The following is a 53806-nucleotide window of genomic DNA, read 5'->3' as shown; positions in this document are numbered from 1 at the left end:
AGGGCGGCGTTGGCGCCGAGGTTTTCCGCCTGGAAGCGCGGCAACGAGCGACGGAAATCGTCCGCTGCAAGATCGTCAGCCTTGCGGATCGTGCCCGTCAGCATGCCGCGCCCAAGCGGGCTATAGGGCACGAAGCCGATGCCGAGGTCGCGGCAGGTCGCCAGCACGTCCTCTTCCGGGTCTCGCGACCAAAGCGAATATTCGCTCTGGACCGCCGCGATCGGATGCACCTTGTGGGCACGTCGGATCGTTTCGGAACTTGCCTCGGAAAGCCCGAGCGTGCGCACCTTGCCCTGGCGCACCAGATCGGCCATGGCGCCGACGGTTTCCTCGATCGGAACCCCGGGATCGACGCGGTGCTGGTAGTAGAGGTCGATCACATCGATCCCAAGCCTCTTCAGCGAGGCGTCAGCCACGGCCCTTGCGTTTTCCGGTCGACCGTCGATGCCTTTGATCGCCTCGGCCGCTGGTTTGCCGGGCTCTATGCGGAAGCCGAATTTAGTCGCGATCGTGACCTTGTCGCGTAGCGGCTTCAACGCCCGGCCGACAAGCTTTTCATTCTCGTAAGGGCCATAGACTTCGGCCGTGTCGAAGAAGGTGACGCCGAGGTCGACGGCGCGCTGCAGCGTGCGGATCGATTCCGCCTCGTCGGCGCCGCCATAGGCAAAGCTCATGCCCATGCAGCCAAGACCAATGGCGGAGACGGTCAGTTCATTCCCGAGTTTGCGGGTCTTCATGTCATGTCCTTTCGGGGTAGGGGCGACCATGCAGGCGCGCCAAGGTGGCCCGCGAACGCATCGAAACGCCCGGTATTCGTCGGCGCTTGGCCAGTCGGCTCCAAGCGGCGTCCTGCATGCCGCTCTTCCCGGTGCCGTCTGGCTACGACGATGATCAAAGGATAGGGCCGCAGCATGCGGTTGAAAATCTCTGTCAACTCTCACGGGCTGTTCTATTATTTAGATCAATGAACAGGACCCAGCTTTCCCAACTCGCCGTCCTTGCCGCGGTTGCCGCCCATGGCAGCTTCCGTGGTGCCGCCCGCGAGCTTGCCATCGCACCATCGGCCGTCAGCCACGCGGTCGGCAGCCTTGAAGCGAGCCTTGGTGTGCGGCTTTTATCGCGCACCACCCGCAGCGTCGCGCCGACCGAGGAGGGGCGGCGCCTCCTTGAACGACTGGCACCGGCGCTCGACGAGATCGCCCACGCGCTGGAGGCTGCCACGGACACGCGCGACCGTCCGGCCGGCAATCTGCGCATCACGGCGCCGCGATTTGCCGCCGATCTTATCCTGGCGCCCCGGCTTGGTGCCTTTCTCAACCGCTACCCGGAGATCGTGCTGGAAATCGCCAACGAGGATGGTTTCACCGACATCGTCGAACAAGGCTACGACGCCGGCATCCGACTCGGCGAAAGCCTCGAAGCCGATATGATCGCCGTCAAGGTCGGGCCGGAGCTGGAAAGTGCGGTTGTTGCATCGCCCGATTATTTCGAGCGTTTCGGCCGCCCCTTTCATCCGAGCGATCTCGCCGGCCACCGCTGCATCCGGCGACGCTTTTCCAATGGCACGCTCTATCGCTGGGAGTTCGAGAGGCACGGCGAGGAATTGACGGTTTCCGTCGAGGGGCCGTTAATCCTTGGGGAAGACCGGCCGATTATCAAGGCGGCGATGGGTGGAGCAGGGCTTGCCTATCTCTTCCTCTCGCGGGTGGAAACGCCAATCGCCGAAGGGCGGTTGATCCGCGTGCTCGAGGATTGGTGCGCGCCCTATGCCGGCCCGTTTCTCTACTATCCGAGCCGGCGCCAGATGCGCCCGGCCCTTCGCGCCTTCATCGATTTCTTCAAGCATGCGAGCTAGGCCGGTTGATGGCCCTCATCAACGGCTATCGGCGTTTGCATCGGACTTGCAATCGCCGGTCGGCCGGGCAAAGTCGCGCTGACGCGGTGTGTCACGAGGGGAAGCGCAGTGAAGAAACCGCATTGGAAGATCTCGGGCGCGTGCGGCTGTCGAAAAACTTCTTCTTGCGCGAGTTCCTGCATTCGGAGATCGCCGATTTTCATCGTATCCCGAATATACCCGATGATCCCGAGCTGGCGATCGAGGCCGGGCGGCGGTTGTGCGAGGAGCTACTGGAACCGCTGGAAGCGACCTTCGGCCGTTTGACCATTCGCTCCGGATACCGAAACCGCGCGGTCAACGGTTTTGGCAATGCCCGCGGTCTCAACTGCTCGAGCAATGCGGCGTCGGCGGCCGATCACATCTGGGACATGCGCGATGCGGACGGCTGCATCGGCGCATCCGCCTGCATCGTCATTCCCTGGGTCTGGGACCGTCGCCACGAGCTCGGCGGCTGGCAGTCGATCGCCTGGTGGATCCACGACCATCTGCCCTATTCATCGCTCTGTTTCTTTCCGAAACTCTGGGCGTTCAATATCCAATGGCACGAGCGGCCGGCGCGCCGGATCCGAAGCTTCGCCGAGCCGCGCGGGATGCTGACCAAGCCCGGCATGGCGAACCAGCACGGCAGCCATCATGCGTTCTACGCACTCTTGCCCGAGCCGGTGAACGTGCCGAAAGTCAACTTGTAGCGCACGTGGTCGTCGGTTGCCGAGTAGCGGTCGTAGAGACGGCGCGCCACGGCATTGTCGCGTTCGGTATACCAATAGAGCCGGTCCCAGTCCGACGCCTGGCAGAGCGCGATCAGGTCGTCGATCATGGCGCGGGCGACGCCTTGGCCGCGCGCTGATGGATCAACGTAGAGATCCTCGATGTAGCAGATGGGGTGTCGGAAGAAGGTCGCGAGCTGTTCCTGGCAGATCACGAAACCGACCGGTTCGCCATCGAGGATCGCCAGCCGGGCAAAGAGCGGTGCAGCGGGATCGATGAGGCGGCTCCAGGTCAGACTGACGATGTCCTCCGCCAGCTCAATGCCGGAAAAGGCGACATAGCCGGCCCACAGGCGGCGCCAATGCGTTTCGTCGCTGGCGGTCGCCGCCCGTATGCTCAATGCCATCGTCCTTGCCTTGCTCCTGCTATTCGCTGACGTCGTTGAGCTGTCGAATTGCCTCGTCGCTCAAGGTCAGCTGGGTCGAACGGATGAGGCTCGTCAACTGGTCGAGATTGGTGGCGCTGGCGATGGGAGCGGTGATGCCCTTGCGGTTTCGCACCCAAGCGAGCGCAATCTCGGCCTGCGTTGCTCCGGTCTCTTCAGCGATTTCGTCGAGCACGCCGAGGATGCGCATGCCGCGGCCGTCGAGATATTTTTCGACGCCCGAGCCGCGCGCCGACCCTTCAAGGTCCTTGTGCGTGCGGTATTTGCCCGAGAGGAAGCCGCGCGCCAGGCCGAAATAACTGATGACGCCGATCTCTTCGCTGACGCAAAGATCGCGCAACGGCCCGTCGAAACTGTCGCGATCGTAGAGATTGTATTCCGGCTGCAGCACCGCATAGCGCGGCAGGCCGCCATTGGCGCTGACATCGAGCGCTTCGCGCAGCTGCAGCGAGTTCAGGTTCGAGGCGCCGACGGCGCGCACCTTGCCCTCAGACAAAAGCTGGTCATAGGCGGCAAGTGTTTCTTCGTAAGGCGTTTCGGGGTCTGGCCAGTGCGAGAGGTAAAGGTCGATATAATCAGTCTGCAGCCGCTTCAGTGAATCCTCGACCGCCTGCAGGACCCAGCGGCGTGACAGGCCCTTGCGGTCCGGCCCAAGCTCGGAACCGACCTTGGTAACGATCACAGCCTTGTCGCGGCTGTGGCCGGACTGTTTCAGCCATTTGCCGATGATCGTCTCGGATTCGCCGCCCTGGTTTCCTGGTGCCCAGGACGAGTAGACGTCAGCGGTGTCGATGGCATTAAGGCCGGCATCGAAGAAGGCGTCGAGCAGGGCGAAGGACGTCTTTTCGTCAGCTGTCCAGCCGAAGACATTGCCGCCGAAGACAAGCGGCGCGATTGAAAGGTTAGTGCGGCCAAGTCTGCGTTTTTCCATGGTTTCGCTCCATTGGACTGGATGAAAGCAAGTGCGCGATCGGGAGGATGCCGGCACGAACATAAGGCAAGCGAACAAAGCTTGTCACCTGCCGCCGGTCTTTTTTATCGGTCGTCGCCGCTTGATAGGTACGCACCTCGCCGCTACGGCGCCGCGCGTCATATGACGCGCTAAAGGCGCTGTAACGCTTTAAACTGCTGCATGATTTTCTCCTTAAATCGATTCCGGTTTAAGGAATCATGCAGTAGTCTCAGCCGCCAAATCAGGGAGCCCCGCTATGTTTCGTTTCGGAATTCTGTCCACGGCCAAGATCGGCCGCGATCTCGTCGTGCCCGCCATTCAGGACGCCGAGAACTGCGTCGTTTCGGCAGTCGCCAGCCGCGACCTCGCAAAGGCGCGCGCCATGGCCGACCGCTTTTCCGCGCCGCACGCCTTCGGATCCTATGAGGAGATGCTCGCCTCCGACACGATCGATGCGGTCTATATCCCGCTGCCGACCTCGCAGCACGTGGAGTGGACGATCAAGGCTGCCAATGCCGGCAAACATGTGCTCTGCGAAAAGCCGATTGCGCTGCGGGCATCCGAGATCGATGCATTGATCGCGGCGCGCGATCGCAACAAGGTGCTGATCGCCGAAGCCTTCATGGTCACCTACAGCCCCGTCTGGCGCAAGGCCCGCTCGCTGCTTGCCGAAGGGGCTATCGGCCGACTTCGACACGTGCAGGGTGCCTTCACCTATTTCAACCGCGACCCCGGCAACATGCGCAACATTCCGGCACTCGGTGGCGGCGGCCTGCCGGATATCGGCGTCTACCCGACGATCACCACGCGCTTCGTGACGGCCAAGGAGCCGGTGCGCGTGCAGGCAAGCACTGATCGCGACCCGGAATTCGGCACCGACATCTATTCGAGCGTGCGCGCCGACTTCGGTGATTTCGAACTGAGCTTCTATATCTCCACGCAGCTTGCCGCCCGCCAGGTCATGGTCTTCCACGGCGACAAGGGTTTCATCGAGGTGAAATCGCCGTTCAATGCCGACCGCTACGGGCGCGAGGAAGTGGAGCTCACCAACCAGAACCACGCCCAGTCGCAGCTCTTCCGCTTCCAGGATGCACGCCAGTACAAGCTGCAGGCGGAAGCGTTTGCGCGCGCTGCAAAGGGCGAAGCCGAGGAAGTGGTCACGCTCGAAAACTCGCGGCTCAACCAGAAGCTCATCGATGCGATCTACCGCGCCAGCGACAAGGACGGCTGGGAAAAGATCTGAGCCGGCTAATGAAAGAAAAAGCCCGCCGGCGCGAGCCGGCGGGCATTTCTCGTTGTTGTCGGATCAGGCCAGCGCCGCGCGCTCCCTGGCGAAGCCCTTCACCTTGAAGAACAGGAAGTCGCCGACGCCGATCAGGCCGACGATCAAGAACCCGACGCCGATGGGCGTCAGCGAGTTATAGGCGGTTGCAAGCAGTGCAAGGCTTGCGATCTGCCACAGGACGTCGCCGCCGATACTGACGCGGGCGGCAGCCGAAACCGGCCCACCGTTGCGGGCGGCCGAGAGATGGAAAATCCCCCAGGCCAGAAGCCCGACGCCAAGCAGCTTTATCATCAGCGGGGTGGCGACAGGGCTGATGAGAGCGGCGAGCGGGGCCGCACCGAGGATGAGGACCGCGCCGGTGAGGAGCGAAAATGCGCCATCGGCGAGGAAGGTCTTGTTGAGCAGGCTGCGGTTGGAAAGGTTCAACATTTTCGGCTCCATTCGTTTGTCGATATCCGGATGTTGCCGCCTCCCGGTCATGAAACCAATTACCTCGCAGGTAGTGGATTTTGCGCAGCGCCTGCGCCAATCTGCCGGCACAACGGAGATCGGCATCGATGGAATTCGGCAATCACCTGAAGGAATGGCGTGGGCACCGCCGCATGAGCCAGCTTGACCTGGCGGTGGCTGCCGGCATCTCGACGCGGCACCTTTCCTTCCTCGAAACCGGCCGATCGAAGCCATCGGAAGGCATGATCCTGCGTCTGGCCTCGGTGCTCGACATTCCTGCGCGCGACCAGGGCACGCTGTTTTCAGCCGCCGGATATCGTCCGCGCATGACGACGCGCCCTGCGTCGGGGCTCGATGCCATGCCCGCCGCCGTGGCCAATGCCATCCGGCTCATCCTTGCTCGCCACGATCCCTATCCGGGCCTGGTGCTCGATCATGAATACACGCTCCTGATCGTCAATCCGGCGCTGGCGGCGCTCGCCGTTTCGGCCGACGTGCCTTTCAATCCCGGCCAGAACTTTCTCGATGCTTTTCTCTCGTCGGAAAATGTCCGCGCCCTCGTCGTCAATTGGGAGGCTGCGGCCGCCGATCTGGTCCAGCGCGTTCGCACCGAAGCCTGGCTGCAGGGGCCGAGGAGTCGCCTTGGCAAGAGGCTGGAGAAACTGGCGGCCGATCCCGCCGTCAAGCGCGCGGTCGAAAACTATCCGGATACCGACCGGCTACCGGTTCTGCCTGTCGAGTTGCGCGTCGGGCCGGTTACGTTGAGCTTCATCACCACGCTGCAGACCTTCGGCTCGACCCAGGACGCCCTAGTGGAAGGTGTGCTGATCGAATCCTTCTTCCCGGCCAACGAGGAAACCAGAACCTTCTTCGAACGCAAGGGATGACGTGTCAGCCGTTATGCACGCCAGCGACGATGGCGCCGCACAGCGTCAGTGCAATGCCCATGTTGTAGCCGCCGATCGCTGCTGCAACCTGCACCCAGTCACCACCTGCACCCGCCAGGATGGAAAGCACGCCGGCAACGAACAGGCATGTCCGAGGCGAACGGAGGCCTGCGACAAGCATGCCGAGCATGACGGTGGCGATAATGATCATGAAACCCACATTGCTGGCATCGCCGTCAGGAGTTGATGATGATCATGCCGCCGATGATCAGCACCGCGCCACCGACATAGCGCAGCGTCAAGGCTTCGCCGAGGAAGACGGCGGCAAGCAGCGGCACGATGCAAAAGGTCAGGGCCATGAACGAGTAGGCGATGGTCAGCGGTACCGACCTGATGGTGAAGATCCAGATGATCGTGCCGAAGCCGTAGACGATCAGGGCCGTCAGCAGCGACGGACTGAAGATGAGCGCCAGCAGGCCCTGTGCGTCAGGGCTTCCCGTCTTGGCGCTCGTCAGCTTGAAAAGGATCTGGCCGGCCGAGATCAAAACCGGCGTGAAGAACAGTCCAAACCAAACGGCCGGGGCGAGATTGAGATTCATCGCAGGGCACCTCGCATCGGCTACAGCGCCGCGCGTCTCATTAGACGCGCAAAGGTCGCTGTAGCACTTTGAATTGCTGCATGTTTTTATCCTTAAATCGAATAGGATTTAAGGAAACATGCAGTAGGCCTTGTCTTCGCAATAGAAAATATCGCGACCGATATCGATGCACGCGTGTTGCGCTGGGACAGGATGCATCGCCCGCAGGAAGGAGTGCGTATAGGGGAAGAAATTGAAATGCGGATTGAAGGTGTAGCGATATTCGCGTTCGCGCGGAACGACGATGATCAGCCGCTGCCGGGTGATACGGCGCAGTTCGGCAATCGCCTTGCGATAGTCGAGGATATGCTCGATGACGTGGGTGCAGACGACGGTATCGAATTCGCCATCCGCGAAGGGAAGCTCTTCGATCATCGCCGCGAAGTATTCCACGCCCTCGATTGTGGCCGCGTCATCGATGGCGAAGTCGACGCCGGTCAAGCGCCGCAGATCGGGGTTCGCGCCTCGGATGTGCTTCAGCAGCACGCCGGTGCCGCAACCGACATCGCAGACGGATTTGCCGCGTACTTCGGCCGCAATCTTGCGAACACAGGCTTCGGAATTGTCGGTTCCTTCGTGAACGCGTGGATGCTGCTTGTAGAGCTGCTCGTATTCTAAGGCCGTCAGGAAGGGGGCACGTTCGCGAAAACGGGCGAGGTGGCCGATATGCTCGCCCCAGGCGAGGCTCGCCATGCCCTTGAACAGGCGTGAGTCCCTGACGAACGGCGGCAATATGTCTTCGATGACAAAGCGTATGCGGTTGGTGGTTTCGCGGTTCATCGACAGGGGTTCCATATATCTCGTGAGCTTAGGCCGCGTCCGGTCCGCGCCGGTGGGCACGGAGCTGCGGGACCGCCGGCTTTTCGACGACAGCCTCTCGCGCTGCGCGCCGGCCGGTCGCCATGTAATGCAGCCGCAACTGCTCGGTGCGGGCCCGCGATACGGAGTCCAGGATCAGGCCGGCGGTGAACATCGTGATCGATATCAGCAGCAGCACCATCGAAAGCACCCAGGTCGGCATGCGGGGAACCAGCCCCGTGCCGAAATATTCGATCAGCACCGGCGTCATGAAAATCAGGCTCGTTGTCATGAAAGCGAGGCTGATCAGACCAAAGAAGGCGAAGGGTCGCGTTTCCTTCATCAGCATTGCGAACATCCAGAGGATCTTGGCGCCGTCGCGGTAAGTTGAGAGCTTGGAATGCGAGCCTTCGGGGCGTCTGCCATAATCCAGCTCCAGTTCGCTGACCGGCAGCTTCAACCGCGAGGCATGCACCGACATCTCGGTCTCGATCTCGAAGCCGGCGGATATCGCCGGAAAACTCTTCACGAACCGTCGCGAGAAGACGCGATAGCCGGAAAAGATGTCACTGAAATCCGTACCGAAGATCGACCGGTAGAGGTAGTTGAAGAGCTTGTTGCCGAGCGCGTGACCCTGCCTGCCTGCATCTTCGCGAATATTGCGCCGCGTCCCCACGACCATGTCCGACTGTTCGGTAATCAGCGTGCGGATCAGGTCCTCGGCGTCAGCCGGTGAGTAGGTGCCGTCGCCATCTGCCATCACGTAGATATCCGCGTCGATGTCGGCGAACATCCGCCGGACCACGTGTCCTTTGCCTTGCCGTCTTTCGCGAACGACGGTGGCGCCGGCGAGCATTGCCTGCAAGGCGGTTCCGTCCGTCGAGTTGTTGTCGAAGACGTGAATGCTGGCCGTCGGCAATGCGGCTCTGAAGTCGCGCACGACGCCGCCGATGGTCGAAGCTTCGTTGTAGCAGGGCAGAAGGACAGCAATGCTTAAGGGTTCAAACATCGGCGCAGCTCGATTTGAAAGTGTCAGCGCATGATAGGTGTCGCCGGTTAACAACACGCCAAAGTGCACATGCGCGTCAGCGCCTTTGTCTTCGGGAGCCCGGTACAACTTTACGGTTTTTTGATCCCGCCCGATTAGGGTCCTGGGAGGATAGGGGCGTAAGAAGATGCTGGACAGAATTGCGAGACGTCAGGACCCGGCGGCAGTGACCGCAAAAATGCGCTTCTGGTCGAGCTTGCCTTGGATGGTCCTGTTCTATGGCGCGCCCGTCGTCTTGTTTTTGGCCGTCCGTTTCCTCCGCGCATCGGATTATGTGGGCCGCGACAATGATGACGCCATGCGGCTGGTTCAGGTTCGAGACCTGCTCAACGGTCAAGGCTGGTTCGACCCGGTCCAGCTTCGTCTCGGTCTGGATGGCGGCACGCAGATGCATTGGTCGCGGCTGATCGACCTGCCGATAGCCGGGCTCATTTCCTTGCTCAGTCCGCTCTTCGGTGCCGACAGAGCCGAAGTGCTGGCGCTTGCGATCTGGCCGATCTTCCTCGCCATTCCATTGCTGGTGTTCATGGGGCTCGCCGGCCGTCGTATTGGCGGAACGCAATGCATGCATTTCTGCCTCGGTCTGACGGCGATCTTTGTGGTGACCAGCAATCGGTTTATGGGTGGCGCCATCGATCACCACAACGTCCAGCTGGTCCTGGCTGCAGTGATGGCCGCGATGCTGGTCGACATGCGCCATCGTGCGCGCAACTACGTGATTGCCGGCGCGGCGGCGGCGCTGGCGATTGCCATCGGCGCCGAGACGACGCCGCTTGTGGCGGTCGTTTGTGCCATTGTCGCGTTGCAATGGGCGCTCCTCGGGCGGGACGTTGCTGGTGCGACCATCGCTTTCGGCATCTCACTGGCAGTTACCTTGAGCACTGTGTTCTTCCTCACGGTGCCGCCTCACCTCTATCGCGTGGCAACCTGTGACAACCTGTCGATCGCCTTCTACTCCCTGGCACTTGTCGGCGGTTGTGTGCTGGCTGCGTCTGCGGCATTTGTTAGCGATCGCGGAATATCGGCTCGGTTTGTCGCGCTGGCCGTCAGTGCCTGTTCCGTCCTGGCTGTCGCACTCGTTATTGCGCCCCAATGCCTTGGCAACCCGCTTGCCGATCTTGACCCGCTGTTGATCGAACTTTGGCTCGACCGTGTGACCGAGGCGCAATCCTTCGCGACCGTGCTGGCGCGCCAGCCGGCAAGCGTCGGCGCCTACTATTTCTGTGGGGTCTTTGCATCGCTCGTCTGTGTCTGGCGCATTTGGCAGGGCGATCGGGTCAGACTGCATCTCATCCTCGTCGCCCTTGTTGCTGCCAATCTTGCCATCGCGATGGTCCAGGTGCGAGCGATGGCGTTTTCCAACCTTCTGGCAATCCTGCCGCTCTCGCTGCTGCTCGTGGATATGCGAGCCTGGTCGCAGGGGGGAACCAGGGGCGTGAGCGCATCGCTCGCCTATGTCCTTGTTCTGATTTTTTCGGTGCCCGCAGTCTGGGCAATCGGCGGCGCCTTGGCACGCAACGGCCTTGCCGCTCTGGAGGCGCCGCAGGCGTCCAATACCGAAAACTGCCTGACGCCGGCAGCTCTTTCAGATCTTGAAGGTCTTCCGCCATCGATGATCGTTGGTCCTTCGGATATCGGCGCCTCGATCCTTAGATACACGAGCCACCGTGTCTTGACGGCGCCCTATCATCGCAATGCCGATGGCATGCTTATGGAGCTGAAGATCGGGCTGGCGTCGCCATCTGATGCCAAGGCGATGCTGAGCAAGTTGCACGAACCGATCCTGGCATTTTGCGCCAACGATGTTCAGGCAGACATGATCATCAAGCGGGAACCTCGGGGGCTCTACGGGCAGCTCGCCGCCGGTCGGGTTCCGGAGTTTCTGACGCCGCTGCCTGTTTCCGAGAAATCCAGCATTTTGCTCTACGCGCTGAAGCCATAGCGAGCGGGGACGGCGGAGGAAGAAACCGGTAGAAAGGCGCACGGTTCTGCTGACCTTGGGCCTCTCGTCGGCTACAAATGGGCATGAGCTCCATTTTCGACAACGATTCTCCGAGCAACCTCACCGAATATTCGGTCTCCGAGCTTTCCGGCTCGATCAAGCGTACGGTCGAGCAGGCCTTCGATCAGGTTCGTGTGCGTGGCGAGATCTCGGGCTATCGTGGGCCGCATTCTTCGGGGCACGCCTATTTCGCGCTCAAGGACGATCGGGCGCGCATCGATGCGGTGATCTGGAAGGGCACCTTCTCGCGGCTGCGCTTCCGCCCGGAAGAGGGCATGGAAGTGATCGCCACCGGCAAGGTCACGACCTTCCCCGGTTCGTCGAAATACCAGATCGTCATCGAGACGCTGGAGCCGGCCGGTGCCGGCGCGTTGATGGCGCTTTTGGAAGAGCGCAAGCGCAAGCTTGGCGCCGAAGGCCTGTTCGACGCGACGCGCAAGCGGCCGCTGCCTTTTATGCCAAAGGTGATCGGCGTGGTCACTTCGCCGACCGGGGCCGTCATTCGCGATATCCTCCACCGCATCGCCGACCGGTTCCCCGTCCATGTCGTCGTCTGGCCGGTTAGGGTCCAGGGCGAAGGCTCGGGAGACGAGGTGGCGGCGGCCATCCGTGGCTTCAACGAATGCGAAGCCGGCGGGCCGATCACCCGCCCCGACGTCCTGATCGTCGCGCGCGGTGGCGGCAGCCTGGAAGATCTCTGGGGTTTCAACGACGAGGCGGTCGTGCGCGCGGCGGCAGCGTCCGTCATCCCGCTGATCTCGGCCGTCGGTCACGAGACCGACTGGACGTTGATCGACTATGCTGCCGACCAACGCGCACCGACCCCGACCGGGGCGGCGGAAATGGCCGTGCCGGTCAAGGCCGATCTGGAAGCGGAAGTATCCGGCCTTTCGGCGCGGCTGAAGGCCGGCATGGTCAGGCAGATGGAAAACCGTCGCCAAGTGGTGCGGTCGCTTGCCCGGGCGCTGCCGTCGCTCGATCAGTTGTTGGCGCTGCCGCGTCGACGCTTCGACGAGGCTGCCCTCGGCCTCGGGCGTGGTCTGATGATGAACACAACGAACAAGCGCCGGATGTTCGAGCGCGCTTCGGCGGAGCTGCGGCCGGATCTGGTCAAGGCGCGGCTCGGCGATCGTCGGCAACGGCTAAACGATGCGATGAACCGCGCCGAGCGCGTCGTCGAGCGTCAGGTCCATCGCGGACAGTCGCGTGTCTCGGCGGCGGATGCGTCGCTGCGCGCGCTGCCGTCGCGCCTGCTGGCCCAGATCCACCGCTCGACGGATCGCGTGGCTGGGCTGGTTGCGCGGTCCGACGCGGCAATCCGCACGGACATTCGCCGGTTGACGGGTGTCATCGCCGCACAGGACCGCATCCTGCAATCGCTGTCCTATCGCAATGTCCTGCAGCGCGGTTTTGCGCTGGTGCGCGACGGCGAGGGCGGCCCGGTTCGCCAGGCCGCGGCCGTTGCGCCCGGCATGGCGCTGTCGCTGGAATTTGCCGACGGCAGCGTTTCGGCGATTGCGGGTGAGGGTGGGGAGCCGACAGCCCAGGCGGCCGCCAGGAAGAAGCAGCCGAAAACCGGTGGTTCCGGTGGCGACCCGTCGAAGCAAGGCAGCCTGTTCTAGGCAAGGTTTGCGATCACGGGAGCCCTCATCTTTCCAACGAGGACGGGTTGACTGTGCGGCCTGCATCAATGACGCCTGCTTTTCATTTCCCTGTCACGGAGGCAGCATAACGCCGCGCTCACAGCACTCTGCGGAATGGAAGTCAGATATGGTCGAACGAGCCAAGATTATCTTCATTCACGGCGCTTCCAGCAGTGGAAAATCCACTCTGGCGCGCGCGGTCCAGGCACAAATCGGCGAGCCATTCTGGCACGTCTCGATTGACCATATTCGTGATTCGGGAACGTTGCCGACGGAAAGATTCCGGCGCGGCGACTTCAGGTGGCAGGAATACCGTGCCCGTTTCTTCGAAGGGTTCCACCGCTCCCTGGTCGCCTATGCCTCGGCCGGCAACAATCTCCTGCTGGAACACATTCTCGAGGAGCCCGGTTGGGCGTCTGAGCTGGCGATGATGCTGCAGTCCTTCGATGTCTTCTTCGTCGCGCTCCACTGTGAGCTTCAGGAACTTGTCCGACGGGAAACGCTGCGCGCGGACCGGCCGATCGGCAGCGCTAAAGACGATTTCCATCGCATTCACGAGGGGCAGCGCTACGATCTCCAGCTTCATTCAGGGCAAGCCGTTGAAGATAACGCTGCGCAACTGATTTCCGCCTGGGCGTCGCGCCGGTCGCCATCCGTGTTCGAGGAACTGGCCTTGGAAGCGCGCGCCCGGCCCGCCTACTCCTCCGGTCTCTGAGCAAGGGCGAGTTTGGCAAACGCATTTGGAATCGGCCGATTTTCCGGTGACATGCGTTCGTCGCGGGCGGGTCGCGCTACGGCTCAAAAGATCGTCATTGCAATAGATTGATTCTTTGGATCATTTTCTCCGTCGATCGATCTCGATCCCAGGTCTTATGCAGTAGGAACAATGGATGCATATTCTGCTCGTGCTCGCCCATCCGCTGGAAGACAGCTTTGCCGCCAGCGTCGCCCGCGAAGCGCAACGGGCGCTTGTTGCCGGTGGCCATACCGTCGATCTGCTCGATCTCTATCGCGAGGATTTCGATCCGAGGTTGAGCAAGGTAGAGCGCGGCAGCTATTTCACCGACAACTACGATGCCAGCTTAACGGCCGGGTTGATCGCGCGGCTGCAGGCAGCGGACGGGATCGTCCTGGTTTTTCCGCAATGGTGGTTCAATTTTCCGGCGATCCTCAAGGGCTTCTTCGATCGGGTCTTCGTGCCGGGCGTTGCCTTCGACAACGATCCGGCCGGCGGCCGCATCATCCCGCGGCTGAAGAACATCAAGCTCTTCTGGGCGCTGACGACGACGGGATCGCCCTGGTGGGTGGTGCATCTTTATATGGGCAACCCCGTGCGGCGGCTGCTGAAGCGCGGTATTGCCGCCTTCTGCGCCAAGGGCCTCGATTTCCGCATGGTCAGCCTGCACGACATGGATCGGGCCACGGATGAGAAACGTAAGCGTCACCTTGCCCGCGTGCGGCAGCTCGCCGGACGCATCTGATCGTCAGCCCTATTCATAGGTTGCAAGCAGTTTCCGCAGCACCGCATCCAGCGCTTCGCGCTCGTCCGGTGCAAGGCTTGCAACAACCCGGTGCTGGTTGGCGACATGGGCCGTCGCAGCCTCGTCGACGCGTTCCAAGCCTTCCGCCGTCAGCGCTATGATCACGCCGCGGCGGTCGTCCGGATTGTCGAGGCGCTGGACGAGACCCTGCTTTTCCAGCTGGTCGATGCGGTTGGTCATCGTGCCGGAACTGACCATGGTGGTCGCCAGCAGTTCGCCGGGTGAGAGCTGAAAGGGTGATCCGGAGCGCCTGAGCGCCGCAAGCACGTCGAAGCTCGCCGACGTCAATCCGCGCTCGGCGAAGGTCTTTTCGATCTCGCGTCCGATATGGTTACGCAGCCGCGTGAAGCGGCCGAGAAGGCCCATGGCCGAAACGTCCAGGTCTGGTCGTTCGCGTTGCCACTGCGCCAGAATTCTATCGACGTGATCCATCTGAGCCTCCACCGTTCTTCCGAAATGCCTAAGGCGAAGATATCTTGACGTCAAGATAATATCGGTTATAACGGAGATATCTTGATCTAGAGATACTTGAGGTAGAGACATGATCGCCAGCCGCAACGCCGACCTCGCCCTGACCGCCCTGGCGCCTGCCATCTGGGGCAGCACCTATCTGGTCACGACCGAACTGCTGCCGCCGGGCTATCCCTTGACGGTCGCCATGTTGCGCGCCTTGCCGGCGGGGCTCTTGCTCCTGCTGATCGTCCGCCAGCTGCCTTCAGGCATCTGGTGGCCGCGCACGTTCCTGCTCGGCGCCCTCAATTTCTCGTTCTTCTGGGCGATGCTGTTCGTGTCTGCCTACCGGTTGCCCGGCGGCGTCGCCGCCACGGTCGGCGCGATCCAGCCGCTGATCGTCATCCTGTTGTCGCGCGTCTTTCTCGGCTCGCCGATCCGCGCGCTGAGCATCATCGCCGGCCTTGCTGGCATCGTCGGCGTCGGCCTGCTTGTGCTGACACCGGGCGCAACGCTCGATCCACTCGGCGTCGTTGCCGGTCTTGCCGGTGCCGTGTCGATGGCCTTCGGCACGGTTCTGAGCCGCCACTGGGCGCCGCCCGTGCCGCCCTTGACCTTCACCGCCTGGCAGCTTGCCGCCGGCGGAGTGCTGCTGGTGCCGGTCGCTCTCTTCTTTGAGCCGGCCCTGCCGACCCTGACGATGGCGAACTACGCGGGCCTCGCCTATCTCGGCCTGATCGGCGCCGCCTTCACCTATCTGCTCTGGTTCCGGGGGCTGTCGCGCCTCGAGCCCTCGGCCGTAGCGCCGCTCGGCTTCCTAAGTCCTGTCGTCGCGATCCTGCTCGGCTGGGGTGTGCTTGATGAACGTCTGACACCGGTCCAGGCGCTGGGCATTCTCGTCGTGCTAATCAGCGTCTGGCTGAGCCAGCGGGCGCAACTGGCGCCTCGCGTTCGCCCGGCCCGTGCGTGAAGAACAAGGTGCCCCCTTCGCTCACCAATCCAGGCAAGCGCTGAGGTTGGACAAGGCAGGCGCCCCGGCAAAAACCTACCCGAGGTCGCAGTCGCGGGTGCCGGCCGCCGCTTTCGCAGCGGCGGCCGTTAACCCCCGAGCGATCGGCGTGTGGATATCGGCGGCAGCCATGGCCTCGAGCCCGGCCGCGGTCGTGCCAGCGTAATCGAGGAAGGTTTGCACGATTTCGTCAGGCGTCTGCTTGCTGCCTGCCAGCAAGGTGCTGCCGCCGAGGAAAAGCTGGCGCACGGCGCGCTCGGCGATGCCTCTCTCGATGCCTTTCGTCACGGCATCGGAAATCATCGCATCGGCAAAGACGGCAAGAAAGGCAGGGCCGGAGCCGATCAAGGCGGTGAAGTAGTCGAGCTCGGTTTCCGTCGCGATCCTTTGCACCTTGCCGGATGCTTCAAAGAGCCGCTCGGCGAAGGCGCAATCCGCCTCGGTGGTGTCAGGGCTTGCAAGCCACGGTGTGAAGGAGAGCCGCTTTTCGGCGGCAGTATTCGGCATCGCCCTGATGATGCGACGAGCCTCGAAGCGGGCGGCAAGGTCGGCAAGCGAAACCATCGCCATCACCGAAATGACGAGCTTGCCCGAGAGATCGAGCGCGATGGCGTCGAGATCCTGTGGGCGTACGGACAGCATCACCACATCCGCGTCAGCGGCGAGCGCGGCGTATCTTTCGTCTGGCGGACAGCCGGCCAGGGCTCGAAGCCCGGGACGGTGCCGCTGCGCGAGGAGACGGTCAACGCCTCCCCGGCGATGACGCCATCGGCAAGGGCGGGCAGCAACAGGGCCTTGCCCAGCCAGCCGCCGCCGCCGATGACACCGAACTGCGTCAAGCCCACTCGCCCTGCCGCATGACCGGCACGCGACTGCCGTCGGCGCGCACGCCGTCGATATCCACCTGGCCGGAGCCGATCATCCAGTCGATGTGGATCAGGCTCGAATTGCCGCCCTGGGCGCGGATCTGTTCCGGCGTCAGGCTGGTGTCGTCGACGAAGCAGCCCGAGTAGCACTGGCCAAGCGCGATGTGGCACGAGGCATTTTCGTCGAACAGGGTGTTGTAGAACAGGATGCCGCTTGCCGAAATCGGCGAGGAATGCGGCACGAGGGCCACTTCACCGAGCCTGCGCGCGCCCTCGTCGGTGTCGAGCACCTTGTTCAGCACCTCCTCGCCGCGCGAAGCCTTCGCCTCGACGATGCGTCCGCCTTCGAACCGGACCTGAATGTTGTCGATCAGCGTACCCTGATGCGACAGCGGCTTGGTGCTGGAGACGTATCCCTCGACGCGCAGCGCGTGCGGTGTCGTGAAGACCTCTTCGGTCGGGATATTGGGATTGCAGATGATGCCGTTTTTCGCTTCCGACGCGCCGCCACACCACAGATGGCCATCGGCCAGCCCGACGACGAGATCGGTGCCGGGGCCGGTGAAATGCAGCGAGGCGAAGCGTTCGCCGTTCAGCCAGGCGGAGCGTCGCGCCAGGTTGGCATTGTGCGCCTTCCAGGCCGCAACCGGATCGTCGAGATCGACGCGCGACGCGGCGAAAATGGCGTTGGCCAGCTTTTCCACCGCGATCGGCTCGGGATCGTTCGGGAACACCAGCTGCGCCCAGGCAGGGTTCGGATAGGAGACGATGTTCCAGTTGATGTCGAAATTCGTGATTTTTTCGAGCGCCGGCTTGTAGGCGATGGAATTGGCCTTGTTGGCGCGCGCCACTTTGCTCGGGTCCTGGGCCGACAGCATCATCGGGTTGTCGCCGGAGATGGCTAGGCGGGCAGCGCCGCCGCCGAATGCCTTGGCCATGCCTTCGTAAAGCCAGTCGCTTGCCCGGTCGAAGCTTTCGTCAGGCGCGTAGGCGTAGCGCGCAAGTGTCGTTTCCTCGTCGGAATAGAACGTCGTCACCAGACCGGCGCCGGCCTTGTAGGCGTGCTTGGCGATATCGCGCACAAGCGGCATGGCGGCGATCGGCGCCGTCATTACCAGGTCCTGGCCCTTTTGCAGCTGCAGGCCGACCTTGATGGCGACTTCCGCGAGCTTGTCGAGTTTTACCGGGTCGATCGGGGTGGGGGTGTTGGCGGGATAGGTCATGATTTGCCTGTCATTATGAAATCGGACGAACAAGACTTAGTGCGCTTTGCGGCGAAAATGAAGGCTGGCGGTTGCAAACGTCAGATGCTCTTGGCTGCAGCGCGCATTCTGGCGACATTGCTGTCGTGCACCTCTTCATAGGGCGCGAAGTAGAGGATCGAACCGGCGGCGATCTCATCGGCAGCAAAATCCTTGAGAGGCCCGATGGGAGTTCCGTCCGCGGCCGCGCGCACCAAACGTTCGAGATAGCTTCGGTTCGCATCGATCAGCGCCGCGTCATAGCCGCCCGCAGCAATACGATCGCGATCGCCGTGGCTTGGCAGGATGCGGGCGATCGGCCATTCCCGCAGGCGCTTCAATTCGGCGATATGCGTTGCGACCTGCTCGGCTTCGGCGATAAAGGTGGCGCAGTCTTCGACCGTGTCGCCGGCCAGCAGCAGCTTTTCCTCGGGCAGCCAGAGGACATTGCCGTCGGCGCTGTGAATGGCGAAATGATGCAGTTCCACCTTTCGTTGCCCCACCTTGAGATCAAGCCCGTGCTCAAACAGGCGGTTGGGCATGACGAGGGGATGGATCGGCGGCGTTGCGATTTCGATCTTCTCGCGGTTTTCGGCAAGCCGTTCCGCCGTCAGCGACAAAGCGATGATCTCGCAATCGGCAAAGGCGGCGTTTCCGGCTACGTGGTCCTTGTGCCAGTGGCTGAGCACGACCCGGATCGAGGTGACGCCAAGGCCTTCGAGATGGACGCGAATGGCTTCGGCGTGGGGGATGGAGATGTGGGTGTCGTAGACGAGCGCCTCACCGCCATCGACGATTGCGTAGGACGCGACGCCCAACGCATAGGCGCCATCGTCCAGCCAGTTTGGTCCCTCGGAATGGAGCCGGGTCCCGGCAATCCGCCCGTCGTAATAGGCGAAGATGCCGGGATAGGGCTGCAATATCGTCAGGGTCGACGTCATATCAGGCATGGCGCGCTTGCTCCTCCCGTTGTTCGCATCTGTCATAGGATGGCGCGCGCCGAAAAAGAAGGGCCGTGGGGCCGCTCTATTGCGCACGCAGCAGATAGGCGTCGTGCTGCTTCAAGAAGATCATCAGACGCTCGCCATAGTCCGATGCCACGGCAGCCTTGACGCTCGAGCGTTCCGCCAGGGCCTGCCGCCAGGCGGAAACACGGGCAAGGCCGCTGAAGATCTTGTGGTCGACCAACGTGTCGAACAGGTCGAAATAGCGGAAGATCGGCGCAAAGACTGCATCCACCAGGGAGAAATCCGTTCCGGCGAAATAGGGCCCGTCGCCCAGAACGGTTTCGATCGTCGCAAACTTCGCGGCGATCACCTGGCGCTTCTGCTCGAAAGCGTCGGCAGCCCCGGTGGTCTCGAAGCCCCAGAGGTCCGAGAGGATCGACGAGCCGTATTCCATCCAGCCGCGGTGGCGTGCCCGTTCCAGAGGGTCCGTCGGGTGAAGCCGGACGCCAGCCTGTGTCTCCTCGAGGTATTCGCAGATCACCGAACTTTCGAACAGGACGGCCTCGCCGGTCGTCTGCGGGATCTGCAGCAACGGCACCTTGCCGAGCGGCGAGATTTTCAGGAACCAGTCTGGCTTGGCGGCCAGATCGATGCTCGCGCGATCGAAGGCGACACCCTTTTCGGCAAGCGCGATCGCAGCGCGCTGCACATAGGGGCAGAGATGATGGCTGATCAGGGTAAGGGCACTGCTCATGGGTGGTCTCCTGGGTTGATCAATGTAGATGCATCTGCATGTATGTGTGCTTGCCAACACTTTCAAGATCAATGTAATTGCATCTATGAGCGATATTTCGAAGAATGGAGAACTGCGGCCGACGCCGGCTGCCACACAGGCCTGGATCGGCCTCATGCGCGCGCAACGGCGCGTGCTTTCGGCGATCGAGGCGGATTTCAAGAGGGCCGGTCTGCCGCCGCTCGGCTGGTATGATGTGCTCTGGGAACTGGTGCAGGCGGAGGACGGCAAGCTGCGTCCCTTCGAGATCGAGTCCCGCACCTTGCTTGCCCAATACAATCTCTCGCGTTTGATCGACCGGCTTGAACGGGAAGGGCTGGTTCGGCGCGAGGCTTTCGACGCCGACGGGCGCGGGCGCTGGGTGGTCGTGACTGACAAAGGGCGTGCGACACGCGAGCGCATGTGGGAGGTCTATTCCGGTTCGATCGAGGCCCATGTCGGCACAAAACTGGGTACGGACGAAGCGCAGCAACTGGCTAGTCTGCTCGCAAGGCTTCGCTAGAGCATTTCCAGGAAAAGTGCGAAGCGGTTTTCCGTCAGGAAATGTGTCAAAACAGGGAGATAGAGCGTTTCTGCGGCTCTGTCTAAACCGGAAGCGCTCTCGATCTCAGAACACGCCTGGAATGCCCAAGGACATCCTGGAGTGTTCATGTCGGCGTCAGGCGATCAGCGGTGCCGCCACGGCCTTGAGTGCCGTTCGTGCGTCGCCAGGTGCCAGCCGCACCTGAAGCCCGCGCTGGCCGCCATTGATGTAGACCTGTGCTTCGGAAAGCGCCGCTTCTTCGATCGCGGTCGGCACCAGCTTCTTCTGCCCGAACGGGCTGATGCCGCCGACATGATATCCGGTCAGGCGCTCGGCATCAGCAGGCTTCATCATCGCTGCCGACTTGCCGCCGAAGGCCGCGGCCAGTTTCTTCATGCTGACTTCGCGATCGGATGGCACCACGCAGCAGACTGGCTTGCCGTCGACCTCGGCCATCAGCGTCTTCAGCACCCGGCTCGGATCCTCGCCGAGTGCTTCTGCCGCCTGCAGCCCGACGCGCTCGGCGTTCGGGTCGTAGTCGTAGGTGTGGACGGTGAAGACAACGCCGGCCTTGGCAAGCGCCTGAGTTGCGCGGGTGGTCTTGGACATCGTGCCTCTCCCGGCGTCAGGCGTTGGTCTTGTGAAACAGGGCCTCGTAGAGGTCCGGCTTGAAGCCGATCAACAGGTTGCCGTTGGCCTCGATCACCGGACGCTTGATCATCGAGGGCTGTGCCAGCATCAGCGCGATTGCCTTGTCGGTATCGAGGTTCTGCTTTTCGGCATCGGGCAGGTTGCGGAAGGTGGTGCCGGCGCGGTTGAGCACGATTTCCCAGCCTGCCTCCTTGCACCAGCGATCGAGATGGGCTCGGTCGATGCCCTCGACCTTGTAGTCGTGGAAGCGATAGGCGATGCCCTGGCCGTCGAGCCAGGTGCGCGCCTTTTTCATCGTGTCGCAATTCTTGATGCCGTAGATCGTGACCGTCATTCCCATGCCTTTCCTGCCTTGCGGCAAATTCGTGCTGGGAGTGATAGCCTCCCTCTCAGGGAGAGGGAAGACCTTGCCGGTGTCTCAGGTTACGCCGACGTAGCGGCCCGGCTTGTGGTTGATGGCAAGCGTCATGTTGACGACGGCGGCGCCAACTACGGACAGAACCAGGTTGGCCGGCGGCAGCACGAAGAAGGCGGCGGCAAGGATCGTAAGATCGACGGCAAGCTGGAAATAGCCGGCGCGGATGCCGTACTTCTCCTGCAGATAGATCGCCAGAATGTTGATGCCGCCGAGCCCGGTGCGGTGGCGAAAGAGGATCAGCAGGCCGGTGCCCATCAATCCGCCGCCGACAATGGTCGCGTAGATCGGGTCGAGCTTGGCGAATTCCACCCATCCTGCCGTCAACTTCGAAAACAGCGCCACCAACGTGACCGCAAGAAAGGTGCGCAGCGCAAACATCCAGCCGAGCCGTTTGATCGCCAGGACATAGAACGGCAGATTGATGAGCGAGAACACCAGCCAGAATTGCGCGCCGGTCGCGTATTGCAAAAGAAGGGCCAGACCGGAGGTGCTGCCCGTCAGCAGCATCGCCTTGCTGTAGATGATGACGCCGAGCGACATGATCAGCGTGCCCGTCAGGATCGCCAACGCATCCTCAAAGAGGTGGTGGCGCTCGGCGGGCACGTCCTGGGTATTGATCATTGGCTCGGCGTTCATCGTCTTTTCAGTCCTTAGAGGTTCTTGAACTTGCCGATGACGTCATCGACTTCGGCCGTCTTCAGTCCGGCAATGTTGATGCGGCCGGAACCCGGCATGTAGATGCCGTGTTCGTTCCTGAGCCGCATCACATCCGCTTCCGAAAGCGGCAGCAGCGAGAACATGCCTTCCTGGTCGGCGACGGCGCCAAGCGCCTGCCAGCGGTCGCGCAGGCCTTCGGCAAGCGATCGGCGAATGCCTGATATACGCTGGCGCATGGTTTCAAGTTCTTCTCTCCAGTCGCGCGCCAGGTCGGCATCGCACAGGATGGTGCGCACGATGGCGGCGCCGTGATCCGGCGGCATCGAGTAGCTGGTGCGCGCCAGGCCGGCGAGGTTGGAGCGGACCGTGTCGGCCGACGAGGACGAGGCGGTCACGGCAAAGATGGCGCCGGTGCGCTCGCGGTAGAGCCCGAACGATTTCGAGCAGGAGACGGCGATCAGGGTTTCCGGGACGATGCCGATGAGATGGCGAAGGCCCGTTACGTCCTCGTCCAATCCGCGGCCGAAGCCCTGATAGGCAAGGTCGATCAACGGCAGCAGGCCGCGCTCGGCGACGACGGCCGCGATCTCCAGCCATTGCGTATCGGTGATCACGCCGCCCGTCGGGTTGTGGCAGCCGGCATGCAGCAGCACGGCGTCGCCGGCCGAAGCACCTTGGAGCGCGCTCATCATGGTGTCGAAGAGCACGGTCTGGGACGGGACGTCGAAGAATGGATAGCCGGCCGTCTCAAGGCCCGCGGCCTTGAAGATGCTGGCATGGTTCGGCCAGCTCGGCAGGCCGATCCAGATGCGCTTGCCGCCCATCTGGCGGATGAGGTCGGCCGCAAGCCTTAGCGCGCCGGAGCCGCCCGGCGTCTGCACGCCGGCCAAATGGCTTCGGTTGATCGTGTCGCCACCGACCAGCGTCCAGAGGTGATCGACGAAAATGAGGTCGCCCTCGGGGCCGACATAGGCCTTGCTGTCCTGCGTTGCGAGCAGCCGCTTTTCCGCTTCCTTGACCGCGCGGAAGATCGGCGTGTGGCCGGTTTCGTCGCGGTAGACTCCGACGCCGAGATCGACCTTTCCAGGGCGCTCGTCCTTGCGATAGAGCCCGATCAGGGCCAGCAACGGATCGTCGGGTTGGCGGGTCAGAGCGTCGAACATGCCGGAATTCCCCCTTGGCAGTGACAGAGTAGCGATGGGCGATCGAGAAAGGTCGCGCCGAGAACCGTCCTCCGGCTCTCGACAGGCTTCTTCTTTAAATCAGAGACAGCGCAAAATCGATGCCGGATTTGCCACGGAGACAATATTCGCATAGATCGAATTGCGTAAATCGATGCATTTCTTTTGCTGATTTGCGCAAACGCTGAAGAGAGCGGGAAGGGCTGGCTATGACGGAGCGCGGAGCGTCCAAACTCGATGCGATCGACCGGCGGATTATCCGATTGCTTGTCGAGGACGCGTTGCGCAGCAACAACGAGCTTGCGGCGCGGGTCGGGCTTTCGCCGGCACCGCTGTCGCGCCGGTTGGCGCGGCTCTACTCGGAAGGTGTTATCCGGCAAACGGTCGTGGTCGATCCGAAGGCGGCGGGGGTCGGCTTCCAGGCCTTTCTCGAAGTGACGCTGGAGCGGACCGCAAGCAAGGTCGGGCAGCGTTTCATCGAACTGGTGTCGCGCATGCCCGAGGTGGTGGAGTGCCATACGGTTGCCGGTGATTTCGACTTTCTGCTGAAGATCGCCGTACGTGATGTCGCCGACTACAAACGGCTATTGTGGACCGAGTTCGAGCAGATCGGCGAGATCAAGACTCTGCGCTCGACCATCCTTCTCGACAGTCCGAAGATGACCGCGACGATGTCGCGGTGATGTCCGGAACGTTCTCAGGACGTTCCGGACAAAGCCACAGCTTTGGCTTGGCTTCAGGCTTCCAGCGGGCCGGGCTTGCGTGCGGCGCTTGACGCGGTTGCGCAGGCGATTTTCATCAGGTCCGCGCGGCGACGGGCAAGCCTTGTCGATACCCGGGTAACAATCAGCCCGTCCTGCGGTGCGCGGACTTCGATGGCGCCGTCTGGCCGGCCGGGACGGCTAAGGATCGTCACGAGCAGATCGGCGGCCTTCACCCTCTCGCCGATATCGCGGTGGAAGAGGATGGCGCCGGATTCCGGAGCGCGGATCAGCTCGATGTTGTCGAGCGGCGCGACGATGCCGCCGAATGCTGGAAGTGCTGCCCTGTCGCCGGCGACCACGCCGCGCTGGGCGAGGAAGCGCAGCACGCCTTCGGCATCCTTGCGTGCCATGTCAGGATAGACGTCGCGTGTGCCGCGAAGCTCGACCGTGACGGAGAGCCGCCCCGGAAGGCTCGTCTTCATCTGACCGGCTGCCTCATACTTCCAGGCGTAGGCGACGGCCTCTTCGAAGGCGGAGCTTTCGCCATCCGAAAGAAGCACCGCCTCCATGTCGAGAGCTGCGGCAAGGTCGGCCGCCTCCGGCCAGAAGGCGTCGTCGATATAGGCATATTGCAGCGCTTCGTCGTCGCAATGCAGGTCGAGCATCAAGTCGGCGCCGAGCGCCATATGCAGCAATTGCCGCTTCAGCCGATCCGTGGCCGAGTAACGATCAAGATCCTCGAGAAGGCTGTCGCGCTCGCCGAGTGCGATCAGCGGAAAATCGCGGTTGAAATTGGTGCGCGAGCCGAGATCGAACCGGCCCTGCAGTTCGCCGAAATGCGATTGCGCGGTGCCGATGGGGTTTGCCTGCGGCACGACGGTGATGTCGCCGAGAATGGCGGCGTTCTTCTCCGCGTCAGCGAGCTTCTGCAGGAGGAAATGCGCCAGCGCGGTGCCGGGCAGTTCGTTGGCGTGCAGTGCCGCTTGAATATAGGTCTTCGGTGCGTCGGGGCTCCTGCCCTTGAAGCGGAAGACCGGAAGGCGCCATTCGATGCCTGCGGTGTCGCCGGCGATGATGATTTCCGAGATGTCCATGGTCTCCCCCTTTTGTCTCGTGTCGAAGGCTTATCGGCATTCCCGATAGGCTCTGCAAGTGGCTAGAAACGGGGAGCGCGGGCGTTGATGGGGGCGGAGCAAGGCTTTGCTTTTGCCGCGCATCCGTTGTCTTCTGGCTGCGCTCTCACCAGACGGGACCCTGCAGATGATCCTGATCGGCCAATATGATTCTCCCTTCGTCCGCCGCGTCGGCATCGCGCTCACGCTATACGGCATGGAATTCGAGCACCGCCCCTGGTCCTCCTTCGGCGATGCCGACAGGCTTCGTGCCTACAATCCGCTGACGCGCGTCCCGACCCTGGTGCTGGACGACGGTACCGCGTTGATCGATAGCCACATCATTCTCGATTATCTCGACGGCCTTGTTGTTTCCAAGGTTCGAACCCGCCCGACATCGGGCGCTTAAGGTTGCGGCGCTTGCAACCGGGCTCGGCGACAAGGCCGTCAGCCTGTTCTACGAGAAGCGTCTGCACGGCGAAGTCTCGGCCCTCTGGGTCGATCGCTGCCGTCACCAGATGGAGGCGGCGCTCGGCGTATTGGAGGCCGGCCGGTCGGAGGGTACCTCGGAGTTCTGGTTCGGGGAGCGCATTGGCCATGCCGATATCGCCGTGGCAGTGGTGCTGCGTTTCCTGTGCGAGGTCCATCCCGAGCTGATCGCGATCTCCAACTATCCGGCGCTACGGGCACACGGGGAAATGCTGGAGGCGTTGGCCGTATTCCAGGCGATCAGCCAGCCTTTCATTCCGCCGACCTGACGCCCAGCCGGAGCTTGAGAGCTATCGCGCTGCGCGCTGGCCATGATGCGAAAAGAGCCGGCGCAAAGTGCTTGCGCCGGCTCTGGTCAATGGCCGCTTCGTAGGCACCCTCGATCATTCCGCGTCGAGAAAGCTGCGGATCGCCTTCACCGTCGCTTCGGGCTGTTCCTCCATCAACCAATGGCCGGAAGCGGGAATGACCACCTCGGTGACATTGTTGGCGGCAAAGCGGGTTACGACGGCCATTGTCGGGCCGAAGGATTTTTCGCCGCCGACGGCCAGGACAGGCATGCCGAGCTTGCCCTGTTTCAGGAAGGCCTGGTTGTCGATCGCGTCCTGATCGAAGGCGGCGAACTGGGCGAAGCCCGCCCGCATCGCGCCCGGCTGGGCATAGAGCTTGGCGTAGTGTTCGCGCGAGGCCTCGTTCCACTTCTTCGGATCGGCGGAGAATTCGTTCCAGAAGCGGTCGAGGTAGATGCGCTCGCGGCCGGCCACCAAGCGCTCCATGTCAGGCCCGCCGAAACGGAAGTGCCACAGCAGCGGGTTCTTCAGGATCTCTTCCCACGGGCCGACGCCGGGAAGCGGCGCGTCCATCAGCACCAGCTTTGTCGTTCGTGTCGGATACTGGGCGGCAAAGGCGTAACCGACCATGTTGCCGATATCGTGTGCCACCACGTCGACCTTGTCGGCCTTCAACGCGTCGAGCACGCCGGCGATATCCTGCGCTTCTGTCTTCTTGTCATAGCCGGTCGCCGGCTTGTCCGAGAGCCCCATGCCCCTGAGATCGGGCACGATGACGCGGTGATCGCGGACAAGCTCGGCAGCAAGCGGCGCCCACATGTCGTCGGTCTCGCCGTAGCCGTGCAGCAGCACGACGGTCGGCCCCCGAACCGCCGACGCGCACATGCAGGGTCGTGCCGTTGGTGGCGATGGTTTCCGTTGTAAACGTCGCCGGATAGGGCTGAACGTCGGCGAGTGCCGGGACGGCGAAGGCTATGGCTGCGCCGGTGATGAGGGAACGAAGCATTGGTCTCTCCTGTTTTTTCGGTGTGCGCCGATTGGCGTTTCGATGGAGAGAAGATGACAGGCGTGATCTGTTCGAACTAGCCGCCAGAAGGCGGATCTACTGTTCGGCAATACCGAACGCGGCATGGCGCATTTGCTCGGTTGCTACGCGATGGGGATGGGGTAGGGCGCGCGACGGCGCGCCCTGGAAAACTTCGATGTCCGTTCGCCTGGTCTTTACATCGGCGGCATCTTGTCAAACTTCGGCAGCGTCGGGTCGAGGTGGTCCCAAGCGTAGCCGCGTGATCCATAGGTGACGACCTGGGGCTTGTAGCGACTCGGATCGTCGAGGCTCGCCGCGCGCACGGTGAAGAATTCGGGCATTGCGGCAAAGGTCATATAGACGGGCGAACCGCAGGTGGGACAAAAGGCCCGGGTCTTCACGTTGCCGCTATCGGCGACCATGTCCCACAGCGTCGCCTTGCCTTCGAGCTTCACGCCGTCTCGCCTGAAGGTCAGGTGCGATCCGTGTCCGGTGCCGCTCTCGCTCTGGCAGTCGCGACACTGACAATCGTTTGAGAAAACCGGTTCTCCAGAGATCTCGTAACGGATCGCGCCGCAGGCGCATCCACCGGTATAGGGCTTGCTCATGTCATTGCTCCTTGGGCTCTGGGGACGGCAACGCGTACGTCATCGAGCGTGCTCGATGGTCGGGCATCGCAATCAGTTGTTTTGCTTGTGTTCGTGATGGCGCTACGGCGCTTGCCGAACCGGGCGCGTCAAGGACGCGGGCACGGCGCCCGCGTCAGGCTTTGGGTGTCGTCTCAGTCCTGCCCTTCGGTCACGGTGCCGATCCGCGTCAGAACCTTCTTCCAACCTTCGCTCATGTTCTTGAAGGCGGTGTCGTTTCTCGGCGTCACGAAGCCGGAATGAACGAGGCGAAGGCGCGTGCCGTTGTGGACCCTGGACAGGGTCCATGTAACGACCGTGTCAAGACGCGAGCCATAGCCGGCATTGGCCTCGTGCCCGCCTTTCCAGGCGTAGACGAACCGCTCGTTCGGTTTCACCTCCAGCACCCGGCAGTGGATGACGCCATCCCATTCGCCGGCCGGCGTGGTCTGGAAGGTGAAGCGGTTGCCTTCGACCGGCTCGAAGCCTGTCGCAACCATCATCCAGCGGCTTATCAAGGCGCCGCTCGTCAAGGTTTTCCAGATCGTCTCGGGGGCGTGGGGGAAGACCTCGTCTACCACGATGTCCTGCGTGTGGGGCTGCAACACTACTTCATTCATGGATCGATCTCCTTCAAGAGAGTGCGGAGGTTTGCAAACCGTTCGCGCCAGAAGGCGCCGTAATGGCTCATCCAGTCGACAAGCGGCTCGAGGCCTTCGGGCTCAGCGCGGTAATAGACGTTGCGGCCTTCGGGACGCTCGCTGACGAGGCCCGCCTGCTTCAATGACTTGAGATGCTGCGAAATGGCACCCTGCGTCACGCCGCTGCCGCGCGTCAGTTCGACCACTGTGATCTCGTCGGCATTGGCGATGCGCTCGAACACGGCACGCCGGGTCGGATCGGCAAGGGCGCGCATGACGGCGGTGATGGGTGCGGTTTCAATCATGACAAAACAATTAGTGCATACTGATTAATTAGTCAACACTATTGTTTTTTGTCAGGTAAGGCTACGGCTCTTCCGTTGTTGTGGCGATGGCTTGGACTGCTTATTTCAGTCAGCAGGCCCCGCTCCGCAGAGAACCATTTCCCAAAATTTTCAAACGTCGCGATCCGTTTTCACCCTTCCGGTCGTCCTTGATGTGTTCGAAACAAAAAGGAGACATGCCATGTCCGACGAGTCAGTCATTTTGATCAATCTGCTGAAGGTCAAACCCGGGAAGCAGGATGCGCTGATCGCGCTCCTGAAGCTGAACACCGACACGGTTGTCCGCACGCTTGAAGGCTGGAAGACGACCCGGTTGATCGCGGCAAATGACGGCACCGGCGTCGTCATCTACTCCGAGTGGGAGACCCCTGCAGCGGTCGAGGCGATGCGCAGCGACCCGCGCATGAAAGCCTACTTCCCTGAGATCCTTGAGCTGGCGAGCCTCGATTCGATCATCGGCTCGGCGGTGTTTGGCGAAACCCGGTGAGGCTTGGCACACACCGAAACAACGGAGGAATCGCAATGGCCCGCATGGTCGTGATTTACCCAACACCTGATAATGTCGAGGCGTTCGACCAGCATTATTTCGAGATCCACGTGCCTCTCGCCAAGAAGATCCCTGGGCTCAGGAAATACGAGGTCAGCGACGGCCCGATCGCAAGGCCAGTCGGAACGTCCAAAATTCATCGCATTGGAACGCTGCATTTCGACGACCTTGCGGCGATCAACAAGGCGTTTGCAAGCCCGGAAGGTCAGGCCGCTGCGGCGGATCGACGACTTTTTGCGCCTGACGACTCTGGTGTTGAAATGTTCCTTTTCGACGACAGGGAAGTTTGAACCGACGCTGGCAGTTGGCCGCTTGCACAGGCCGCAAATATCGTAAGGTCAGAGTAAAGGGGACTGAGGGAATGGCAGTGACCAAAGCAGTTTTTGTCCTGATCCATGGCGGTTGGCACGACCGCTCGACATGGGACAAGGTGACGCCGATACTTGAAGCCAATGGCTTTTCGGCCTTGACGCTCGACCTTCCCGGCGCGGGGGTCAATGCCATAGCCCCACCGTCGCTCGGCCTTCGTCCGTTCGACCCCATTGCTTTTGCCACGGAGCCGTCACCCAGCGCCGGCATTACGCAGCTGGAGCGGACGGAAGCGGTTGTCGAGCTGGTAAAAGAGGCCGCGGCCCTCGGCGGCGGCAAGGTCATCCTGGTCGGGCACTCGGCCGGCGGGATGACGATTTCGGCGGTCGCCGAAAGGGTTCCGGACCAGCTTCTCGCAGTCGTTTATATCGCCGGGTTCATGGTGCCGAACGGCATGCCGTTGCTGGCGATGCTGCAACACGAAACCATGTCTTCGGCCCTGTCGCCCGGGTTGTTCGTGGGCGACCCCGTCGGCATCGGTGCGACAAGGATCAATCCGCGATCGACAGACGTCGCCTATCGATCGCTTCTCAAGGCTTCGTTTTATGGCGACGTGCCGGAGGTGGAATTCGCGCAGGCGGCGCTGCATCTTCACTACGACGAATCGAATGCCGGCGCCGTGGCTCCATCGGCCATTACGCCGGAAGGATTTGGCACCGTGCCGCGCCACTACATCCGCACCACACAGGACCGCGCGGTTCCGTTGGCCGGTCAGGATCACATGATTGCGACCGTAGACGTTGCCATCGGCGGCAAGACGACGACCCACACTTTGGAGACCAGCCACTCGCCATTCCTGTCACAACCGGCCAAGCTGTCGAAGATACTGATCGAAATCAGCGCCCAGTCCCAGGCGGAGCGGGCAAGCGCCGGAGGTCTTGGTGCATGAATACCGACCATTTCGAGGACCGTCTGAATGCGCTCAGACCACGCCTTCATCGCTACTGCGCGCGCATGACGGGATCGGCGGTCAATGGCGAGGATGTCTTGCAGGATACGCTCGTCAAGGCGCTCAACGCACGAGCCCAAGGAGTCGAGGTCGATAGTCTCGAGGGCTGGCTGTTTCGCATCGCCCACAACACGAGCCTCGATTTCCTGCGCGAGCGGTCGCGCAACACGGTCGTCTCGCTCACCGAAGACGTCGAGGCGGCGCCCATCCCTGAGGCGGAAATCGTCGCGTTCAGCTTCCAGACGTTTCTGCGGCTGCCTGAACTTCAGCGCTGCGCGGTGATCCTCAAGGATGTCCTGGGTCATTCGATCGACGAGATCGCCGGGATCGCGGGCTGCTCGCCCGCCGCCGCCAAATCGGCGCTACAGCGCGGGCGCGTTGCACTCCGGGAACTTGCGCAGGCACCCGACGATATCAGGCTGCCGCTGATGTCAGAGCCGGACCGGCGGAAGATGACCGCCTATGTCCGTCTCTTTCAGAGCGGTGATTTCGACGCAATTCGCGCCATGCTCGCCGATGACGTGAAGCTCGATCTGGTAAACCGGCTGCAACTCGAAGGACGCGACAGGATCGGCCACTATTTTACCCGCTATGGCGAAGTGACGAAGTGGCGGTTCGCCTTCGGCGCGGTTGAAGGACAGCCGGCCATGCTGGTGTTCGACAGCACCGGCTCGACGGAACGGCCTGCACATTTCGTCCTGATCGGCTGGTCGGAAAGCCGGATCATCCAGATCCGGGACTTCCTGTTCGCGCCGTATGTGCTCGAAGCCATCGATTGGGTGCGGTTGGACTAATCGACCGGACAGCGCCATCATGGCGCTCGGCGCACGTGAGGAATAGACGGCTTGCAGCAGCGCGGGCGAGAAAATCGCCGCCCAAAGCTACGCTATTGCCGCCGATTGCCCGTTATTCCCACTCGATCGTGCCGGGCGGCTTCGACGTGACGTCGTAGACCACGCGGTTGATGCCACGGACCTCGTTGATGATGCGCGTTGCCGCACGGCCGAGGAATTCCATGTCGTAGTGGTAGAAGTCGGCGGTCATGCCGTCGACCGAGGTGACGGCCCGCAGCGCACAGACGAACTCGTAAGTGCGGCCGTCGCCCATGACGCCGACGGTCTGGACCGGCAGCAGCACGGCAAACGCCTGCCAGATGGCGTCGTAGAGGCCGGCCTTGCGGATTTCGTCGAGATAGATCGCGTCGGCTTCGCGCAGGATCTCGAGCTTCTCGCGGCTGATGCCACCAGGGCAACGGATGGCAAGGCCCGGTCCGGGGAACGGGTGGCGGCCGATGAAGCTGTCGGGCAGGCCGAGTTCGCGGCCGAGCACCCGGACTTCGTCCTTGAACAGCTCGCGCAGCGGCTCGACCAGCTGCATGTTCATGCGTTCCGGCAGGCCGCCGACATTGTGGTGCGACTTGATCGTCACCGACGGGCCGCCGGTGAAGGAAACGCTTTCGATGACGTCGGGATAAAGCGTGCCCTGGGCAAGGAAATCCGCGCCGCCGAGCTTCTTTGCCTCTTCCTCGAACACCTCGATGAACAGGCGGCCGATGATCTTGCGCTTGGTTTCCGGATCGCTTTGGCCTTCCAGTTCGCCGATGAAGCGGTCGGAAGCGTCGACGTGCAGCAGGTGCAGATTATAGTGCTCTTCAAACATGGCGACGACGTTCTTCGCCTCGTCCTTGCGCATCAGGCCATGGTCGACGAGGATGCAGGTCAGCTGGTCGCCGACTGCCTCGTGGATCAGGAGCGCTGCGACCGAGCTGTCGACGCCGCCGGAAAGCGCGCAGATCACCTTCTTGTCGCCGACCTGTTTGCGGATCGCGTCCACGGCCTTGGCGCGGTAGGCCGACATCGACCAGTCGCCCTTGATGCCGGCGATCTTGTGCACGAAGTTGGCGATCAGCTTGGCGCCGTCGGGCGTGTGCACCACTTCCGGGTGGAACTGCACGGCGTAGTACTTGCGCTTCTCGTCGGCAATGAAGGCAAAGGGGGCGTTGGCGGATGTCGCCACGACCTCGAAGCCTTCGGGGATCGCCGTGACGCGGTCGCCATGCGACATCCAGACCTGGTGGCGCGAGCCGAGCGACCAGACGCCGTCGAACAGCGCGCAGTCCTTCTCGACTTCGAGGAAGGCGCGGCCGAATTCGCGGTGATGGCCGCTCTCGACCTTGCCGCCCAGCTGGGCGCACATGGTTTGCTGGCCGTAACAGATGCCGAAGACCGGCAGGCCGGAATCGAAGATCATCGAAGGCGCGCGCGGCGAGCCGATGTCGAGGGTGGAAGCCGGGCTGCCGGAGAGGATGACGGCCTTCGGCTTTAGCCGCTGAAAACCTTCGTCCGCCGACTGGAACGGCACGATTTCGCAATAAACACCGGATTCGCGCACGCGCCGGGCGATGAGCTGCGTCACCTGGCTGCCGAAATCGACGATGAGAACGGTGTCGGGATGGGCTGTCTGGGTCATGTCGGGCCTTCAAACAAGCTTGATCATGGCGAGCCTTTAATCAAAGCCCGTCCTCTGCGCAACGATTAGATTGCACCCCGACAATTCCGGGCTTTCAGAGCCGGATTTCGCCCGTGCCGATCGCTGTCTCAAGCCTGTCGATGACGCCGGCGAGCTTCTCGTCGATGACATCTAGATATTCCGTCCAGTCGTTGACGTGCTTGAGTTCCGCCTTACCGTCGGAAATGCCGCGAAGCGCGATGAGCGGCACGCCGAAAGACTGGCAGGCGCGTAGCACCGCATAGGTCTCCATTTCCACCATGTCGGCGTCGATGCCGTCATAGGCGGTGCCGGAGACGATGTTGGCGCCGGTCGAAAGCCGGGCCTCCTTGATCCCAGGAATGCGCAGCGGCAGCGAAACGACGGCGGGAAGGTCGAGAAACGGCGTCGCGCCTTTCTCGAAACCGAGCACCGAGGCGTCCATGTCGCGGTAGCCGACCGATGTCGCCTGATAGACTTCGGTCTGTTCAAGCTTGGCCGCACCCGCCGAACCGAGCGAGACGACGAGATCAGGCAGAGTGTCTTTGGAGGCAAGGCCTGCCAGCGTCTTCGTCAGCGTGACTGCGGCCTCGACCGGTCCGACGCCGGTCATCAGCGGCGCGATCCGTGCCTTGAGATGAGGACCGTACTCGGCATCGACAGCCATGACATAGAGAACCTTGCGGCCGGCGACGTCCTTCATTTCGACCTTCATCCTTCGATACCCTCGCGTCCGCGGATGACCATCATCGTGCCGGTCATCGAGGCGATCAGCTTGGCCGGCCCGTCCGAGCGGATGGCGTAGCCGCGCCCGTCGGAGACGATGATCGTCGTGCCGGGCTTGGTGACCTCGCCGCGAAACAGGAAGCGCTCGCCGCGCCCCGGCGACAGCAGGTTGACCTTGAATTCGATCGTCAGGATAGAGGCGTCGGGGTCGATGACGGAATAGGCGGCATAGGTGCCGGCCGAATCGAGCGCGGCGGAGATCACGCCCGCATGCAGGAAGCCGTGCTGCTGCGTCAGCTTTTCGTCAAAGGGCAGCTCGATCTCGACGGTACCCTGCTCGACCAGCGTCAGTTCTGCGCCGATCGTTTCCATGGCCGCCTGCCGTGCGAAGCTTTCCCTTATGCGCCTGCGGAAATCTGGGGGATCGCTGTCGTCCATCAGTCTGTACGGCCCTGGCTGTCGCGGCAGGCCCGATTGCCTCCCATATCGATCGACGGACAGTGGCACGGCCGCACCAGTGCGACAAGCTCAATTCATGAGGAAAATCGAGCCGTTGAGTACGGTCGCGAATGCCACCCAGGCGAGATAGGGCAGGAAGAGCAAGGCCGAAGCGCGGTCTCTTTGCCAGCTTGCGACGATGACACCGGCGACTGCGATCAGCAGCGCGATGATGACAATCAGTGCCGACGCGATGTCCTGCAGGCCGAAGAACAGCGGCGACCACAGGAAGTTGAAGATCATCTGCGCGAGCCACAATCGCATCGCGGCGGTACGGCGATGGTCAAGAAACAGCCGGGCGCCGACGATGCCGATCATCACGTAGAGCACCGACCAGACCGGGGCGAAGATCCAGTTGGGTGGATTGAAGACCGGCTTTGCCAGTGACTGGTACCATTCGCCGGGGATGTTGTTGTAGCCGATGAGAAGCCCGAGACCGAGAACGGCAGCGATGAAGACTGTGTAGACGAGGGGTCTGTTCATGGCGTCGACAGATAGAGTGCCCTGATGCGCTTTCCAGCGGGGGCTGCTGTTTCGAAGCGACCATGCGCCACCTATATCTCTGCCATGAAAAGCTTCCGACGCATCGACATCCGGCCGGCCGGTCCTGATGACATCATGATGATCGCTTCCGTCATCGTCGAAACCTGGCGATCGACGTTTCGCGGGCTGATTTCCGATGCCTTCCTCGATGCCATGAGCATCGAGGAACAGGCGTTGCGCCATGCCCGGCGCATGCGCGTTGTCGACGTTTTCCACCTGGTCGCGGTCGACATGAGCACGAACCGGGTGATCGGCTTTGCCAATTATGGAAAGGCCCGCTCGATGCCGCCGCGCTTCGACCGCGAACTCTATGCGCTTTATATCCTCAAGGAGTTTCAAGGGGCCGGCATCGGCTCGGCGCTCGTGCGCAGCGTCGCGGCCCACTGCCGGGAGCTGGGCGGCGCGTCGCTGTTTGCCTGGGTGCTTTCCAGCAATCCGAACCGAGCGTTTTACGAACGCCTGGGGGCGGTCGCCGTCGGCCAGGGCCAGGTCAGCCTCGGCGGTGAGAACCACGATCAGACCGCCTATCGATGGGACAATTTGGCAAAGCTGGCCGGCGAGGGTCGCTTCTCCGCGTGACGTGGGCCGTCAGTCCCGGCCGAGCCGGACGATATGCTGGTCCCAGGCGACACGGCTTTGACGGTCCTTGAAGCGGCCGTCATAGGACGACACGGCAAAACCATGCTCGGCCGCCGCGACACCGGCGGCGTCGGTCACGCGCTCTTGCCTCAACACCGCACCCGTGCGGGCATCGAGCGTCACGGCAACGCCACCCTTGGGCGAGGTGAGGCCGATCAATCCCTCCTGGCGGTTGACGGCTATGGCGCCGACATAATTGGCCAAGGCCTCGGTCGTGCTTTCGGGCAGCGACACGAAGGCGAGATCTTCGCCATGGGAAAAATGGCCGACGAGCGGCGGCAGGTCGTCGCGCGCACCTTCGTATTGGCAGGCAAACCAGATTTCGCCCTTCGGGCCGATATCGACGTGGCGGGTGGAGAGACGGTTGAGTTCGCCCGGCAGTATGTGTTTTTGGATCAGCGCGCCGGTCTCGGTGTCGACCAGTGTCAGGCTCGGTTCCATATGGTCGAGATTGAGCTTGGTGCGGCCGAAATCCGGATGAGTCTCGATGCCGCCATTGGCGATGGCCAGCATCCGTCCATCGGCGGAAAGCGTCATGTCATGCGGGCCGATGCCATAGGTCGGGAACTCGCCGATGCGGGCAAAATGTCGGCTGCCGTCGTAGATGCCGATCATGCCGCGATTGGCGGCAAAGTCGTTTTCGGTGGCGTAGAGCAGGCGGCCATCGGCAGAAAAGCAGCCATGGCCATAGAAGTGCCGGCCCTCGGCGGCCGCGATGACCACCGGCTCGGCGCTGCCGTCGGTCGCAAGGATCATCGCATAGGTGCCGGGGCGGCGGGAAAACGCCACCGTCCGTTTGCTGGCGGCTGAATGGGCCATGCCGTGGGCGCGTGCCGGAAGCGCCGTGCGCTCGACGATCTCGCCGGCCTCGGTCAGTGTGGCAACGCCATAGCTTCCGTCCGGCGCCATGAAAGCGGAGGCAAAGACCGCGTCGGCGCGCTCGAGCGCAAAGGCGCCGCGAGCGCCGAGCGTCGCCACCCAGGCGGCGCCGGCCATCTTGATGAAATTGCGACGGTCGATCAGACCCGTGGTGGCGCGCATGGCCATTCCTCGCCTGCCATCTTATCGGACCGGCACCGGAATTCCGCCGCCGATCCTTGTCGCTACGATGTAGCAGATGACTCTGTCAGAGCCAGCCCCGCCGCTTGAAGTAGAGGAACGGCACGATCGCCGAAAGCACCATCAGCGCCAGGGCATAGGGATATCCGAACTGCCACTGCAGCTCGGGCATGACCTCGAAGTTCATGCCGTAGATCGAGGCGACCAGTGTCGGCGGCAGGAACACGACGGCAGCGACCGAGAATATCTTGATGATCTGGTTCTGCTCCAGATTGATCAGGCCGAGCGTCGCGTCGAGCAAGAAGTTGATCTTGTTCGACAGGAACAGCGCGTGGTCGCCGAGCGATGTCGCATCGCGCTGGATCAACTTGATCCGCTGCCGGCTTTCCTTGGCCGCCTTGCGCGGACCGATGCCTTCGAGCGCCACGTGATAGGCGACCAGCCGACCGATGCTGACCAGGCTTTCGCGAATGATCGTCAGAAGGTCACCCTTCTGGCCGATCTGCTCGATCAGCGACTGCAAGTCGCGTGTCTTCTTGGTGGCGCTGGCATTGGTCTTGCGGAACACTTCACGCGAAATACCGTCGACCTCGCTGCCGGCCCGCTCGAGTGCGTCGGCGGTGCGGTCGATCATCGCTTCGAGAAGCCCCAGCATCGCCAGTTCGCCAGTTTCGCAGCCTTGGCCGTTGGCCTTCTGCAGCCGGTTGGCATAGGTCTGGAACGGCTTCGGGTCGGCGTGGCGTACGGTCACGAGCGTCACGCCCTTGACGATGAAGGTCACGGGAACCTTGACCGGGTAGTCGCTGTCGAGCTTGGCAACGGCCGTCATGGTCATGAACTGCGCGCCGTCTTCCTGGTAGAGCCGGTCGGACAGCTCGATTTCCTGCATCTCGTCCCGGGTCGGGATTTCGATGCCGAGTTGGCCTTCGACCAGCCGGGTCTCCTCCACGGACGGATTGAGCAGGTCGAACCAGATGACCGGCGTCGGAGAGGCAAGGCCGTCGAGCATGTCGACGAGCACGAGATGGCTGTTCTGGCTTTTGTAGATGCGCAGCATTTTGGGCTCCATAGGGCGAGTCATCCGACCGCCACGAAGCCCTGATCAATCAGGACCGAGCGGTCGTGAGCATGAAGGCTCGACTTCGACTGTCGGGGTTCATTGCAAGTTGATCCTTGTGGTGAAACGTGGCCGCGAGAGCGGACACGGGAGCGCTTTGCGCCCAAACGGGGGGATTGTCAACAGCCTCGGCTAAGGGCTGTCTGCTCAGTCGCCGTCGGCAAAGGAGAAGCCGGCGCCAAGGCCGATGGCACCGCCGAAATCCTTGTTCAGCCGGTCGAGAAGATCGGCGGTGTTGAGCGTGAGAAAATCGAGCTTGGCCCGGCTCTTGTCATCGGCGATCGCCTCGCCGATCGGACCGTCGATGGTCTGCGAGATGCCGATGACCGACTTGAAGACGAAGTCTGCCGACCCGGCGACCGAGCGGCTGTCGTTCGGAAGCAGGCTTTCCATGTCGGCCACCTTGAACAGGGTATGCAGGCCGCGGAAGTTGGCGGCGATCGAGGGCATGGTGTTTTCCGACCGCCAGTAGATCGCCGACTTCGGATGTCCCTTGTCCTGCTTGCCGTCGACGGTTCCGGCATAGAACGGCTTCAGCCGCTGGTCCTTCACCATCTCGACGCCGTGCACGAAAATGCCGAGCAGCTCGGTTGCCGCCTCCTTGCTGTCGCGAAATTGAGGATTTCCAGGGCCCGGCTTTTTCCAGGCGGCCTGGATGCCCTCAGGCTTTTGCCACTCCGCCAGGAACTCGTTGGCGATGGCGTCGAGGTTCTGCGAGATCGCCACGCCGTAGCGGCAACGGAAATCGCCGTCCTTGCTCGCCAGCACATCGGAGCCATTGCCGTAGAGCACGTATTCCAGTGCGCCCAGTCCTTGCGCCGCGACGCTCTTGCCCTTGAGCGATGCGACGTCGGTCGCCGTCTCGTCGCCCTTGGCAAGAATGGCCTGCACCTGTTTCAGGCCCGTGCTCTTGCGGTCGGGGTAGAACAGGAAGCGCTCGAAGCGGTTCTGCTCGAGCGCCGGCCCCAAACGGATGATTTCGACCGTCGACCAGGCCTGTACCAGGTCGGAAAATGCTTCTTGCGCTTTCTCCTGCGATGCCGCCGACGGGACCTCGCAAAGGGCGGCCGACGCCTTCGTCAGCAGCGCGGTCTTGTCCGACAGGTTGCGGTAGCCGGGGATAATGAAATCGTCGACCGCCCTAGCCATCACGGCTGGCACGGCAGCCTCGTTGACGACACGGGGCGACAGCGCGCTTCCCTCCTGCGCCATGGCCGGCAGGGACAGAGCGGCCAGGCAAAGGCCGAGGGCAAGCGAAGGCATATGAGACATCAAAGAGACTCCAGGAATGCGAGGAGGTCACGGCGGTCACGTGTGGAAAGCGCGGCAAAGGCGTCTCGCGCTTTTTCGCCCTCTCCACCATGCCACAGAATGGCTTCGGTAAAATTGCGGGCCCGCCCGTCGTGCAGCAGGAACGTATGGCCGCTCACCGCCTTCGTCAGTCCGATGCCCCAGAGCGGCGGCGTGCGCCATTCGCGGCCATTGGCGATACCTACGGTCTGGCCATCGGCAAGGCCGTCTCCCATGTCATGGAGCAGGAAGTCGGAATAGGGCCAGATCAGCTGGAACGCCTGTGCCTTGTGGGCAGCGTCGCGACGCGTCACGTATTTCGGGGTGTGGCAGGAAGCGCAGCCGCTCTGGTAGAAGATCTCCTTGCCGCGCAGGGTTTTTGGAAAGCTCGCCTTGCGCCGCGCCGGAACGGCCAGATTGGCCGAGTAGAAGGTGACCAGTCCCAGCACCGGGTCCGGAGCCTCGACCGCGCCGAGACGCGCCTGGACGCCGGTCGGCAGGCCGAGGCAGGCCGTTTGCCCTTCGGTGCAGTCGCCAAAACTGCGGTCGAGATCCGGGGTCGAAAGGCCGATATCGGCGGCGAAGGCATCCGCCGTCTGCTGGCGCACCGTCGGGGTCTGTGCCTTCCAGCCAAAGCGACCAAGCGCAATTTCTCCGGTCGCGCGATCGCGAACCAGCGAGGCGCGCCCGCTGATGCCGTCGCCGTCGGCGTCATCAGGGTCTGCAGGGGAAAGGATATCCGCCTCATGGATCGCCTCGATCAGTCCCAATCCGATCATCTGCGGCGCCACCCGCGGCGAAAGCGTCGTTGTCGGATCAAGGGCGCCGTAGGCGAGATCGCGCACCGCATAGGTCGGCTTGCGCAGGAAGACCAGTTCGCCGTCCGCCAGCGTGACCGGCAGCTCGGAGTAGGTCATCTTCATCTGACCTTCGGCGGCAAGCCCCGGCACCGCCCTGTCCTGCAACTGCGCGCCGTAGATCGGGTCGGGGAAATTGGCCATGTCGTAGGTCGCCAGCATCTGCCGTTCGCCGTCGTTGCGCGGCGCCCGGGCGAGCCGGTAGAGCATCGAGGTGCCGTCGCTGGCGCCTTCGGGCGGGCCGCCACGCCCATCGCGCGGATGGCAGCTGAGGCAGGACCTTGCATTGTAGAGCGGCCCCAGGCCATCGGACGCCTGGGTTGACGAGGGCGAGGACACCCAGAGCTTTTCGAACAGCGCATCGCCCAGCTTGAATCCCTCTTCATCCTCGAAAGCCAAGTTTGCGGAAAACTGAGTGAAGCTGTCCTGATCGTTCGGGGCGATCGACGTTCCGGCTCCCGCCGACATCGCCTCGTATCGTTCTGCCTTGGAGAAATCCGTGACCGGCACAGTGATCGCCTCGACGCGGCGAAGGTCGGCCTCGGAGAGATCGTCGCGCTTGTGCTTGAGCGCGGAGGTATCGTCTGACGCCTGAACTGCCGCCGCAACAAGAAACAGCGCCAGGAGCGACTGCAGAAGGGAGCGGGCAATGCATGCGTTCATCGATTGAGGATCGGGCCGCGTCCGTAACGGCGCGGCCCGCCTTTTCAGCTTATTGGAAAACAGCGTTAGGATTATCCAAGCTGTCGGAACCTTCAAGCTCAATCGTGCCGAGGTCGAGCGACGCGATGACGCGCTGCACGGTCTTGGCCTGGGCGATCAGGCCGTCGATCGCGGCCTGGACGGTGGCGTTGCCCTCGGCATTGCCTTCGCCGATCATCTGGTCGTAGGCCTCGACGGTTTCGGCGCGCTTGGCCATCGCCTGCATCTTCTCGACCGTGGTGGCGAGATCCTTGGTCATTTCCTTGTCGAGTGCCGCGTCCTTGGTGGCAACGAGTTCGGAAAGCGAGGCGCCGGTCAGCTTGGTGCCGTCGACGCGGGTATATTCGCCGGTATAGGCCGACTGGATGCCGATCGCGTCGTGCAGGTGCGAGTTGTGGGTGTTGTCGGAGAAGCAGTCGTGCTCTTCTTCCGGGTCATGCAGCAGGATGCCGAGCTTCATGCGCTCGCCTGCAAGCTCGCCATAGGAGAGCGATCCCATGCCGGTCAGGATGGCGGTCAGGCCAGCCTTCGGATCGGCTTCGACGGCCTTGGTCGCCGCGCCATCCGGCGTCCAGTTGGCAACCATTTCCTTCAGGTCCGAAACGAGCAGTTCGGATGCAGCCTTCAAATAGGCGCCACGCCGATCGCAATTGCCGCCGGTGCAGGCCTTGGTGTCGTAATCCGTGTAGGGGCGGTTGCCGGCGCCAGCCTTGGTGCCGTTCAGGTCCTGGCCCCAGAGCAGGAATTCGATGGCGTGATAGCCCGTGGCGACGTTCGCCTCGATGCCGCCTGCTTCCTGTAGGGTACCCGCCAGCAGTTCCGGCGTGATGTTGGTGGCGTCGACATCCTTGCCGTCGATCTTGATCGTCTTGTTGGCGATCACGTTGGCGGTGAAGAGACCGTTCTCGTCGCTCTCGCTGCCGTAGCTCGGATCGACATAGTCGATCAGGCCTTCGTCCAGCGGCCAGGCGTTGACCTTGCCTTCCCACTCGTCAACGATGGCGTTGCCGAAGCGGTAGACTTCCGTTTCCTGGTAGGGGTGGCGGGCCTTGAGCCAGGCTTCGCGCGCCGCCTTCAGCGTTGCTTCGCTGGGGGTCGCGATCAGCGCGTCGATTGCCTTGTCGAGCGCCTCAGCGGTGATCAGCGCATCTTCGAACTTGGCGTGCGCGACGACGGTGTAGTGCTTTACAACGGCGGCCGCATCGGTGGCGGCCTGCGCCGGCTGCAGGGCCAGCGTCGACGTTGCCGTCATGAGCGCCAGCGCCGCGGCGCGGATGAAATTCTTGGTCATGACCCTCTCCTGTTCTTCTCCCGGCGTGACCGGAACGGACACCGCGGGACGGCGTCATTGCTCGGCAATGGGTCGTGGAAAATCCCCCGCCGACCCGCCGGAGCTTGATTGTCATGAACCAAAAGTAAACTGGTGTCAAAGTGTATAGTTTAGAACGTTTTCAATCTGATGCCGGCGGTTTGGCGCAGTGTCGAAGCCGCCGGCGAGGCGCTCAGGCCTTGCGCTGCATCAGGCAGAAGAAGAAGCCGTCGGTGCCGGTGGAAGCCGGCGTCAGCGTCACCGTCTTCATGTCGGCGGACCATGGCTGCGGCTTGTCGGTACCGAATAGCCCGGCCCAGATGTCGGCGGCCGACAGGATCTCGAATTCCGGATTGTCTTCGCAGAAGCCGTAGACTTGCGCCTCGTTCTCCTCGGGAAGCACCGAGCAGGTGACGTAGATCAGGTGTCCGCCCGGCCGCACGAACTGCGCAGCACTTGCCAGCGCTTCTTCCTGCTGGGAGATCCGCTCTTCGAGGTTCTTCTGGTTGAGCCGCCACTTGGTGTCGGGGCGGCGACGCCACGTTCCGGTGCCGGTGCAAGGCGCATCGACGAGAACCCGATCGAAACGGCCGGCAAGCGGCGCCAGGCTGTCGGCGGAATCGTGTACCTGGACATTGCGCGTTCCAGCGCGCTTCAGCCGTTCGATGATCGGCGCCAGGCGCTTGCGGTCGGTGTCGTAGGCGTGCACCTGGCCCTTGTTGTTCATCGCAGCCGACATGGCGAGCGTCTTGCCGCCGCCGCCGGCGCAATAGTCGAGCACCTGTTCGCCTTCCTGCGGGAAGGCGAGATCGGCGACGATCTGCGATCCCTCGTCCTGGACTTCGAACCAGCCTTTCTGGAAGGAAAGCTCGGCGGTGACGTTCGGCAGGCGCGAGGCGCCTTCGCCGGCGGGAATACGAATACCGTTGCGGGCGATCGTTGCGGCTTCAGCGCCGCTGCGCTCCAGCGCCTTCAGCACCTTGTCCCGGGTCGACTTGAGCGTGTTGGCGCGCAGATCGAGCGTCGGACGCCCGGCGAGCGCCTTGGCTTCGTCGAGCCAATCCTCGGAGAAGTTTTCCTCGAAGGATGCCTGCACCCATTCGGGAATGTCGCCCTGGATGTGGGGCGCGGCATCATCGAGGCGGCGCGTCGCGAAGGCCTGCGCCATGTCGGCGGACGGCATCTCGGGTGCGAATTTGTCGCCATCGAGTTCGGCCGCCAGCGCTTCGGGGGAAAAGCCCCACTGGCGGTACATCACGGCGTGGCCGAGAGCGGCGGCGCTGTCGCTGTCCATCAGGTAGGCGTGGGAGAGCTTCATGCGAAGCGCGTCATAGACGATGTTGCCGATCGCCGATCGATCGCCGGAGCCGGCGAAGCGATGGGAAAGGCCCCAGTCCTTGAGTGCGTCGGCGACCGGGCGCTTCCGCTTTTCGATGTCCTCAAGAACCTCAATGGCTCCAGCGAGCCTGCCGCCCAATCGCATCTTCGATCAACTCCTTTTTCGCCGTGGTAGCGGCGATGGCATCGAAGAGCAAGACGCTGGCCGGGATTAAACGCGGGGAAGTGGCGAGGAACAGTACTTCTCAAAGCAGAACCGCCCGGATCGGATGCCGGACGGAAGTATTTTACGATCAGGAATTGACGACGCGATAACAGATGCTGGCGTGGCCGGAGCTGATCATGCCGATCTGCGAGGCGGCTGCTTTGGAAAGATCGATCACACGGCCACGGATGAACGGGCCACGATCGTTGATGCGAACGATTACACTCTTGCCGTTGCGCTTGTTGGTGACCTGCACCTTGGTGCCGAATTTCAGACTGCGATGGGCGGCGGTGAGGCGGGCGGCGTTCATACGTTCGCCGGAAGCCGTCTTGGAGGTCAGCGCATACCAGGAAGCACCGCCGCAGCCGGCGCCTGCTGCCTGGCTGTCGGAAACGGAACCGAGGCCGATCCCGGCGGTGAACAGCGCTGCCGCAGCAACAGTCTTGATTTTCGCTGGCGTCAAACTGGCGACCCTCGGTTAGAGCTCTTGGGCTGGAGCTCTTGGTTAATTCTGTCGAAGATCGCTAATTGGGGCGAAAAATGGCGAAAACGTGCTTCAACCATTTACGTTTTATTAGGATCTATTAAAAAAGGACGAAAATTAAAAAACGAAGATTGTTTGAAATAGTTTAAATAGAACCCGGAAGTTCTTTGGAATCAGCGGTTGAACGCTAAATGCGGCGCGCACGCGAGCCGAGATATCGGCTTAACGAAAAAAATCATTAAAAATTTCGAATTGAACGAATCGTCCGGAATCCGGATGGTCAAAAATGCGTCACTACCGCTGTGGTTGCATTCAATTCGCCGAGTATAGAATGAATATCTCACGAAGGTCACAATTAAGCGCCTCCGTGAGATCACCATTACTAACGATCATGCTATCGACAATGTTCCATTGCGAACGGAATATTTTGACTGGTTCGCGCAGCAATTGTTCATTGGCCGCGCCAGCTGTCCGTCTGCCACATTTGCGCAAGCGAGACGCGATAATCGGGATAGGCGAGTTCGAAGCCGGTTTCCCGCAGGCGTGCATTCGAAACGCGCTTGTTTTCGCCATAGAAGGATCGGGCCATCGGCGAAAGCTCGGCGGTTTCGAACGGCATCTCGGGCGGCGGCTCGACGCCCATCAGCCGCGCGGCCTCGGCAACGATATCCTGCGGTGGTGCCGGCTCGTTGTCGGTGATGTTGAAGATCCCACCCTGAAGTCTTTCGGAGAGGTAGGATGTGGCAGCGCCGATATCTTCCACACGAATGCGATTGAACACCTGGCCGGGCTTGATCAGCCGGCGGGCCGTGCCGTTGGCGAGATTGCAGAAGGCGTTGCGTCCGGGGCCGTAAATGCCGGAAAGCCGTAGCACAGCGACGGGAACAGCGTGTTTGGCGCCGAAGGCAAGCCAGGCGTCTTCCGCCTCGACTCGCTCCACCGAGCGCGCCGAGACCGGTTTGGACAACATGTCTTCCGTCACCCACTGACCGCCATGGTCGCCATAGACGCCGACGGTGGAGAGATAGCCGATCCAGCGAAGGGCAGGGGCAAGCGTGGCGAGGTCGGTGCTGCCGGGGCGGAACATCGGGTCGCCGTCGCGGCCGGGAGCGATCGACTGGATCAGATGGGTCGCCTGCCGCAAGGCGTCTGCCAGTTCGTCGGAAACCGTATCGCCGTCGAAGACGATCGGGCGGATGCCCGCTTTTGCGAGTTTGGCAGCCTTTTCCGCACTGCGGGTCGTACCAGTGACGCTATCGGCCTTGTCGGCCAGTGCGCGCGCGATCGCCATGCCGGAATAACCGGCGCCAAGAATCAGGACATGCATCGGCTTACTCCCGCCATTTGCCATTCGGACAACACTTCTTCGTCGCTCTCCGCACCGCATTGCCTCTCATGGGCCGCAAGCGCATCGGGCGAGATCAATAGTGACAAAGCCCACACCGCCATCGCCCTCACCATCGGGGAGGTATCGCTGGTCAACGTCTTGCAGGCTGCGACCAGGCTGTCATCGCCGGAATTGCCCGCTGCGATCAAGACATTTCTGACGAAGCGGTCACGCCCGATGCGTTTGACCGGCGAGCCCGAGAAGAAGGTCCTAAATGTCGGGTCGTCGAGGGTCAGGAGAAAGGCGAGCGACGGCGCCTTCAGGTCATCGCGCGCCTTCAGTTTCATCTCCGACGCCTGCTGCGCGAACTTGTTCCAGGGGCAGGCGGCAAGACAGTCGTCGCAGCCATAGATGCGATTGCCGATCAGCGGACGCAGCGTCGGGTCGATCGGCCCCTTGTGCTCGATTGTCAGGTAGGAAATGCAGCGCCGCGCGTCGATGCGGTAGGGGGCGGGGAAGGCAGCGGTGGGACAGGCGTTGACACAGGCACGACAGGAGCCGCAATGGTCGCGCTCGGCGGCGTCGAAGGCAAGTTCCGCCGTGGTGAACAGGCTGCCGAGAAACAGCCAGGAGCCGAACTCGCGGCTGACGAGATTGGTGTGTTTGCCTTGCCAGCCGATGCCTGCCTTTTCGGCGAGCGGCTTTTCCATCACCGGTGCCGTGTCGACGAACACCTTCACGTCTTCGCCGGCACGTGCCGCAAAGCGGGTCGCGACCTCTTTCAGGCGGCCCTTGATGATATCGTGATAGTCGCGGTTCTGGGCATAGACGGAGATCGCACCGCGATCCGGCTGGTCGAGGATGCCGCGCGGGTCTTCCTCCGGGCCGTAGTTCATTCCGAACATGACGACCGAGCGCACGTTGCTCCAGAGGGTTCGCGGATCGGAGCGGCGCTCCGCCGTTTCGGCCAGCCATTCCATCGTGCCGTGGAAGCCCTCGTCGAGGAATTCCACGAGCCGCGCCGGCGCCTCCGGTATGGCATCGGGCCGGGTGATGCGACAGACGTCGAAGCCCTTGTCGGCCGCCTCGGCCTTCAGGAATTCCGTCAGCTTCTGCCGCCGTCGCTCCTGGTTTTCAGCCTTGGCAGCACTGCCGGGCACGGCACTATCCTCAGAAATCGAGATCCGCATAATGCGGAACCGGTGTGATACCGCGCACGCGCTCGGAGAGCAGCGGGCGGAAGGAGGGGCGGGACTTCAGCCGCTGATACCATTCCTTGGCGGTCGGCGCGTCCGACCAGTCGATCTCGCCGAGATAGTCGAGCACCGAAACCGTCGCGGCCGCCGCAAGGTCGGCATAGGAGATCCGGTCGCCTGCAAGCCAGGGCCGCGACCCGGCAAGCCACGACAGGTACTTCATGTGCTGGCGGATATTGGCGCGCGAGGTGCGCAGCACCTTGCTGTCAGGTGCGCCGCCGCCCTGGTCCGGCGTCATCTGCAGTTTGAAGATGCGCTCGCGCACCAAGGGGCGCGTCACGTCGGCTTCCATCTTGTGAAGGAACCATTCGGCCAGCCGGCGGATTTCGGCGCGCTGGAACGGATCTTCCGCCAGAAGCCGCCGATCCCGCTTCATGATGCCGTTCGTCTCGTCGAGATATTCCGAGATGATCGTGGCGCCACAAAGCGCCCTCATACTGTCGTCAACATAGACCGGTAACGTGCCCGCCGGATTCAGCGTCAGAAAGTCTCGCCGGTTTTCCCAGGGCTGTTCCTCGGTCAATTCCGTCTGGTAGCCGTATTCCGAAAGGATCAGGCGCACGAACCGCGAAGCGGAGGACATGGGGTGATGGTACAGTGTCGGCATCGATGATCTGGCTTCTTATGGTCTTTTTTCAGGGAACGTCAGCGTGGCGGCGCATGCGTCTGGCCACGGCTCATCAGAAAAAGCTATAGGAACTTGTGGTGGCAAACACAAGCGAATCAGCCTTTTCCTCCCACTCCAAAACTTGTCAGGAAAATCTTATATATGGCGGATCAATCGATCATCAGCGCGCTCGTCCTCGGTCTCATCGAGGGATTGACGGAGTTCATCCCCGTGTCTTCGACGGCGCATGTGCTCCTCGCCGGGCACTTCCTCGGCTTCAGATCGCCGGGCAACACCTTTGCCGTTCTGATACAGCTCGGCGCCATCCTGGCGATCCTGCTCGTCTATTTCCAAAGACTTCTGTCGATCGCACTGGCGCTGCCGACGAGCGTCAAGGCCCGCCGCTTCGTCGTGTCGGTGCTGCTCGCCTTCCTGCCGGCCGCCATCATCGGCGCAATCGCCCATGACTTCATCAAGACCGTGCTGTTCGAAACGCCGATCCTGATCTGTGTCGTGCTGATCATTGGCGGCTTCATCCTGCTTGCGATCGATCGGATGCCGCTGACGCCGCGCTACACCGACGTCATGGACTATCCGCCGTCGCTGGCGCTGAAGATCGGCCTGTTCCAGTGCCTGGCGATGATTCCCGGCACCTCGCGCTCCGGTGCGACGATTGCCGGCGCTCTGCTGATGGGAACGGACAAGCGGTCGGCGGCGGAGTTCTCGTTCTTCCTGGCCATGCCGACGATGCTCGGCGCCTTCACGCTCGACCTCTACAAGAACCGTGATGCGCTGTCGTTCGACGATTTCACACTGATTGCCGTCGGCTTCATCGCGGCGTTCGTCGCCGGCATCTTCGTCGTCCGCTCGCTCTTGGACTTCGTCTCGCGCCGCGGCTTCACGCCATTTGCGATCTGGCGCATCGTCGTCGGCACCGCCGGCCTTATCGGCCTCTGGATGCTCGGCTGAGAACAGCTACTGCATAATTCTCTAAATCGGATCCGATTTAAGGGCGAAATTATGCAGCAAATATAAAGAGATACAGCGTCCTTTGCGCGTCATATTTGACGCGCGGCGCTGTAAAAATAAAACCGCGTGCGTTTCAGATGAAACGCACGCGGTCCCTGGCCCCCGCCAAAAACTTGTAGCTAATCGCCCGATGGGCGCCGGCTTACTTGCCGGAAAGGTCGATCGACGCCGTCGTGCACGGGTCGACGCCATAGGCCGGCGTGCAGCCCTTGCGGCTGCTCGCGACCGTGTTCGGCGCGACGAAGGAGCCAGCCAGAATGATCAGTGCCGCAGACGCAAAAAAGATTGCGATCGACTTGCCCATGGACGCCATGCCTTTCGAGAGTGATGCTGCCGCCGCCGAGACTTACCTGTGATCGGGGCGCGGGGCGGTTTTTATGCGTTGGATATGTCTTGATCAATATCAGGACATGTTGAATCTGCGGTAAATGCCATTCGCTTTTGTCACTGCGGCAGAACTGCAACGCTGTTGCCTTGATGACACAATAAAAAAGCCGCCGGCAGGGCCGGCGGCGATCGAAAGAGGCTTTCTGGGCTGCTGCCTCAGGCGGCGCGGCCGCTGCGTGTATACTGGCCCTGCGGGCGATAGCGCACGAGATAGGTCGACAGGATCGATTCCAGCATCGTCGGCGTGATGCCGATGCCGCCAAGCGTCCGGCCTTCGGATTCGGCCTTGGCCGAGACGATATTGTCGGATTTCAGCAACACCACCTGGTCGGGCGTTATCGGCGGCGTGATGAAGGGGATCATCGACGCGACGCGGCCCATCAGCGAGGCGATGCCGAAGGGCACCGATACCAGCGAGCGCTTGCGATCGATGGTCTGGAGCATGATCTCGAGACATTCGCGGAAGGTGAGGACGTCAGGTCCGCCGAGTTCGTAAATCGTGCCAGCCGACAGCTTGCCGTCGACCGAGCGGGCAACGACCTCGGCGACATCGGTGACATAGACCGGCTGGAACTTGGTGTTCCCGCCGCCGATCAGTGGCAGCGCCGGTGCGAACCGGGCCATTTGGGCGAACTTGTTGAAGAAGCCGTCCTCCGGTCCGAAGACGATCGACGGGCGCAGGATGATCGCGTCCGGCAGCGTTTCCAGGATCGCGGCTTCGGCACGCCCCTTGGTGCGGGCGTAGCTCGATTCCGACTTGGCGTCCGCGCCGATCGCCGAGATATGCGTTAGCTTGGCGCCGACATTGCGCGCGGCTTCCGCAACCGCTCGGGCGCCGAAATCCTGCACGGCGTCGAAGGTGTTGCGGCCGCTCTCGAACAGGACGCCGACGCAGTTGATGACATGGTCGGAGCCTTCGACGGCGCGGTCGACCGACTTGCGATAGCGCAGGTTGGCCTGGACGAACGAGATCTGGCCGACATTGCCGAGCGGCTGCAGGTGGCCTGCAAGATCCGGCCGGCGAACGGCAACGCGGATGCGGTAGCCGCGCTTGGCGAGTGCACGTACGACATGACGGCCGACGAACCCGGATCCGCCGAAAATCGTCACCAGCGGCGGAAGGTTGGACAAGGTCATGGGAAGTGCACTCCTGATCTCATTTGGAAGAATTGTTTGCTACATAGCCCAACAGCCGCGAGAGGTGAAGGCCAATCCTCGCGGCGGGCGGCGTTGCCGTGGTTGGCAACACTCGTCGGTCAGATGCCCTCGACGACCACCATCTCGGCGTCTGCCACCTGTTGGCGGATCGCCGCGGCAATCTGGTACTCGGGGGAATTATAGCAGTCGACAGCGGCCTGAAGCGATGGAAATTCGATGACGACGTTGCGGGCGCGAACCCCACCTTCCAGCCGCTCGAATTCACCGCCGCGCGCCAGGAAATTGGCGCCGTATTTCTCGAAGGCCGGCTTTGCGGCCGCCACATAGTCCTTGTAGCGTTCGGGGTCTCGCACATCGACCCGTGCGATCCAATATCCTTTTGCCATGCTGAACTCCTCGTCTTCAGGCATCGAAAGCAGACGGGAGTGTTACTTCCGGCAAATTCCGGGCAAGGTCAAGCGGAACGGTTGCAGAGGGCGGCGATGTACGAGAGGGATCGCCGACCTGTTGCACGCGGGTGTCACGATCAGCGCGAAAGCGCGCCGTTCATCTCGTCGAGGATGCCGCGCGCGGCGACAAGCGGATCTGCGGCTGCGACGATTGGGCGCGCGACGACGAGGTGGCTCGATCCGGCCTTCAGCGCGTCGGCGGGTGTCATGACGCGCTTCTGGTCGCCCTTCTCGGCTCCGGCCGGGCGGATGCCTGGGGTCACCAGAGCCATGTCGGGGCCGATGATCTTGCGCACCGCGGAGGATTCCTCGGCCGAGCAGACGATGCCGCCCATGCCGGCGGCACGGGCCTGTTCGGCCCGGCGCAGCACCAGCGTGTGCGGGTCGTATTCGTAGCCCGCATCGATCACGTCCTGCTCGTCCATCGAGGTGAGCACGGTAACGCCGAGCAGGCAGAGATCCGATCCCCTGGCTGCCTCGACCGCCGCCTTCATCGCCTTGGGGTAGGCGTGCAGCGTCAGCATCGACATGCCCATCTTGACGATGTTCTCGACGCCCTTGGCCACCGTGTTGTCGATGTCGAGCAGCTTCATGTCGAGGAAGACCTTCTTGCGGCTTGCGGCCAGATCGCGGGCGAACTCGAGCCCTCCGGCAAACACCAGTTGGTAGCCGATCTTGTAGAAGGTCACGTCGTCACCAAGCGTGGTAACGATCTTTTCAGCCTCTGCGATTGTCGGAAGATCCAGGCCGACGATCAGTCGGTCGCGTGCGGTCTCGGTCATGTCGCGGTCACCCCCTGCCAGAATTCCATCGGGGTCCAGTCGCATGTGAGGGCGCGATCCGCAAGACGGAACGCGAAGAGATTGCCGCCGCCGCCGCCCTTCTGGTCGGCGCTTCGGCTGATGGCGGTGCCGCCCAGCTTGCACTTCAAGAGGGTACCGACGCCGCCATGGCCGACGAAAGCGATCGGGATTTTGGCGTCGTGTTCGTCAAGGATACGAAAGACGGCAGCCGAGATGCGGGCCTGCGCGTCGACGGCGCGCTCCCAGCCGTTGAAGCTTTCGTTCGGATTGGCGAAGAACCAGTCCGCCGCCCTCTCGAATTCCGGGGGCGGCAGGAAGCCGGTGGCCGAGCGGTCGTTCTCGCCCATCGTGTCGTCGGTCTCGATCGCGACGCCGGCCGCTCCGGCCAGAAGGTTCGCGGTCTCGATCGCCTTGGTCTCGTCGCTCGAAACGATCCGCCCGAGCGTTCGAACCCACGGCTGCCGCGCCGTCGCTTCCGCTCGCGCATATCCGATCTCCGACAGTCCCCATTTCGGCACGGGAACTGCCGGATCGATCTGCACTTGCGGGTGCGTGATATACAGACCGAACAATGGTGTGCCCTGTCAGTGCGCTTTGCGGTAGACCCAGAGCTGCGCCGGGGGAATGTTGCGCACGACGAAATCGAGATGCTGGATGCTGTAGCGGTCGGGCATGGCAACCACAGGCGACAGCGGACCATAGGAGATCTGCACGACGGGACGGCCGACCGGGATGCGCGACAAAAGATCCACGATCAGCTCGACGCGACGATGCATCGGGAAATTGAGCAGCGGCACGGCAGACACGACGCTGTCGAAGGTCCGGTCCGTCATCGCGCCAAGCGTCTGCTTGAGATCGAACGCGTCGCCGTTGATGAAGTTGACGCCGGCAAAGTTTGCCTTGAGCTGCTGGTAGAAGTCGGTGGAGTACTCGACGGACACCAGATCTTCCGCTGCTAGACCGCGCTCCAGGATCGCCTTGGTGATGACGCCGGTTCCGGGGCCGAGTTCAAGAACCGGCAATCCGGAATGGGGATTGATGACGCTCGCCATGCGGCGGGCGGTGACGGAAGACGTCGGAAGGATTGCCCCGACCGCCTTCGCATTGCTCATCCACCCCTTGAAGAAACGGATCTCCTCGTCGAATTTCCGGCCAAGCCGTTCCTTCACCTTCACGCGCAAATTCATTGAACCCCTCAAAACCGTCGCCCTCTCATACGGATCGTCCGGTTCCGCTGATTCGAGCGGGGAACGGACATTGCAGACATAATGTGATCCCATCTGCGGCAAAAACAAGTCTGTCTACGCCTGAAAGCGTCGTCTTATCAACAGCACGCGAATATCAGCGCCAACAAAAAACCCGCCACGCGCGGCGTGACGGGTCTTAATTTTTCACCGCGGCACGGGCGGCTAAACCCGCATCGGCATCAGCACGTAAAGCGCGTCCTCGGCCGCCAGATCGCGCACCAGCGTCGGCGAGCCCGGGTCGGCCAGCATGAAGATGGCGTCGGTTCCCGTCAGCTGCGAGGTGATGTCGAGCAGGTATTTTGCATTGAAACCGATTTCGAGCGGGTCGTGCTCGTAGCCGACCGGCAGCTCTTCCGTCGCGCTGCCCGAATCCGGGTTGTTGACCGTCAGCGTCATCTGGCCGTCGGCCAGCGCCAGCTTCACGGCGCGTCCGCGTTCGGAGGAAATCGTCGAAACGCGGTCGACGGCCTGGGCGAAGGACTGGCAATCGACGCGCAGTTCCTTGTCGTTGTTGGCCGGTATAACGCGCTGGTAATCCGGGAAGGTGCCGTCGATCAGCTTTGAGGTCATCACGATCGAGCCGATCGTCAGGCGAATTTTGGCGTCCGATACTTCGAGCGTCACGATGATATCGGGGTTGTCGAGTAGCTTCTGCAGTTCGCTGACGGTCTTGCGCGGAATGATGATGCCCGGCATGCCCTCGGAGCCGGACGGCGCTTCGACGTCGGCGCGCGCAAGGCGGTGGCCGTCGGTTGCCACGGCGCGCAGCTTCAGGTCGCCCTTGCTCTCGACCGTGTGCACGAAGATGCCGTTGAGATAGTAGCGGGTCTCCTCGGTCGAGATCGCGAACTGCGTCCGGTCGATCAGCATCTTCAGGTCGGTCGCCTTGAGGCGGAAGGTGTGGGAGAAGCTGCCGGCCGTCAGGTCGGGGAAATCGGATTGCGGCAGGCACTGCAGTGAGAATTTCGAGCGGCCGGAGGCGACCGTCATCGCTGTGCCTTCGGCGTTGGTCGCCAGCAGCACTTCCGAGCCATCGGGCAGCTTGCGCACGATGTCATAAAGCAGGTGCGCCGGAACCGTGGTGGCGCCGGCCTGTTCCACCTGCGCCGGCGTCGCCTCGGTGATCTCGAGATCGAGGTCGGTCGCCTTCATCTCGAGGCTCGCGCCGTCGGAGCGCAAAAGAACGTTCGAGAGGATCGGGATCGTGTTTCGCCGTTCGACCACGCGGTGAACGTGGTTCAGCGACTTCAGGAGATTGGACCGCTCGAGAGTAATGCGCATGGGATGCTACCGCTTTCAACCGTTGCTGGGCGGGCGAGGCTCCCGCCGCAGCGTCAACTGCGAGTGTCCCGGCCGACCGACCGGAAGGATGTGGACCGGCAAAATGGCAGAAACAGCGCCTGAAAAGCAAGGGGTTTGACTGGCGCTGTCCCCAGATGACGCACCAGCCGGCCGCTTGGCGCCCTTGCTCTGCCATGTCGGCTCACTCATAAAGACTAAAACCGGTCAGCCGGCATCGCCATCAGGAAGCTGCAGTTGGAAAAACATAAGACGTCGGACGCCTCGGATGGGCAGAAGCAGCGCAGCTATCGGCTGCACAATGCCAGCATTCCCGCGCGTCCGCTCGATGTCGCGCTCTATCTGGTGGCGACGCCGATCGGCAATCTTGGCGACATCACCCTGCGGGCGCTTGAAACGCTTGCCGGCGCCGACGTGCTCGCCTGCGAGGACACCCGCGTCACCCGCGTGCTGCTCGACCGTTACGGCATCGTCAACCGGCCCTACGCCTACCACGAGCATAATGCCGACGAGGTCGGCCCGCGGCTGCTGGCGGCTCTTGGCGAGGGCAGATCGGTGGCGCTAGTCTCCGATGCCGGCACGCCGCTTGTCTCCGATCCCGGCTATCGCCTGGCGCAGCTGGCGATCGATGCAGGCTATCGCGTCGTGCCGATCCCAGGCGCCTCAGCCCCGCTTGCCGCCCTTGTCGGTTCGGGCCTGCCCAACGACGCCTTTCTCTTCGCCGGTTTCCTGCCGACCAAGGACAAGGCCAAGCGCGATCGGCTGCAGGAGTTGGCGACGGTGCCGTCGACGCTCATGTTCTTCGAATCGCCGCACCGGATTGCCGCCACGGTGGCGGCTGCCGCCGCCGTGCTCGGCGAAA

61 protein-coding genes and 2 pseudogenes (2 of these 63 only partly in view) are annotated in these 53806 nt (G+C 62.5%); 19 read left to right on the top strand and 44 right to left on the bottom strand.

Going from position 1 to position 53806, the window contains the following annotated elements:
* Window positions 1-737, bottom strand: the 5' portion of a protein-coding gene (locus ASD00_RS01910) for an aldo/keto reductase (protein ID WP_025425557.1). Its footprint begins 259 nt before the window's first position; 737 of the gene's 996 nt are visible here — the first part of the coding sequence; it begins with the start codon at window positions 735-737; its stop codon lies beyond the left edge, outside the window.
* A 227-nt stretch (window positions 738-964) separates the two neighbouring features.
* Here ASD00_RS01910 and ASD00_RS01905 point away from each other — a divergent pair, with 227 nt between their 5' ends.
* A complete protein-coding gene (locus ASD00_RS01905; protein ID WP_025425558.1) occupies window positions 965-1855 on the top strand; it encodes a LysR family transcriptional regulator in 891 nt (296 codons plus the stop codon).
* 8 nt (window positions 1856-1863) lie between these two features.
* Complete coding sequence (locus ASD00_RS01900) at window positions 1864-2586, top strand: hypothetical protein (protein WP_025425559.1); 723 nt, start codon at window positions 1864-1866, stop codon at window positions 2584-2586.
* Here ASD00_RS01900 and ASD00_RS01895 read toward each other — a convergent pair.
* Window positions 2538-3011: a GNAT family N-acetyltransferase gene (locus ASD00_RS01895; protein ID WP_025425560.1), complete on the bottom strand. Its 474-nt coding sequence runs from the start codon at window positions 3009-3011 to the stop codon at window positions 2538-2540. The two genes, ASD00_RS01900 and ASD00_RS01895, sit on opposite strands and share 49 nt — an antisense overlap.
* A 19-nt stretch (window positions 3012-3030) precedes the next feature.
* Window positions 3031-3981, bottom strand: a complete 951-nt coding sequence (locus tag ASD00_RS01890; RefSeq protein WP_025425561.1) for an aldo/keto reductase — start codon at window positions 3979-3981, stop codon at window positions 3031-3033.
* A 277-nt stretch (window positions 3982-4258) separates the two neighbouring features.
* Here ASD00_RS01890 and ASD00_RS01885 point away from each other — a divergent pair, with 277 nt between their 5' ends.
* Window positions 4259-5245, top strand: coding sequence for a Gfo/Idh/MocA family oxidoreductase (locus ASD00_RS01885; RefSeq protein ID WP_025425562.1), 987 nt, complete (start codon window positions 4259-4261; stop codon window positions 5243-5245).
* A 63-nt stretch (window positions 5246-5308) separates the two neighbouring features.
* Here the strand turns inward: ASD00_RS01885 and ASD00_RS01880 are convergent, their stop codons facing one another.
* Window positions 5309-5716 carry a hypothetical protein gene (locus ASD00_RS01880; protein ID WP_025425563.1) on the bottom strand — a complete coding sequence of 136 codons (408 nt, stop codon included), beginning with the start codon at window positions 5714-5716 and terminating at the stop codon, window positions 5309-5311.
* 128 nt (window positions 5717-5844) lie between these two features.
* On the opposite strand from ASD00_RS01880, the gene ASD00_RS01875 reads away from it, so the two are divergent.
* Window positions 5845-6624 carry a helix-turn-helix transcriptional regulator gene (locus ASD00_RS01875; RefSeq protein WP_025425564.1) on the top strand — a complete coding sequence of 260 codons (780 nt, stop codon included), beginning with the start codon at window positions 5845-5847 and terminating at the stop codon, window positions 6622-6624.
* A 4-nt stretch (window positions 6625-6628) separates the two neighbouring features.
* Here ASD00_RS01875 and ASD00_RS01870 read toward each other — a convergent pair whose 3' ends face one another.
* The 4 genes from ASD00_RS01870 to ASD00_RS01855 form a co-directional block, all read right to left on the bottom strand.
* The gene (locus ASD00_RS01870; RefSeq protein WP_025425565.1) at window positions 6629-6835 is read right to left on the bottom strand and encodes a hypothetical protein; all 207 of its coding nucleotides are present in this window, start codon (window positions 6833-6835) and stop codon (window positions 6629-6631) included.
* Window positions 6836-6860: 25 nt separating this feature from the next.
* A complete protein-coding gene (locus ASD00_RS01865; protein WP_057204334.1) occupies window positions 6861-7223 on the bottom strand; it encodes a hypothetical protein in 363 nt (120 codons plus the stop codon).
* A 108-nt stretch (window positions 7224-7331) separates the two neighbouring features.
* Window positions 7332-8042, bottom strand: a complete 711-nt coding sequence (locus ASD00_RS01860) for a class I SAM-dependent methyltransferase (RefSeq protein WP_025425567.1) — start codon at window positions 8040-8042, stop codon at window positions 7332-7334.
* A 28-nt stretch (window positions 8043-8070) separates the two neighbouring features.
* On the bottom strand, window positions 8071-9069 hold the full coding sequence (locus tag ASD00_RS01855; RefSeq protein WP_038576640.1) for a glycosyltransferase: 999 nt from the start codon (window positions 9067-9069) through the stop codon (window positions 8071-8073).
* Window positions 9070-9235: 166 nt separating this feature from the next.
* Between ASD00_RS01855 and ASD00_RS01850 the strand changes: the two genes are divergently transcribed.
* The 4 genes from ASD00_RS01850 (at window position 9236) to ASD00_RS01835 (ending at window position 14234) form a co-directional block, all read left to right on the top strand.
* Window positions 9236-11050 (top strand): hypothetical protein, encoded by a 1815-nt coding sequence (locus tag ASD00_RS01850; RefSeq protein ID WP_057204331.1) that lies wholly within the window; start codon window positions 9236-9238, stop codon window positions 11048-11050.
* An 83-nt stretch (window positions 11051-11133) separates the two neighbouring features.
* Window positions 11134-12732, top strand: coding sequence for an exodeoxyribonuclease VII large subunit (xseA, locus tag ASD00_RS01845; RefSeq protein WP_025425569.1), 1599 nt, complete (start codon window positions 11134-11136; stop codon window positions 12730-12732).
* Between the two features lie 148 nt (window positions 12733-12880).
* Window positions 12881-13468 carry an AAA family ATPase gene (locus tag ASD00_RS01840; RefSeq protein ID WP_057204329.1) on the top strand — a complete coding sequence of 196 codons (588 nt, stop codon included), beginning with the start codon at window positions 12881-12883 and terminating at the stop codon, window positions 13466-13468.
* Between the two features lie 175 nt (window positions 13469-13643).
* Window positions 13644-14234: an NAD(P)H-dependent oxidoreductase gene (locus ASD00_RS01835; protein WP_025425571.1), complete on the top strand. Its 591-nt coding sequence runs from the start codon at window positions 13644-13646 to the stop codon at window positions 14232-14234.
* A gap of 9 nt (window positions 14235-14243) precedes the next feature.
* On the opposite strand, the gene ASD00_RS01830 is transcribed toward ASD00_RS01835, so the two are convergent.
* The gene (locus ASD00_RS01830; RefSeq protein ID WP_025425572.1) at window positions 14244-14738 is read right to left on the bottom strand and encodes a MarR family transcriptional regulator; all 495 of its coding nucleotides are present in this window, start codon (window positions 14736-14738) and stop codon (window positions 14244-14246) included.
* 100 nt (window positions 14739-14838) lie between these two features.
* On the opposite strand from ASD00_RS01830, the gene ASD00_RS01825 reads away from it, so the two are divergent.
* Entirely contained in the window at window positions 14839-15714 is an 876-nt protein-coding gene (locus ASD00_RS01825; protein ID WP_025425573.1) for an EamA family transporter, read from the top strand.
* A gap of 75 nt (window positions 15715-15789) precedes the next feature.
* Here the strand turns inward: ASD00_RS01825 and ASD00_RS01820 are convergent, their stop codons facing one another.
* The 5 genes from ASD00_RS01820 to ASD00_RS01800 all read right to left on the bottom strand — a co-directional run bounded on the left by ASD00_RS01820 (window position 15790) and on the right by ASD00_RS01800 (window position 19561).
* On the bottom strand, window positions 15790-16395 hold the full coding sequence (locus ASD00_RS01820; protein ID WP_057204327.1) for a pyrroline-5-carboxylate reductase dimerization domain-containing protein: 606 nt from the start codon (window positions 16393-16395) through the stop codon (window positions 15790-15792).
* Entirely contained in the window at window positions 16395-16598 is a 204-nt protein-coding gene (locus tag ASD00_RS38200) for a hypothetical protein (RefSeq protein ID WP_057204325.1), read from the bottom strand. Before ASD00_RS38200 ends, ASD00_RS01820 begins: the two co-directional genes overlap by 1 nt.
* A complete protein-coding gene (locus tag ASD00_RS01810) occupies window positions 16589-17842 on the bottom strand; it encodes an aminopeptidase (RefSeq protein WP_025425575.1) in 1254 nt (417 codons plus the stop codon). Before ASD00_RS01810 ends, ASD00_RS38200 begins: the two co-directional genes overlap by 10 nt.
* Before the next feature lie 80 nt (window positions 17843-17922).
* Entirely contained in the window at window positions 17923-18810 is an 888-nt protein-coding gene (locus ASD00_RS01805; protein ID WP_082523422.1) for an MBL fold metallo-hydrolase, read from the bottom strand.
* Between the two features lie 76 nt (window positions 18811-18886).
* A complete protein-coding gene (locus tag ASD00_RS01800) occupies window positions 18887-19561 on the bottom strand; it encodes a glutathione S-transferase family protein (protein WP_038575818.1) in 675 nt (224 codons plus the stop codon).
* 85 nt (window positions 19562-19646) lie between these two features.
* Between ASD00_RS01800 and ASD00_RS01795 the strand changes: the two genes are divergently transcribed.
* Window positions 19647-20102 (top strand): MarR family winged helix-turn-helix transcriptional regulator, encoded by a 456-nt coding sequence (locus tag ASD00_RS01795; RefSeq protein WP_025425577.1) that lies wholly within the window; start codon window positions 19647-19649, stop codon window positions 20100-20102.
* A 156-nt stretch (window positions 20103-20258) separates the two neighbouring features.
* On the opposite strand, the gene ybaK is transcribed toward ASD00_RS01795, so the two are convergent.
* The 4 genes from ybaK to tatA form a co-directional block, all read right to left on the bottom strand.
* On the bottom strand, window positions 20259-20732 hold the full coding sequence (gene ybaK / locus ASD00_RS01790) for a Cys-tRNA(Pro) deacylase (protein ID WP_025425578.1): 474 nt from the start codon (window positions 20730-20732) through the stop codon (window positions 20259-20261).
* A gap of 16 nt (window positions 20733-20748) precedes the next feature.
* On the bottom strand, window positions 20749-21108 hold the full coding sequence (locus ASD00_RS01785) for an ArsC family reductase (RefSeq protein ID WP_057204320.1): 360 nt from the start codon (window positions 21106-21108) through the stop codon (window positions 20749-20751).
* A gap of 84 nt (window positions 21109-21192) precedes the next feature.
* On the bottom strand, window positions 21193-21828 hold the full coding sequence (locus tag ASD00_RS01780) for a YitT family protein (protein ID WP_025425580.1): 636 nt from the start codon (window positions 21826-21828) through the stop codon (window positions 21193-21195).
* A 14-nt stretch (window positions 21829-21842) separates the two neighbouring features.
* Window positions 21843-23012 (bottom strand): tyrosine aminotransferase, encoded by a 1170-nt coding sequence (tatA, locus tag ASD00_RS01775; RefSeq protein WP_025425581.1) that lies wholly within the window; start codon window positions 23010-23012, stop codon window positions 21843-21845.
* A 227-nt stretch (window positions 23013-23239) separates the two neighbouring features.
* Between tatA and ASD00_RS01770 the strand changes: the two genes are divergently transcribed.
* On the top strand, window positions 23240-23713 hold the full coding sequence (locus tag ASD00_RS01770) for an Lrp/AsnC family transcriptional regulator (RefSeq protein WP_025425582.1): 474 nt from the start codon (window positions 23240-23242) through the stop codon (window positions 23711-23713).
* A gap of 53 nt (window positions 23714-23766) precedes the next feature.
* Here the strand turns inward: ASD00_RS01770 and ASD00_RS01765 are convergent, their stop codons facing one another.
* On the bottom strand, window positions 23767-24828 hold the full coding sequence (locus tag ASD00_RS01765) for a succinylglutamate desuccinylase/aspartoacylase family protein (protein WP_025425583.1): 1062 nt from the start codon (window positions 24826-24828) through the stop codon (window positions 23767-23769).
* A 166-nt stretch (window positions 24829-24994) separates the two neighbouring features.
* Between ASD00_RS01765 and ASD00_RS01760 the strand changes: the two are divergent.
* Window positions 24995-25604 (top strand): annotated as a pseudogene (locus tag ASD00_RS01760) (glutathione S-transferase N-terminal domain-containing protein).
* Between the two features lie 114 nt (window positions 25605-25718).
* Here the strand turns inward: ASD00_RS01760 and ASD00_RS01755 are convergent.
* The 4 genes and pseudogenes from ASD00_RS01755 to ASD00_RS01740 all read right to left on the bottom strand — a co-directional run bounded on the left by ASD00_RS01755 (window position 25719) and on the right by ASD00_RS01740 (window position 28224).
* A pseudogene (locus ASD00_RS01755) lies at window positions 25719-26631 on the bottom strand (alpha/beta hydrolase).
* 215 nt (window positions 26632-26846) lie between these two features.
* Entirely contained in the window at window positions 26847-27260 is a 414-nt protein-coding gene (locus ASD00_RS01750; protein ID WP_025425585.1) for a GFA family protein, read from the bottom strand.
* Window positions 27261-27433: 173 nt separating this feature from the next.
* Window positions 27434-27898, bottom strand: coding sequence for an SRPBCC domain-containing protein (locus tag ASD00_RS01745; RefSeq protein WP_025425586.1), 465 nt, complete (start codon window positions 27896-27898; stop codon window positions 27434-27436).
* The gene (locus ASD00_RS01740; protein ID WP_025425587.1) at window positions 27895-28224 is read right to left on the bottom strand and encodes a metalloregulator ArsR/SmtB family transcription factor; all 330 of its coding nucleotides are present in this window, start codon (window positions 28222-28224) and stop codon (window positions 27895-27897) included. The genes ASD00_RS01745 and ASD00_RS01740 overlap by 4 nt, the downstream gene beginning before the upstream one ends.
* Window positions 28225-28444: 220 nt before the next feature.
* On the opposite strand from ASD00_RS01740, the gene ASD00_RS01735 reads away from it, so the two are divergent.
* From ASD00_RS01735 to ASD00_RS01720, 4 genes are all read left to right on the top strand, one after another.
* Window positions 28445-28750: an antibiotic biosynthesis monooxygenase family protein gene (locus ASD00_RS01735; RefSeq protein ID WP_025425588.1), complete on the top strand. Its 306-nt coding sequence runs from the start codon at window positions 28445-28447 to the stop codon at window positions 28748-28750.
* Window positions 28751-28785: 35 nt separating this feature from the next.
* A complete protein-coding gene (locus ASD00_RS01730; RefSeq protein ID WP_025425589.1) occupies window positions 28786-29100 on the top strand; it encodes an EthD family reductase in 315 nt (104 codons plus the stop codon).
* Between the two features lie 71 nt (window positions 29101-29171).
* Window positions 29172-30068 (top strand): alpha/beta fold hydrolase, encoded by an 897-nt coding sequence (locus ASD00_RS01725; protein WP_025425590.1) that lies wholly within the window; start codon window positions 29172-29174, stop codon window positions 30066-30068.
* A complete protein-coding gene (locus tag ASD00_RS01720) occupies window positions 30065-30922 on the top strand; it encodes a sigma-70 family RNA polymerase sigma factor (protein ID WP_025425591.1) in 858 nt (285 codons plus the stop codon). The genes ASD00_RS01725 and ASD00_RS01720 overlap by 4 nt, the downstream gene beginning before the upstream one ends.
* Before the next feature lie 112 nt (window positions 30923-31034).
* On the opposite strand, the gene guaA is transcribed toward ASD00_RS01720, so the two are convergent.
* The 4 genes from guaA to ASD00_RS01700 all read right to left on the bottom strand — a co-directional run bounded on the left by guaA (window position 31035) and on the right by ASD00_RS01700 (window position 34322).
* Window positions 31035-32597 carry a glutamine-hydrolyzing GMP synthase gene (gene guaA / locus ASD00_RS01715; RefSeq protein ID WP_025425592.1) on the bottom strand — a complete coding sequence of 521 codons (1563 nt, stop codon included), beginning with the start codon at window positions 32595-32597 and terminating at the stop codon, window positions 31035-31037.
* 94 nt (window positions 32598-32691) lie between these two features.
* The gene (locus tag ASD00_RS01710; RefSeq protein ID WP_025425593.1) at window positions 32692-33330 is read right to left on the bottom strand and encodes a 5'-methylthioadenosine/S-adenosylhomocysteine nucleosidase; all 639 of its coding nucleotides are present in this window, start codon (window positions 33328-33330) and stop codon (window positions 32692-32694) included.
* Complete coding sequence (locus tag ASD00_RS01705; protein WP_025425594.1) at window positions 33327-33779, bottom strand: PaaI family thioesterase; 453 nt, start codon at window positions 33777-33779, stop codon at window positions 33327-33329. The genes ASD00_RS01710 and ASD00_RS01705 overlap by 4 nt, the downstream gene beginning before the upstream one ends.
* A 90-nt stretch (window positions 33780-33869) precedes the next feature.
* A complete protein-coding gene (locus tag ASD00_RS01700; RefSeq protein WP_025425595.1) occupies window positions 33870-34322 on the bottom strand; it encodes a TspO/MBR family protein in 453 nt (150 codons plus the stop codon).
* An 84-nt stretch (window positions 34323-34406) separates the two neighbouring features.
* Here ASD00_RS01700 and ASD00_RS01695 point away from each other — a divergent pair, with 84 nt between their 5' ends.
* The gene (locus ASD00_RS01695; protein WP_025425596.1) at window positions 34407-34961 is read left to right on the top strand and encodes a GNAT family N-acetyltransferase; all 555 of its coding nucleotides are present in this window, start codon (window positions 34407-34409) and stop codon (window positions 34959-34961) included.
* A gap of 9 nt (window positions 34962-34970) precedes the next feature.
* On the opposite strand, the gene ASD00_RS01690 is transcribed toward ASD00_RS01695, so the two are convergent.
* From ASD00_RS01690 to ASD00_RS01645, 10 genes are all read right to left on the bottom strand, one after another.
* Complete coding sequence (locus tag ASD00_RS01690; RefSeq protein WP_025425597.1) at window positions 34971-36062, bottom strand: DUF1513 domain-containing protein; 1092 nt, start codon at window positions 36060-36062, stop codon at window positions 34971-34973.
* 85 nt (window positions 36063-36147) lie between these two features.
* A complete protein-coding gene (locus tag ASD00_RS01685; protein ID WP_025425598.1) occupies window positions 36148-37137 on the bottom strand; it encodes a magnesium transporter CorA family protein in 990 nt (329 codons plus the stop codon).
* Window positions 37138-37344: 207 nt separating this feature from the next.
* Window positions 37345-38469 (bottom strand): imelysin family protein, encoded by a 1125-nt coding sequence (locus ASD00_RS01680; RefSeq protein WP_025425599.1) that lies wholly within the window; start codon window positions 38467-38469, stop codon window positions 37345-37347.
* Complete coding sequence (locus ASD00_RS01675) at window positions 38469-40007, bottom strand: di-heme oxidoredictase family protein (RefSeq protein WP_057204317.1); 1539 nt, start codon at window positions 40005-40007, stop codon at window positions 38469-38471. Before ASD00_RS01675 ends, ASD00_RS01680 begins: the two co-directional genes overlap by 1 nt.
* Before the next feature lie 49 nt (window positions 40008-40056).
* The gene (locus tag ASD00_RS01670) at window positions 40057-41337 is read right to left on the bottom strand and encodes an imelysin family protein (protein ID WP_025425601.1); all 1281 of its coding nucleotides are present in this window, start codon (window positions 41335-41337) and stop codon (window positions 40057-40059) included.
* Window positions 41338-41548: 211 nt separating this feature from the next.
* Window positions 41549-42838 carry an RsmB/NOP family class I SAM-dependent RNA methyltransferase gene (locus ASD00_RS01665; RefSeq protein ID WP_025425602.1) on the bottom strand — a complete coding sequence of 430 codons (1290 nt, stop codon included), beginning with the start codon at window positions 42836-42838 and terminating at the stop codon, window positions 41549-41551.
* A gap of 148 nt (window positions 42839-42986) precedes the next feature.
* The gene (locus ASD00_RS01660) at window positions 42987-43361 is read right to left on the bottom strand and encodes a septal ring lytic transglycosylase RlpA family protein (protein WP_025425603.1); all 375 of its coding nucleotides are present in this window, start codon (window positions 43359-43361) and stop codon (window positions 42987-42989) included.
* A gap of 472 nt (window positions 43362-43833) precedes the next feature.
* On the bottom strand, window positions 43834-44709 hold the full coding sequence (locus ASD00_RS01655) for an SDR family oxidoreductase (protein ID WP_025425604.1): 876 nt from the start codon (window positions 44707-44709) through the stop codon (window positions 43834-43836).
* Window positions 44697-45869, bottom strand: coding sequence for a tRNA epoxyqueuosine(34) reductase QueG (gene queG, locus ASD00_RS01650; RefSeq protein WP_025425605.1), 1173 nt, complete (start codon window positions 45867-45869; stop codon window positions 44697-44699). The genes ASD00_RS01655 and queG overlap by 13 nt, the downstream gene beginning before the upstream one ends.
* A 10-nt stretch (window positions 45870-45879) precedes the next feature.
* Window positions 45880-46572: a glutathione S-transferase family protein gene (locus ASD00_RS01645; RefSeq protein WP_025425606.1), complete on the bottom strand. Its 693-nt coding sequence runs from the start codon at window positions 46570-46572 to the stop codon at window positions 45880-45882.
* 162 nt (window positions 46573-46734) lie between these two features.
* Between ASD00_RS01645 and ASD00_RS01640 the strand changes: the two genes are divergently transcribed.
* Complete coding sequence (locus ASD00_RS01640; RefSeq protein ID WP_025425607.1) at window positions 46735-47541, top strand: undecaprenyl-diphosphate phosphatase; 807 nt, start codon at window positions 46735-46737, stop codon at window positions 47539-47541.
* 202 nt (window positions 47542-47743) lie between these two features.
* Here the strand turns inward: ASD00_RS01640 and ASD00_RS40840 are convergent, their stop codons facing one another.
* The 7 genes from ASD00_RS40840 to dnaN all read right to left on the bottom strand — a co-directional run bounded on the left by ASD00_RS40840 (window position 47744) and on the right by dnaN (window position 52926).
* Window positions 47744-47905 (bottom strand): hypothetical protein, encoded by a 162-nt coding sequence (locus tag ASD00_RS40840; RefSeq protein WP_025425608.1) that lies wholly within the window; start codon window positions 47903-47905, stop codon window positions 47744-47746.
* A 239-nt stretch (window positions 47906-48144) separates the two neighbouring features.
* Entirely contained in the window at window positions 48145-49125 is a 981-nt protein-coding gene (locus ASD00_RS01635; protein ID WP_025425609.1) for a complex I NDUFA9 subunit family protein, read from the bottom strand.
* Window positions 49126-49244: 119 nt separating this feature from the next.
* On the bottom strand, window positions 49245-49532 hold the full coding sequence (locus ASD00_RS01630) for a DUF1330 domain-containing protein (RefSeq protein WP_025425610.1): 288 nt from the start codon (window positions 49530-49532) through the stop codon (window positions 49245-49247).
* A 140-nt stretch (window positions 49533-49672) separates the two neighbouring features.
* Complete coding sequence (gene pyrF / locus ASD00_RS01625) at window positions 49673-50377, bottom strand: orotidine-5'-phosphate decarboxylase (RefSeq protein ID WP_025425611.1); 705 nt, start codon at window positions 50375-50377, stop codon at window positions 49673-49675.
* Entirely contained in the window at window positions 50374-50970 is a 597-nt protein-coding gene (locus ASD00_RS01620; protein WP_025425612.1) for a histidine phosphatase family protein, read from the bottom strand. The genes pyrF and ASD00_RS01620 overlap by 4 nt, the downstream gene beginning before the upstream one ends.
* 12 nt (window positions 50971-50982) lie before the next feature.
* Entirely contained in the window at window positions 50983-51585 is a 603-nt protein-coding gene (gene pmtA / locus ASD00_RS01615) for a phospholipid N-methyltransferase PmtA (protein WP_025425613.1), read from the bottom strand.
* Window positions 51586-51807: 222 nt separating this feature from the next.
* Window positions 51808-52926: a DNA polymerase III subunit beta gene (gene dnaN, locus ASD00_RS01610; protein ID WP_057204315.1), complete on the bottom strand. Its 1119-nt coding sequence runs from the start codon at window positions 52924-52926 to the stop codon at window positions 51808-51810.
* A gap of 255 nt (window positions 52927-53181) precedes the next feature.
* Between dnaN and rsmI the strand changes: the two genes are divergently transcribed.
* On the top strand, window positions 53182-53806 hold the 5' portion of the coding sequence (rsmI, locus tag ASD00_RS01605; RefSeq protein ID WP_025425615.1) for a 16S rRNA (cytidine(1402)-2'-O)-methyltransferase. The gene runs 305 nt beyond the window's last position; only the first 625 of its 930 coding nucleotides appear in the window; the start codon lies at window positions 53182-53184; its stop codon lies off the right edge, out of view.

The organism is Ensifer sp. Root31, from assembly GCF_001424825.1.
Taxonomy (GTDB): Bacteria; Pseudomonadota; Alphaproteobacteria; order Rhizobiales; family Rhizobiaceae; genus Ensifer; species Ensifer canadensis.
Note: the sequence above shows the minus strand (reverse complement) of the source record. Positions and strands in the feature narration are given on the sequence as shown.

Excerpts from the sequence above, each read along its gene's own strand:
- ASD00_RS01860 (WP_025425567.1), bottom strand. The coding sequence starts at position 8,042 with ATGAACCGCGAAACCACCAACCGCATACGCTTTGTCATCGAAGACATA.
- ASD00_RS01720 (WP_025425591.1), top strand. The coding sequence starts at position 30,065 with ATGAATACCGACCATTTCGAGGACCGTCTGAATGCGCTCAGACCACGC.
- xseA (WP_025425569.1), top strand. The coding sequence starts at position 11,134 with ATGAGCTCCATTTTCGACAACGATTCTCCGAGCAACCTCACCGAATAT.
- ASD00_RS01880 (WP_025425563.1), bottom strand. The coding sequence starts at position 5,716 with ATGTTGAACCTTTCCAACCGCAGCCTGCTCAACAAGACCTTCCTCGCC.
- ASD00_RS01810 (WP_025425575.1), bottom strand. The coding sequence starts at position 17,842 with ATGACCTATCCCGCCAACACCCCCACCCCGATCGACCCGGTAAAACTC.
- ASD00_RS01835 (WP_025425571.1), top strand. The coding sequence starts at position 13,644 with ATGCATATTCTGCTCGTGCTCGCCCATCCGCTGGAAGACAGCTTTGCC.
- ASD00_RS01820 (WP_057204327.1), bottom strand. The coding sequence starts at position 16,395 with ATGCTGTCCGTACGCCCACAGGATCTCGACGCCATCGCGCTCGATCTC.
- ASD00_RS01805 (WP_082523422.1), bottom strand. The coding sequence starts at position 18,810 with ATGCCTGATATGACGTCGACCCTGACGATATTGCAGCCCTATCCCGGC.
- ASD00_RS01700 (WP_025425595.1), bottom strand. The coding sequence starts at position 34,322 with ATGAACAGACCCCTCGTCTACACAGTCTTCATCGCTGCCGTTCTCGGT.
- ASD00_RS01630 (WP_025425610.1), bottom strand. The coding sequence starts at position 49,532 with ATGGCAAAAGGATATTGGATCGCACGGGTCGATGTGCGAGACCCCGAA.
- ASD00_RS01800 (WP_038575818.1), bottom strand. The coding sequence starts at position 19,561 with ATGAGCAGTGCCCTTACCCTGATCAGCCATCATCTCTGCCCCTATGTG.
- ASD00_RS01675 (WP_057204317.1), bottom strand. The coding sequence starts at position 40,007 with ATGAACGCATGCATTGCCCGCTCCCTTCTGCAGTCGCTCCTGGCGCTG.
- ASD00_RS01685 (WP_025425598.1), bottom strand. The coding sequence starts at position 37,137 with ATGCTGCGCATCTACAAAAGCCAGAACAGCCATCTCGTGCTCGTCGAC.
- ASD00_RS01795 (WP_025425577.1), top strand. The coding sequence starts at position 19,647 with ATGAGCGATATTTCGAAGAATGGAGAACTGCGGCCGACGCCGGCTGCC.
- ASD00_RS01710 (WP_025425593.1), bottom strand. The coding sequence starts at position 33,330 with ATGAAGGTCGAAATGAAGGACGTCGCCGGCCGCAAGGTTCTCTATGTC.
- ASD00_RS01870 (WP_025425565.1), bottom strand. The coding sequence starts at position 6,835 with ATGATCATTATCGCCACCGTCATGCTCGGCATGCTTGTCGCAGGCCTC.
- ASD00_RS01645 (WP_025425606.1), bottom strand. The coding sequence starts at position 46,572 with ATGCCGACACTGTACCATCACCCCATGTCCTCCGCTTCGCGGTTCGTG.
- ASD00_RS01705 (WP_025425594.1), bottom strand. The coding sequence starts at position 33,779 with ATGGACGACAGCGATCCCCCAGATTTCCGCAGGCGCATAAGGGAAAGC.
- ASD00_RS01725 (WP_025425590.1), top strand. The coding sequence starts at position 29,172 with ATGGCAGTGACCAAAGCAGTTTTTGTCCTGATCCATGGCGGTTGGCAC.
- ASD00_RS01765 (WP_025425583.1), bottom strand. The coding sequence starts at position 24,828 with ATGGACATCTCGGAAATCATCATCGCCGGCGACACCGCAGGCATCGAA.
- ybaK (WP_025425578.1), bottom strand. The coding sequence starts at position 20,732 with ATGTCCAAGACCACCCGCGCAACTCAGGCGCTTGCCAAGGCCGGCGTT.
- pmtA (WP_025425613.1), bottom strand. The coding sequence starts at position 51,585 with ATGAATTTGCGCGTGAAGGTGAAGGAACGGCTTGGCCGGAAATTCGAC.
- ASD00_RS01740 (WP_025425587.1), bottom strand. The coding sequence starts at position 28,224 with ATGATTGAAACCGCACCCATCACCGCCGTCATGCGCGCCCTTGCCGAT.
- ASD00_RS01730 (WP_025425589.1), top strand. The coding sequence starts at position 28,786 with ATGGCCCGCATGGTCGTGATTTACCCAACACCTGATAATGTCGAGGCG.
- ASD00_RS01770 (WP_025425582.1), top strand. The coding sequence starts at position 23,240 with ATGACGGAGCGCGGAGCGTCCAAACTCGATGCGATCGACCGGCGGATT.
- ASD00_RS01780 (WP_025425580.1), bottom strand. The coding sequence starts at position 21,828 with ATGAACGCCGAGCCAATGATCAATACCCAGGACGTGCCCGCCGAGCGC.
- ASD00_RS01665 (WP_025425602.1), bottom strand. The coding sequence starts at position 42,838 with ATGCGATTGGGCGGCAGGCTCGCTGGAGCCATTGAGGTTCTTGAGGAC.
- ASD00_RS01895 (WP_025425560.1), bottom strand. The coding sequence starts at position 3,011 with ATGGCATTGAGCATACGGGCGGCGACCGCCAGCGACGAAACGCATTGG.
- ASD00_RS01785 (WP_057204320.1), bottom strand. The coding sequence starts at position 21,108 with ATGACGGTCACGATCTACGGCATCAAGAATTGCGACACGATGAAAAAG.
- ASD00_RS01850 (WP_057204331.1), top strand. The coding sequence starts at position 9,236 with ATGCTGGACAGAATTGCGAGACGTCAGGACCCGGCGGCAGTGACCGCA.
- guaA (WP_025425592.1), bottom strand. The coding sequence starts at position 32,597 with ATGACCCAGACAGCCCATCCCGACACCGTTCTCATCGTCGATTTCGGC.
- ASD00_RS01885 (WP_025425562.1), top strand. The coding sequence starts at position 4,259 with ATGTTTCGTTTCGGAATTCTGTCCACGGCCAAGATCGGCCGCGATCTC.
- ASD00_RS01865 (WP_057204334.1), bottom strand. The coding sequence starts at position 7,223 with ATGAATCTCAATCTCGCCCCGGCCGTTTGGTTTGGACTGTTCTTCACG.
- ASD00_RS01735 (WP_025425588.1), top strand. The coding sequence starts at position 28,445 with ATGTCCGACGAGTCAGTCATTTTGATCAATCTGCTGAAGGTCAAACCC.
- ASD00_RS01890 (WP_025425561.1), bottom strand. The coding sequence starts at position 3,981 with ATGGAAAAACGCAGACTTGGCCGCACTAACCTTTCAATCGCGCCGCTT.
- ASD00_RS01855 (WP_038576640.1), bottom strand. The coding sequence starts at position 9,069 with ATGTTTGAACCCTTAAGCATTGCTGTCCTTCTGCCCTGCTACAACGAA.
- ASD00_RS01905 (WP_025425558.1), top strand. The coding sequence starts at position 965 with ATGAACAGGACCCAGCTTTCCCAACTCGCCGTCCTTGCCGCGGTTGCC.
- ASD00_RS01695 (WP_025425596.1), top strand. The coding sequence starts at position 34,407 with ATGAAAAGCTTCCGACGCATCGACATCCGGCCGGCCGGTCCTGATGAC.
- ASD00_RS01680 (WP_025425599.1), bottom strand. The coding sequence starts at position 38,469 with ATGTCTCATATGCCTTCGCTTGCCCTCGGCCTTTGCCTGGCCGCTCTG.
- ASD00_RS01875 (WP_025425564.1), top strand. The coding sequence starts at position 5,845 with ATGGAATTCGGCAATCACCTGAAGGAATGGCGTGGGCACCGCCGCATG.
- ASD00_RS01745 (WP_025425586.1), bottom strand. The coding sequence starts at position 27,898 with ATGAATGAAGTAGTGTTGCAGCCCCACACGCAGGACATCGTGGTAGAC.
- ASD00_RS01840 (WP_057204329.1), top strand. The coding sequence starts at position 12,881 with ATGGTCGAACGAGCCAAGATTATCTTCATTCACGGCGCTTCCAGCAGT.
- ASD00_RS01690 (WP_025425597.1), bottom strand. The coding sequence starts at position 36,062 with ATGCGCGCCACCACGGGTCTGATCGACCGTCGCAATTTCATCAAGATG.
- ASD00_RS01655 (WP_025425604.1), bottom strand. The coding sequence starts at position 44,709 with ATGCATGTCCTGATTCTTGGCGCCGGTTATTCCGGCATGGCGATCGCG.
- ASD00_RS01750 (WP_025425585.1), bottom strand. The coding sequence starts at position 27,260 with ATGAGCAAGCCCTATACCGGTGGATGCGCCTGCGGCGCGATCCGTTAC.
- tatA (WP_025425581.1), bottom strand. The coding sequence starts at position 23,012 with ATGTTCGACGCTCTGACCCGCCAACCCGACGATCCGTTGCTGGCCCTG.
- ASD00_RS40840 (WP_025425608.1), bottom strand. The coding sequence starts at position 47,905 with ATGGGCAAGTCGATCGCAATCTTTTTTGCGTCTGCGGCACTGATCATT.
- dnaN (WP_057204315.1), bottom strand. The coding sequence starts at position 52,926 with ATGCGCATTACTCTCGAGCGGTCCAATCTCCTGAAGTCGCTGAACCAC.
- ASD00_RS01670 (WP_025425601.1), bottom strand. The coding sequence starts at position 41,337 with ATGACCAAGAATTTCATCCGCGCCGCGGCGCTGGCGCTCATGACGGCA.
- ASD00_RS01640 (WP_025425607.1), top strand. The coding sequence starts at position 46,735 with ATGGCGGATCAATCGATCATCAGCGCGCTCGTCCTCGGTCTCATCGAG.
- ASD00_RS01900 (WP_025425559.1), top strand. The coding sequence starts at position 1,864 with ATGGCCCTCATCAACGGCTATCGGCGTTTGCATCGGACTTGCAATCGC.
- ASD00_RS01635 (WP_025425609.1), bottom strand. The coding sequence starts at position 49,125 with ATGACCTTGTCCAACCTTCCGCCGCTGGTGACGATTTTCGGCGGATCC.
- pyrF (WP_025425611.1), bottom strand. The coding sequence starts at position 50,377 with ATGACCGAGACCGCACGCGACCGACTGATCGTCGGCCTGGATCTTCCG.